This is a genomic window from Photobacterium sagamiensis, assembly GCF_050337085.1.
Classification (GTDB): Bacteria; Pseudomonadota; Gammaproteobacteria; order Enterobacterales; family Vibrionaceae; genus Photobacterium; species Photobacterium sagamiensis.
Map to the genome: position 1 here is coordinate 57,672 of NZ_JAKJSP010000024.1, position 57,671 is coordinate 115,342.

Annotated in this window: 49 protein-coding genes and 1 pseudogene (2 of these 50 cut by a window edge); 24 read left to right on the top strand and 26 right to left on the bottom strand. The window is 42.6% G+C overall.

Going from position 1 to position 57,671, the window contains the following annotated elements:
* The 4 genes in view from L4D76_RS12330 to L4D76_RS12345 are tightly spaced (at most 53 nt apart) and all read right to left on the bottom strand, a layout consistent with a single transcriptional unit that may run on beyond the window.
* A protein-coding gene (locus L4D76_RS12330; RefSeq protein WP_428441193.1) for a B12-binding domain-containing radical SAM protein crosses the window boundary here: on the bottom strand, positions 1-417 show its 5' end (the start). Its footprint begins 1,518 nt before the window's first position; only the first 417 of its 1,935 coding nucleotides appear in the window; its start codon is at positions 415-417; its stop codon lies off the left edge, out of view.
* A 15-nt stretch (positions 418-432) separates the two neighbouring features.
* Positions 433-1,074, bottom strand: a complete 642-nt coding sequence (locus L4D76_RS12335) for a class I SAM-dependent methyltransferase (RefSeq protein ID WP_428441194.1) — start codon at positions 1,072-1,074, stop codon at positions 433-435.
* Between the two features lie 3 nt (positions 1,075-1,077).
* Positions 1,078-2,304, bottom strand: a complete 1,227-nt coding sequence (locus L4D76_RS12340) for a hypothetical protein (RefSeq protein WP_428441195.1) — start codon at positions 2,302-2,304, stop codon at positions 1,078-1,080.
* A gap of 53 nt (positions 2,305-2,357) precedes the next feature.
* A complete protein-coding gene (locus L4D76_RS12345) occupies positions 2,358-3,665 on the bottom strand; it encodes an aminotransferase class I/II-fold pyridoxal phosphate-dependent enzyme (protein ID WP_428441196.1) in 1,308 nt (435 codons plus the stop codon).
* A gap of 578 nt (positions 3,666-4,243) precedes the next feature.
* Here L4D76_RS12345 and L4D76_RS12350 point away from each other — a divergent pair.
* Together L4D76_RS12350 and L4D76_RS12355 are read left to right on the top strand one after the other, a co-directional pair.
* Positions 4,244-4,681: pseudogene (locus tag L4D76_RS12350) on the top strand (SbcC/MukB-like Walker B domain-containing protein); the annotation flags it as partial.
* A 69-nt stretch (positions 4,682-4,750) separates the two neighbouring features.
* Positions 4,751-4,897, top strand: a complete 147-nt coding sequence (locus L4D76_RS12355) for a hypothetical protein (RefSeq protein WP_428441197.1) — start codon at positions 4,751-4,753, stop codon at positions 4,895-4,897.
* A 572-nt stretch (positions 4,898-5,469) separates the two neighbouring features.
* Here L4D76_RS12355 and L4D76_RS12360 read toward each other — a convergent pair.
* From L4D76_RS12360 to cspE (L4D76_RS12390), 7 genes are all read right to left on the bottom strand, one after another.
* Positions 5,470-6,888: an aspartate kinase gene (locus L4D76_RS12360; RefSeq protein WP_428441198.1), complete on the bottom strand. Its 1,419-nt coding sequence runs from the start codon at positions 6,886-6,888 to the stop codon at positions 5,470-5,472.
* A 68-nt stretch (positions 6,889-6,956) separates the two neighbouring features.
* Positions 6,957-7,343 (bottom strand): ectoine synthase, encoded by a 387-nt coding sequence (locus L4D76_RS12365; RefSeq protein ID WP_428441199.1) that lies wholly within the window; start codon positions 7,341-7,343, stop codon positions 6,957-6,959.
* A gap of 11 nt (positions 7,344-7,354) precedes the next feature.
* Positions 7,355-8,620 carry a diaminobutyrate--2-oxoglutarate transaminase gene (gene ectB / locus L4D76_RS12370; protein ID WP_428441200.1) on the bottom strand — a complete coding sequence of 422 codons (1,266 nt, stop codon included), beginning with the start codon at positions 8,618-8,620 and terminating at the stop codon, positions 7,355-7,357.
* Positions 8,621-8,643: 23 nt separating this feature from the next.
* Complete coding sequence (ectA, locus tag L4D76_RS12375) at positions 8,644-9,186, bottom strand: diaminobutyrate acetyltransferase (RefSeq protein WP_428441201.1); 543 nt, start codon at positions 9,184-9,186, stop codon at positions 8,644-8,646.
* Positions 9,187-9,842: 656 nt separating this feature from the next.
* The gene (locus tag L4D76_RS12380; RefSeq protein ID WP_428441202.1) at positions 9,843-11,261 is read right to left on the bottom strand and encodes an FAD-binding oxidoreductase; all 1,419 of its coding nucleotides are present in this window, start codon (positions 11,259-11,261) and stop codon (positions 9,843-9,845) included.
* Between the two features lie 287 nt (positions 11,262-11,548).
* Entirely contained in the window at positions 11,549-11,758 is a 210-nt protein-coding gene (gene cspE / locus L4D76_RS12385; RefSeq protein WP_428441203.1) for a transcription antiterminator/RNA stability regulator CspE, read from the bottom strand.
* A 406-nt stretch (positions 11,759-12,164) separates the two neighbouring features.
* Positions 12,165-12,374, bottom strand: coding sequence for a transcription antiterminator/RNA stability regulator CspE (cspE, locus tag L4D76_RS12390; RefSeq protein ID WP_428441204.1), 210 nt, complete (start codon positions 12,372-12,374; stop codon positions 12,165-12,167).
* Positions 12,375-12,803: 429 nt separating this feature from the next.
* Here cspE (L4D76_RS12390) and L4D76_RS12395 point away from each other — a divergent pair, with 429 nt between their 5' ends.
* Together L4D76_RS12395 and L4D76_RS12400 are read left to right on the top strand one after the other, a co-directional pair.
* The gene (locus tag L4D76_RS12395) at positions 12,804-13,109 is read left to right on the top strand and encodes a DUF496 family protein (RefSeq protein WP_428441205.1); all 306 of its coding nucleotides are present in this window, start codon (positions 12,804-12,806) and stop codon (positions 13,107-13,109) included.
* A gap of 223 nt (positions 13,110-13,332) precedes the next feature.
* Complete coding sequence (locus L4D76_RS12400) at positions 13,333-14,664, top strand: MipA/OmpV family protein (protein WP_428441269.1); 1,332 nt, start codon at positions 13,333-13,335, stop codon at positions 14,662-14,664.
* Positions 14,665-15,037: 373 nt separating this feature from the next.
* On the opposite strand, the gene L4D76_RS12405 is transcribed toward L4D76_RS12400, so the two are convergent.
* The 5 genes from L4D76_RS12405 to L4D76_RS12425 all read right to left on the bottom strand — a co-directional run bounded on the left by L4D76_RS12405 (position 15,038) and on the right by L4D76_RS12425 (position 23,267).
* Positions 15,038-15,631 carry an FMN-dependent NADH-azoreductase gene (locus L4D76_RS12405; protein WP_428441206.1) on the bottom strand — a complete coding sequence of 198 codons (594 nt, stop codon included), beginning with the start codon at positions 15,629-15,631 and terminating at the stop codon, positions 15,038-15,040.
* Between the two features lie 345 nt (positions 15,632-15,976).
* Positions 15,977-17,407: a 16S rRNA (cytosine(1407)-C(5))-methyltransferase RsmF gene (rsmF, locus tag L4D76_RS12410; protein WP_428441207.1), complete on the bottom strand. Its 1,431-nt coding sequence runs from the start codon at positions 17,405-17,407 to the stop codon at positions 15,977-15,979.
* Positions 17,408-17,524: 117 nt separating this feature from the next.
* On the bottom strand, positions 17,525-20,152 hold the full coding sequence (locus L4D76_RS12415) for a PqiB family protein (RefSeq protein WP_428441208.1): 2,628 nt from the start codon (positions 20,150-20,152) through the stop codon (positions 17,525-17,527).
* A complete protein-coding gene (locus L4D76_RS12420) occupies positions 20,133-21,329 on the bottom strand; it encodes a PqiA/YebS family transporter subunit (protein WP_428441209.1) in 1,197 nt (398 codons plus the stop codon). Before L4D76_RS12420 ends, L4D76_RS12415 begins: the two co-directional genes overlap by 20 nt.
* Before the next feature lie 138 nt (positions 21,330-21,467).
* Complete coding sequence (locus L4D76_RS12425; protein ID WP_428441270.1) at positions 21,468-23,267, bottom strand: ABC transporter ATP-binding protein; 1,800 nt, start codon at positions 23,265-23,267, stop codon at positions 21,468-21,470.
* Between the two features lie 98 nt (positions 23,268-23,365).
* On the opposite strand from L4D76_RS12425, the gene L4D76_RS12430 reads away from it, so the two are divergent.
* From L4D76_RS12430 to L4D76_RS12445, 4 genes are all read left to right on the top strand, one after another.
* Positions 23,366-23,824 carry a GAF domain-containing protein gene (locus L4D76_RS12430; RefSeq protein WP_428441210.1) on the top strand — a complete coding sequence of 153 codons (459 nt, stop codon included), beginning with the start codon at positions 23,366-23,368 and terminating at the stop codon, positions 23,822-23,824.
* Between the two features lie 110 nt (positions 23,825-23,934).
* Positions 23,935-24,579: an RNA chaperone ProQ gene (gene proQ / locus L4D76_RS12435; RefSeq protein ID WP_428441211.1), complete on the top strand. Its 645-nt coding sequence runs from the start codon at positions 23,935-23,937 to the stop codon at positions 24,577-24,579.
* A 17-nt stretch (positions 24,580-24,596) separates the two neighbouring features.
* Complete coding sequence (gene prc, locus L4D76_RS12440) at positions 24,597-26,597, top strand: carboxy terminal-processing peptidase (protein ID WP_428441212.1); 2,001 nt, start codon at positions 24,597-24,599, stop codon at positions 26,595-26,597.
* Between the two features lie 201 nt (positions 26,598-26,798).
* Positions 26,799-27,461 (top strand): lipocalin family protein, encoded by a 663-nt coding sequence (locus tag L4D76_RS12445; protein ID WP_428441213.1) that lies wholly within the window; start codon positions 26,799-26,801, stop codon positions 27,459-27,461.
* Positions 27,462-27,565: 104 nt separating this feature from the next.
* Here the strand turns inward: L4D76_RS12445 and pncB are convergent, their stop codons facing one another.
* Positions 27,566-28,780 (bottom strand): nicotinate phosphoribosyltransferase, encoded by a 1,215-nt coding sequence (gene pncB, locus L4D76_RS12450; RefSeq protein ID WP_428441214.1) that lies wholly within the window; start codon positions 28,778-28,780, stop codon positions 27,566-27,568.
* Positions 28,781-29,090: 310 nt separating this feature from the next.
* On the opposite strand from pncB, the gene pepN reads away from it, so the two are divergent.
* The 10 genes from pepN (at position 29,091) to rmf (ending at position 47,151) form a co-directional block, all read left to right on the top strand.
* Positions 29,091-31,730, top strand: coding sequence for an aminopeptidase N (gene pepN / locus L4D76_RS12455; RefSeq protein ID WP_428441215.1), 2,640 nt, complete (start codon positions 29,091-29,093; stop codon positions 31,728-31,730).
* 365 nt (positions 31,731-32,095) lie between these two features.
* Positions 32,096-32,317, top strand: a complete 222-nt coding sequence (locus L4D76_RS12460; RefSeq protein WP_428441216.1) for a DUF2835 domain-containing protein — start codon at positions 32,096-32,098, stop codon at positions 32,315-32,317.
* Positions 32,318-32,602: 285 nt separating this feature from the next.
* Positions 32,603-37,432 (top strand): NAD-glutamate dehydrogenase, encoded by a 4,830-nt coding sequence (locus L4D76_RS12465; RefSeq protein WP_428441217.1) that lies wholly within the window; start codon positions 32,603-32,605, stop codon positions 37,430-37,432.
* A gap of 163 nt (positions 37,433-37,595) precedes the next feature.
* A complete protein-coding gene (gene pyrD / locus L4D76_RS12470) occupies positions 37,596-38,606 on the top strand; it encodes a quinone-dependent dihydroorotate dehydrogenase (RefSeq protein WP_428441218.1) in 1,011 nt (336 codons plus the stop codon).
* 147 nt (positions 38,607-38,753) lie between these two features.
* Complete coding sequence (locus L4D76_RS12475) at positions 38,754-39,293, top strand: cell division protein ZapC (protein WP_428441219.1); 540 nt, start codon at positions 38,754-38,756, stop codon at positions 39,291-39,293.
* 1,165 nt (positions 39,294-40,458) lie between these two features.
* Positions 40,459-42,597: a bifunctional 23S rRNA (guanine(2069)-N(7))-methyltransferase RlmK/23S rRNA (guanine(2445)-N(2))-methyltransferase RlmL gene (rlmKL, locus tag L4D76_RS12480; protein WP_428441220.1), complete on the top strand. Its 2,139-nt coding sequence runs from the start codon at positions 40,459-40,461 to the stop codon at positions 42,595-42,597.
* On the top strand, positions 42,598-42,861 hold the full coding sequence (locus L4D76_RS12485) for a glutaredoxin family protein (RefSeq protein ID WP_428441221.1): 264 nt from the start codon (positions 42,598-42,600) through the stop codon (positions 42,859-42,861).
* A complete protein-coding gene (gene uup / locus L4D76_RS12490; protein WP_428441222.1) occupies positions 42,848-44,788 on the top strand; it encodes an ATP-binding cassette ATPase Uup in 1,941 nt (646 codons plus the stop codon). The genes L4D76_RS12485 and uup overlap by 14 nt, the downstream gene beginning before the upstream one ends.
* On the top strand, positions 44,788-46,809 hold the full coding sequence (locus tag L4D76_RS12495; protein WP_428441223.1) for a DUF3466 family protein: 2,022 nt from the start codon (positions 44,788-44,790) through the stop codon (positions 46,807-46,809). The genes uup and L4D76_RS12495 overlap by 1 nt, the downstream gene beginning before the upstream one ends.
* Positions 46,810-46,980: 171 nt before the next feature.
* Positions 46,981-47,151: a ribosome modulation factor gene (rmf, locus tag L4D76_RS12500; protein ID WP_107282664.1), complete on the top strand. Its 171-nt coding sequence runs from the start codon at positions 46,981-46,983 to the stop codon at positions 47,149-47,151.
* Positions 47,152-47,773: 622 nt separating this feature from the next.
* Here rmf and L4D76_RS12505 read toward each other — a convergent pair.
* The 4 genes from L4D76_RS12505 to L4D76_RS12520 form a co-directional block, all read right to left on the bottom strand.
* Positions 47,774-48,097, bottom strand: coding sequence for a DUF6506 family protein (locus L4D76_RS12505; RefSeq protein ID WP_428441224.1), 324 nt, complete (start codon positions 48,095-48,097; stop codon positions 47,774-47,776).
* 25 nt (positions 48,098-48,122) lie between these two features.
* Positions 48,123-48,587, bottom strand: a complete 465-nt coding sequence (locus tag L4D76_RS12510; RefSeq protein ID WP_428441225.1) for a hypothetical protein — start codon at positions 48,585-48,587, stop codon at positions 48,123-48,125.
* A 156-nt stretch (positions 48,588-48,743) separates the two neighbouring features.
* Positions 48,744-49,325 (bottom strand): NAD(P)H-dependent oxidoreductase, encoded by a 582-nt coding sequence (locus tag L4D76_RS12515; protein WP_428441226.1) that lies wholly within the window; start codon positions 49,323-49,325, stop codon positions 48,744-48,746.
* Positions 49,326-49,602: 277 nt separating this feature from the next.
* Positions 49,603-50,439 (bottom strand): NAD(P)H-binding protein, encoded by an 837-nt coding sequence (locus L4D76_RS12520; RefSeq protein WP_428441227.1) that lies wholly within the window; start codon positions 50,437-50,439, stop codon positions 49,603-49,605.
* Between the two features lie 177 nt (positions 50,440-50,616).
* Here L4D76_RS12520 and L4D76_RS12525 point away from each other — a divergent pair, with 177 nt between their 5' ends.
* Positions 50,617-51,171, top strand: a complete 555-nt coding sequence (locus L4D76_RS12525; RefSeq protein WP_428441228.1) for an SGNH/GDSL hydrolase family protein — start codon at positions 50,617-50,619, stop codon at positions 51,169-51,171.
* 132 nt (positions 51,172-51,303) lie between these two features.
* Here the strand turns inward: L4D76_RS12525 and fabA are convergent, their stop codons facing one another.
* Together fabA and L4D76_RS12535 are read right to left on the bottom strand one after the other, a co-directional pair.
* A complete protein-coding gene (gene fabA / locus L4D76_RS12530; RefSeq protein ID WP_428441271.1) occupies positions 51,304-51,822 on the bottom strand; it encodes a bifunctional 3-hydroxydecanoyl-ACP dehydratase/trans-2-decenoyl-ACP isomerase in 519 nt (172 codons plus the stop codon).
* Between the two features lie 63 nt (positions 51,823-51,885).
* The gene (locus tag L4D76_RS12535; protein WP_428441229.1) at positions 51,886-53,634 is read right to left on the bottom strand and encodes an AAA family ATPase; all 1,749 of its coding nucleotides are present in this window, start codon (positions 53,632-53,634) and stop codon (positions 51,886-51,888) included.
* A 198-nt stretch (positions 53,635-53,832) separates the two neighbouring features.
* Between L4D76_RS12535 and matP the strand changes: the two genes are divergently transcribed.
* The 3 genes from matP (at position 53,833) to L4D76_RS12550 (ending at position 55,201) form a co-directional block, all read left to right on the top strand.
* Positions 53,833-54,309, top strand: a complete 477-nt coding sequence (gene matP, locus L4D76_RS12540) for a macrodomain Ter protein MatP (protein WP_428441230.1) — start codon at positions 53,833-53,835, stop codon at positions 54,307-54,309.
* Positions 54,310-54,403: 94 nt separating this feature from the next.
* Complete coding sequence (locus L4D76_RS12545; protein ID WP_428441231.1) at positions 54,404-54,709, top strand: DUF3634 family protein; 306 nt, start codon at positions 54,404-54,406, stop codon at positions 54,707-54,709.
* Between the two features lie 99 nt (positions 54,710-54,808).
* Entirely contained in the window at positions 54,809-55,201 is a 393-nt protein-coding gene (locus tag L4D76_RS12550; RefSeq protein WP_428441232.1) for a PPC domain-containing DNA-binding protein, read from the top strand.
* Between the two features lie 116 nt (positions 55,202-55,317).
* Here the strand turns inward: L4D76_RS12550 and L4D76_RS12555 are convergent, their stop codons facing one another.
* Complete coding sequence (locus L4D76_RS12555) at positions 55,318-55,563, bottom strand: hypothetical protein (protein ID WP_428441233.1); 246 nt, start codon at positions 55,561-55,563, stop codon at positions 55,318-55,320.
* A gap of 389 nt (positions 55,564-55,952) precedes the next feature.
* Here L4D76_RS12555 and L4D76_RS12560 point away from each other — a divergent pair, with 389 nt between their 5' ends.
* Entirely contained in the window at positions 55,953-56,684 is a 732-nt protein-coding gene (locus L4D76_RS12560) for a flagellar brake protein (protein ID WP_428441234.1), read from the top strand.
* 332 nt (positions 56,685-57,016) lie between these two features.
* On the opposite strand, the gene L4D76_RS12565 is transcribed toward L4D76_RS12560, so the two are convergent.
* On the bottom strand, positions 57,017-57,322 hold the full coding sequence (locus L4D76_RS12565; protein WP_428441235.1) for a hypothetical protein: 306 nt from the start codon (positions 57,320-57,322) through the stop codon (positions 57,017-57,019).
* The gene (locus L4D76_RS12570; protein ID WP_428441236.1) at positions 57,316-57,594 is read right to left on the bottom strand and encodes a hypothetical protein; all 279 of its coding nucleotides are present in this window, start codon (positions 57,592-57,594) and stop codon (positions 57,316-57,318) included. Before L4D76_RS12570 ends, L4D76_RS12565 begins: the two co-directional genes overlap by 7 nt.
* 49 nt (positions 57,595-57,643) lie before the next feature.
* Between L4D76_RS12570 and L4D76_RS12575 the strand changes: the two genes are divergently transcribed.
* Positions 57,644-57,671, top strand: partial view of a hypothetical protein gene (locus L4D76_RS12575; RefSeq protein ID WP_428441237.1) — the 5' end (the start) only. Its footprint extends 155 nt past the window's final position; 28 of the gene's 183 nt are visible here — the first part of the coding sequence; it begins with the start codon at positions 57,644-57,646; the stop codon falls past the right edge of the window.

Consider the following 57,671-nt stretch of genomic DNA (forward strand, 5'->3'; position numbering starts at 1 on the left):
CCAGAAAATCACTTTATTTGAAATGAAGCAACCATAATGATAGAAGATTAACTGCTGTGCTTGAAAAATAACATCTACAGCCCATGAAAGCTTTTTATGGTTATAAAAATCGTTCTTTGATTTGAAAACTTGTAATGCTGTTTCTATATGTGTAATAACATTATCTTTTAATAATTCATATGTATCATGGGTTACGCTTAATGGGAATGGTACATCGGTATCCTGAATTACCCATTCTCGATATTCGCATGAAGATAGAAATTCAGGTTCTAAAATTGCCTGCCACAATGTGAGATTCATATCCCAGCTTTTAACATTAAGACCATTATCTTTTAGTATGGCGCTTACCTTAGCTGTTGCGACTGATGGAAAGCTGGGGAAAAAGCCGAATGAGTTTAGTAATAGTATTTTATTCACAATTTGATGCCCGATTTATTTTTGGTAAACGAAGGAACATATATAATCAGTTTTATCTCTCTTTTTATCTATAAGAGAGAAACCATTCTCCGTAATAAATGGTGTATAATCATATATTGGATGTAATGGATGTTTTGCTAAAATCCCATGTAATCTTGTAATAATAGGGCGAAATATGATTTGTTCTATTTTTGTAGATAACTTTGTTCCAGTAACTTCGTCAGCAATACAAAGTAAGCCACCTTCTTTTACCATACTCAGAAGATGAAGCAAAACTATTTTATAGTCATTTTCATTAAACGTATTTAAGAAAAAATTCACAAAGACAATATCAAACTTTTCATTCGGTTCGTACTTTAATATATCTTCACACACAAAGGTTATATTGTTTAATAGTTCTCTGTTTGAGAAGTTTTTTTTTGCTTCTTCAATCATCCTAGGGGAAATATCAACAGATGTGACATTATTGTTTTTGCTTGCTATCTTCTCAGAAAAACAGATAGATCCGCACCCAGTATTTAATATTTTAATTTCAGGAGAAATAAGTTTAAGAAAATATTCTTGACTCCGACTATTCCCTCCCATTGAAATTACTTTTGTAACAGTACTATATATTCCCGCCATCCCACAATACTGTGCTGACTTAACTTTTAACATGATTTAAGCCTTCTCATTGTCAATTCTACTTGAATATGTGTTTAGTGGAACTATTCTACTTTCTGAAATTACATCTTCTAGTGTTGAAATAATATCATCTCGATATACATTAGTTATAGGCATTGGTGGCGCTGTAAAAAGTACCTTATGGAAAAGAGAAATAAATTTTTGTATAACAGAGTTGCATGAGTATGCACCTAATATTAAATTTTCAAAGATCGCCCCTGAATATGCCTTAGCTAAATAACTTGTTTGACCAAGCTTTATTTTTTTAAAATTATTTTCTTCTGCATATAGAATAAGTTTGTTTATACAACTAAAGTATAGGTCACCTTCTTTAAGATAAGAATAGTCTAAACCTAGATATATTGGTATTATTGTGTCATCTTGTGTGATTATGAGTTCAAAACAAACAATTTCATTATTTACATTAGTGCAGATTAAAGCGAAGCAGTTATCCTTTAGTAATTTTGAGGTTTTCGAGAAAAACGTTGAATTTAAAGATTCAAACTGATAGTCACTATTATTAAGGATTTGGAGATATAACTTTTCAAAGACTTCGCTGTGAGCGCTGAAATCATTAATAAATTCCCACTTGAATCCTTTGATTTTTTTTGAATTATTTACTTGTCTATTTATTCTCTGTCGATACCTTTTCTTGAACGAAGAAGTCCACTTTCCTAGCCTTTCTTCAAGTAGTACATAACTGTTCGGGAGCGAATGTCCAATGATAATGTTATTTTCTCTAAAACAATCGAGCAGGAGAGTATCATGGGCAGGAACTTCTTTAAACAGTATTAGTGGTGTTTTAATTTGCCGAGCATATTTTTTGATCTCACTAAAAACCTCATAAAAACGTTCTTTATAAAGTTTGGTTTCATGATCTTTTATTCCGATTAAATGATCACATATCGCAATAGGTGTGCCTATAAATAGGATTTTAATTCTTAAGAAATTTGGATATATCTGTCTTATCTTTTGAGACATTCTTTTTATCGGTTTGTTTGTCAATAAATCCAGATTAAAGCTATAGATAAAACAAGGAATTATTGCCTCGATTTCTGTATTTTGTTCAAAGTAAAAATATTTTATGTCAAAGTCTTCAATGTTTGATAGTTCAACAGCCTTGATTAAGTTATATGACTTTAGGATGTTATTTCCTAAAATAGAGATCCAATCCTTAGTACTGAACGTCTCAATTGTATCGGTTTTATGCCAGGTACCTTGCATATTAGTCACCATTAATTATTATCAGTATTCTAGCTTTTGTTAATATTCAATAATTATCCGAGCTTCAAAGAGTTTTGTCTAAGCTGTAATGACCTATCAACTGACATTAAGGCTTCTACAGCAGTATCTAATTGTTCAAGAGACTGTTGCGCTGTTACGGTCATTCGTATTCTAGATTCTTTTATTCTGACCGCTGGATATAGTACCGAATTGGCATATATATTTTGTTCTTCGAGCAGTCTAACAGCCTCTTTAACTTTACGTTGATCACCGATAATAATTGGAAAGATTGCTGTTTCTGATAGGCCAATATTAAAACCATGCGATAAAAGTTTTTCGCGGAAATATGAAATATTACGCCATAGTTTATTTATTAATTCTGGTTCATTTTGAACGACATTTATAGCAGCGATTGTTGAGGCCGTTGCCTGAGGTGTCATGGCTGTTGAAAACATATAGGCTCTAGAATAGAATCGGAGAAGTTCGATTAATTCTTTTTTACCAGCAACAAATCCACCAACGACACCAAGTCCTTTACTAAAAGTTCCCGCAACTATATCCACCTTTCCTTCAAGAGAAAAGTACTCAGGCGTACCTTTACCTGTTTGCCCAATAACTCCTGTAGCATGTGCTTCATCAACCATAACATAAGCATTATATTTTTTTGCAATTGAAACAATTTGATCTAATTTTGCAATGTCTCCATCCATAGAATAGACACCATCAACCACAACTAACTTTGTTCGGTATTTAGAGCTATATCGTTTTAATATTGTTTCTAATGAATCACAATTATTATGCAGGAATGATTTTGTTGTCGTTTTTGTACAACCATCCATAATGCTTGCATGAACAAGTGAGTCAAGAATTGCTATGTCGCCTTCACCAAGCATGCTCAGTAGTGTACTGCAGTTTGAACCAAAGCCCGAGGTGTAAATTATCGCATCTTCACAGCCTTTAAATTTGGCAATTTTCTTTTCTAATTCTAAGTGTATATCTAGTGTTCCTCCTAATAATGGAACGCTACCAGCTCCGGCCCCATATTTTTGTATAGCATCTATTCCTGCAGAAATAACCTTTGGATGTTTTGTTAAATTCAGATAGTCGTTTGACGCCAGATTGATCATTTCTGTTGGGTGTATATCACCATCTTTTCTAATCTGAATTAATGGCCCAGATCCTGAGGTGGATTCTCTTCGGTAATGATAATGTCCGTGGTCTCTTAAGTCTTTAATCCATTCAAGATTGAATAAATCTGCACGTTGATATAAATCATGGTCAACTATGTTATAATAATCAGCCAGAGATTTGTTATAGGAACCAAGTTCCATGTGCTTCAAATCTTCACTTAAAGATTCCATTTTTTAACTCCTTTTGGATAAGGTATAAAGAGGATTGTTATAGTTGCTAAAATAAATTGTTAATAAATCATTGTATATGGCTAGTATAATAATCAGCCTTCTATAATAACGGACGGTTATTTGTTGACACTTTGATTTTAATGAGGGTTTTATACCATCTTAATAGACAAACTAATATAATAATCTTCTGATTGCTAAATGCTATGCGACGCTGTTCTAATTACGTAATGATATCAATGAAAAAACAAGTTCAAATTAATATGGGCTGGGATATCCTGTTTTCTCAATTAAAGTTAGCTGTTGGGATGGGCTTGGAATATAAAATACTGTATCGGTATTCTGTTTGGTAGAGGTAATGATTTTTCTGCAGTAATGGAATAAGAGTAATAGATGAAATTTGAGAAGTCAGTCAGCTGAAAGAATAATTCTCTTCTCATATTTACATTAAAAAAACAGCAATAATACGCATAAATAATACCAAAGTTCAATCAGGTACTAAGATACCAAACTTCAAATATGCGTAAAGAGAGGGTAATATCTTAAAGCAATTGCAGCCGATATTATTTGGGAATGTCAAGCTTGACCATTTGGTTTATTTGGCGAACCGACAGCTTGATCGCCTTCACGGCCGCTATTTACTGCAACGTAAACAAAGCGAAGCGTTAGAGCTACAGGTGCTTGATACCTGGCAGGGGGATACCGTGCGAGATACCAAGACGCTCTCTGGTGGTGAAAGTTTTCTGGTCAGTCTTGCCTTAGCGCTGGCATTGTCTGATTTGGTCAGCCACAAGACCAGCATCGACTCTCTGTTTCTCGATGAAGGTTTTGGTACCTTAGACAGCGAAACCTTAGACACCGCCCTTGATGCCCTTGATAGCTTAAATGCTTCAGGAAAAATGATTGGTGTGATCAGCCACATTGAAGCAATGAAAGAGCGGATCCCGGTACAAATTCAGGTTAAAAAAATGAATGGGCTGGGGGTTAGCCGATTGGAAGAGCAGTATTGTGTCAGGTAACTACTGTAAGTGCCTGTTTAAAATGCCACACTAAATCTTTCTGCTATCAAACGAGAAGAAAGTTACGTTGTGTACAACTGGCTGCAATACTTTGATGAACAGACTATTCGCCAGGAATTTACAAAAGCAGGACTTAACGTTGTTGAGTTGTATGATGTAGCTGGCACTCCTTTTACTGGGAATGCTAATGAGCTAGCGATCGTTGCAAGTAAATAGCGTATATAACAATTAAGTGATAACACATCCTGAAGAACAAAGCTTGACCTAATCTGGCAGGGGCTCGCTCTAACGAACTTCTGCTCCATTGTCTGTTAGAGCTTCTGCTCATTCACGTTCTATTAGTATCGATTTTTCATATCTGAAGTAATGTGGTGATAGGTGATAGGTGAGGGGGGAGCTCCTAAGGGGCATAGATGTTTAATTTAACTCTATCCATTGGACTTTGAGTACTCACAAAACGAGATCCCACTACGTGCGTGTAAATTTCAGTCGTTGTCATCTGTATGACCTAGAAAATCTTGAACAGTCCTAATCTCGGGTTCTGCTTGATGCAATCGTGTAGCAAGGGAATGTGTAAAAGTATGGGCTATTATGCACATGTTCTGAGAACGTAGTGAGTTGATTGACATCGTTGGAAGACACGTCAATAAAATCAGCAAAAGTGGCACTTACAATGAAAAAAATCGGAACACATTCATTGTATTCCAATTATTTTCATTGTGAGAAGCGGTCAACCGAGCCTTAAGTGAGCAGCATTGCCCGGTTGGGGGAGCTTTCCTTAAAAGAAACTAAGCAACTTTGCGCGTTTTATTTTCAGATTGGTTGATAAACTCGGAGTGAAGAGCACATATCGCCGCTTTGTAATATTTGTCTTCCACAACAAACTGTACGTTAACATTACGCATGGAAGAGTGGGCAGCTATTGGTGAAATCTGCTTGTCTGTTAAGGCGAGTATGCCTTTGCTTAAAGCAGTATTGGTATTGATAGAGGCTCCAATAATTGAAATTAGCGCGACCATGCAGCCTGTAATCGTCGAATTTGGGTAGCGTTTTTCTGCTTTATAAAGCAATTTGTTTAAGATTTCCGTGCCACCACTTAAATAGTAGGTAATAGAGTTGGCGTTCATCTCTTTACCAATTAATTTCACTCTGGCATCTGAGATGATTTCCATCAGCTCATAGCTTACATTATCTACCTTGCCAACCATGGCCTGGTCAAAAATGTGTAGGGCAAAGACTTTACTTTTACCTGCAATGATTTCCACTCTTTCAGCGTCAGGTAGGTAATTTTGTGAAATCAGGGTGCCCTGATGTTCGGGTTCAAAGGTGTTTTTGATACGTAATTCAATGTTATTTTGGCGTAGCCCAGACGCTGCATTGGGGTGGATCGCCTCCATTCCCAAATTGGCCAGTTGATCGGCAACATCAAAGTTGGTATGTCCCATAGGAAAGACGTTTTCTGGGCCGACGACGCGCGGGTCGGCACTGCTTAGGTGGTACTCCTTATGGATGATGGCCTGAGTAGCGTGAGTTAAACAAGCAATACGACTAAAGGTAATTTCGCTGTAGCCGCGATCATAGGTTTTCATCAATCCTTCATCACAATAGGCATAACCCGTGACTATGGGCAGCTCTTTAGTGACATCAATATTGGCAAATGCGCGTTTGATGACGTCATCCAGGCTGCCATAGCTTTTGTCATCCCAACCGGACAAATCAACAAACTTGGCGTTAATACCAAGGGTTTTTAATTTCAGGGCAGTGTTATAGGCACTGTGTGCCTCACCGAGCGACGATAGAAATTCTCTGATTTGCGGCAAGTAATGACGCAAAGAGAATTGGCCGTACTGACAAGTTTCTATAATATTAGTGATACAGTTTACTGCATCAGTGATCCTTGACTTGATAAATTTATCTGCACGTCTGCGATTAAGGGGATCGGCAAACATATTTTCGTTGACGAGTAGCATGCGCATTTCTAAATCGGCGACAGCTTTTCGCCATGTTTCATCACGCTTGGCAATATACTGGTAAATGCCGGGTTTTCCAGAACGTTTGCATTCTAGCAGCGCATCGGTGATACCGCCGTAAGCAGAGACCACAAAAACGCGATTATAGGGAGATTTGGGGCGTAGCATTATGTTATCTAAGATAGCATCGAATGCTGACATTGATGTACCGCCGATTTTTTCTACGGTATAACTCATGAGGGAATCCTTTACTCATTTAATTACATCTGGGAAAAGGGGGCATTGACTGCCCCTTGGGAAGAGGATTATTCCACTAACGGGTATACTCCATTTTCGTTATGGACCTCTGCACCAGTAATCGGCGGGTTAAATACACAGGCCATTACCATCTCTTTGTCTTTATAGGCTCGTAAGTAATGTTCATCATTATTATCTAAGATATACAATGTCCCTGGCTTAATTGGGTAGGTTTTATCGCCGATCACTTCGATCTCACCTTCGCCGGAGATACAGTAAACTGACTCTAAGTGGTTCTGGTAATGAATATGTGTTTCGGTGTTGTCATAGATGGTGGTTATATGGAATGAAAACCCCATCTTGTCGTCTTTTAATAGCATACGGATACTTTCCCAGTTGTCCGACACTACACGACGTTCGCTGTTTTTACACTCTTCCAGAGTTCTTACAATCATGCCTAAGGTCCTTAAGAAGCTTTCTTGAGCAGTTTAGTGGCGACGATATCTGCTGCCTGCTCGAAAATATGCAATCCTTGCTCAAGCTCGGTCTCACTAATAGTGAGTGGACAGAAGAACTTAACGATTTCGTCATCTGGGCCTGCGGTTTCAATTACCATACCTTTGTCGAAACATGCTCTGGCGATGGCTGATGAAATTGAGCCGCTCTTGCACTCGATACCTTGCATCATGCCTCGGCCTTTGCCGCGGATAAATAATGACGGATAACGGCGCAGGGCGCGTTGAATCGCGGTGTTGACTTGGTTTGCGCGCTGGTCGATATGCTGTTCAAATTCACCGTTTGCCCAGTAAGTTGTAATGGCTTTCGTTGCGGTAACAAAGGCATGGTTATTACCACGGAAAGTACCGTTATGTTCACCTGGTTGCCATATGTCGAGTTCAGGCTTAAGTAGAACCAATGCCATTGGTAATCCATATCCACTGATTGATTTGGACAAAGTAACGATGTCTGGTTTGATACCTGAAGGTTCAAAGCTAAAAAAGGTGCCGGTGCGGCCACAGCCGGCTTGAATATCGTCGACAATCAGTAGGATTTTGTGCTGCTGACAAATGGTGCTCAGTCGTTTCAGCCATTCAGTGGAGGCAGCATTCAGTCCACCTTCACCTTGTACCGTTTCAAGTAATACTGCTGCGGGCTTGTCTAAACCACTTGAGTTATCGTTCAGCATTGTTTCGAACAAAGCCAGACCATCAACGCCAGCGTAGCCTTCGTACGGAAGACGTGAAGTGCCTGTCAGAGGCATGCCAGCACCGCCGCGGTGGTGCTGGTTTCCTGTTGCAGACAGTGCACCGGTGGTACAACCGTGAAAGCCGTTGGTGAAAGTGACGATATTAATGCGGCCAGTTACTTTTCGTGCGAGCTTCATTGCCGCTTCTACGGCATTTGTGCCAGTAGGACCGGTGAACTGCACTTTGTAATCAAGATTTCGGGGGGAGAATATGTGATTACGAAGTGCGGTTAAAAATTCCGCTTTGGCTTTTGAGTGCATATCCAGGCCGTGGGTAATACCATCACAATCGATGTAATCAAGTAGTGCTTGTTTTAGTACTGCATTGTTATGGCCATAGTTCAACGAACCAGCGCCAGCAAGAAAGTCGAGGTAACGTTTACCATTTTGGGTGTATAGCCAACACCCTTTTGCAGATGAAAAAACAACAGGGAAGTTATTCGCATATGATTGCACATTTGATTCTTGCTTTTTGAAGATATCCATATTGGGACCATGTTTTCAATGAATTAATGAGTTTTGGTAAGAGGGATGCGATACAGGTATTCGGTATCGTGCTTGCCTTTAAAGTGTTTGTACTCGTCCAGAAAAGTTGTCACTGCACCATGGTTATTATTTTCCTCGTCTAGTTTCCTGAATAGGTTCCAAGAGCCTTGATTGTCTTTTGTGATTGTTGTTTCAACAGCCTTAATGTGTTCCAGGTTATCGCGCATTAAAAGCTCTTTTAGCATATGAAATGCAAGCCCTTTCCCTCTGTGCTTGGGGGCTACGGCAACTTGCCAAATAAACAGTTCACTATTATTTTCCGGCTTGAGGTAGCTAGATATAAAACCTGCTATTTCATCATTGCATTCTGCAATGATGCAGGTTTGTTTGAAGTGAGTAGATTGCAGAAAGTTACAGTAAGACGAGTTCACATCCAGAGGAGAGCATGAAGCGATAAGCTTATGCACTTGGTCACCATCGCCAATGTTTGGTGTTCTAAATACCCACTTGTTTTCATCCTTGGCCAATATTGTCGGGCATACAATCCAAGGTGCTGTCGTAATCATCCTGTACCCATAATCCTTAGTGGTCTAAACAATCGGGGCGTAATCATTACACCCCTCAATGAATATATCAAGTGTATGTATGGATAATATTCCACTTGCTTATCTTATCTTGTTGATTAGTATGGAAGGTTTGTGTTTGCGAATGTGTCACTTAATGTTTTGTGTTCTAATTATTTGGTGAGTTGGTTCCTTAAGCTGTTGAGCAATTGCCAGTTGATCTCAATTGACAAAAGCTTTCGTGATTAACCTTGCTCGCTGCAATGATGCTAGCTTGAATGAGGGGGAAACCTTGCTGAAGGCAGCGTCGCCTTCAGGTAAAATGCAATCAAATTTTTCACAAGGTCGCTTGTATCGTGAATCATGGATGGCATATAAGCATTGTCTCTCCCCACGGAAGAACATCTTTGTATTATCCTCGTGTTGGCAGAGCGGTTTGGCGAGGGCCAATACCTGAAAATAGGATGGGGGATATCGAATTCTATCAGTCCAGAGATGTCATTCTGATTGTCAGGTTACATCTCAGTTTTTTAAGCAATCGGTCAGGTCGTCAGTACAAATTAAGACCTATAGCTTGAAAATCCCAGCTGATCAGCTGGGATTTTTAATCAGTAAGTTGTTACTTCACAGGGGGGGGGAGGTTGGACACGGAACAGCAATCAGCTTGGTGTGATATTCTGGTTCAAACGGAAAAAATTGTCAGGATCGTACTTGGCCTTCACTTTCGCAAGTCGATTGTAATTCGCACCGTATGCGCCCTGAACTCGGTCTTCATCTTCACTTATGAAGTTAACGTACACGCCGCCGGTCGCAAAGGGCTTGGTTGCTTCGCAGAATTCACGCGCCCAGGTAATACAGGTGTCGTCTTGGTCCTCAGCCTCCCAACGCGCATGTACGTTCATAATGAATGTCACGTCGCGGTGCGGATAAGCGTTGGTGTCAGGGGCAACACGGTTGGTTGCTCCTCCCATTTGTGCAACGAAGATCTCCGACTGTGAGCTAGGCAGCTTGTCACCATAGTCAACTAACTTATCGATCAATCCATCGCTCAGCTCGGTGAAGTTGTGTGACTTCCAGTAATTACGAGCCCCGGGTGTCAATAGCGGGTCGAAAGCTTGCTGAAATCCAACAAAGGGATGTGGTCCAAAACCATCAGCGATGGGCTGGCCAAGTTGACGTAGCGGAGCCAATGCTTTTTCTCCCGCCGCCATCGCGCCTGTGTAGAGAGCAACCAGGATCAAGACCCGAGTGCCGTGAACCTCTGGAGAAAGAAATGGTAACGGAGGAGCATTGCGTATTACTGCCCATACAGTTAACTCTTCGGGGCAGTTGGCACAGAACTCTCGGTATGCATGCAGAACTGACTTGGCTTGTTCAAAAGGAAAAATGATCGGCCCGGCCATCACTTCGGGACCAACAGGATGCAGTTTGAACTCGAATGATGTAACAACACCAAAGTTCCCGCCCCCTCCGCATGAGGCCCAAAACAGATCAGCGTGGTTTTTTGCATCGCACCTCAGGCGCTCACCTGCAGCGGTAATCACTTCGATAGCGATAAGGTTATCGATCGCCAGGCCGTGTGTTCGACTCAGCCAACCGAAGCCGCCACCGAGGGTCAGCCCTGCAATGCCGGTAGTTGAATTGATCCCGACGGGTACTGCTAATCCATAGGCTTGGGTTTCATGATCAACATCGCCGAGTGTAGCCCCTGGTCCGACAATAGCGACGCGTGCAATTGGGTCAACCTGGACGGAGCGCATTGTGCTCAGGTCAATCAATAATGCGCCGTCGCAGAGTGACTTGCCTGCGATATTATGGCCAGCGCCACGGATCGATGTGAGTAATTGATATTGCCGAGCAAACTGTATTGCATGTATCACATCGGCCGTACCGGAGCAGCGGACGATGAGTGCCGGGCGTCGGTCGATCATCGCGTTCCATATCTGGCGAATGTCATCATAATCGGAGTCGTCAGGCAGCACGATTTGTCCGCGCACCCGGCCACGTAGGTCAGCTATTATATCGTCGCTAAGGATCTTGATTTCACCGTTAAGCAAGCGAGCCTGTAATTCAGCCATAATCACTTCTCCATTGTTCTTAGTGTATGCGCCAAATCTCTAGCGTCGAGGTATAAAGGGACACTTCGTTGTGCATAACTTGCACAAGTGAGAAATACAGGCGCCCCGAGAGTGTAGATGACACGCTGAAGAAAGAGCAAATAGGGGAGGTGGAGAGCTATTCTTGGAGGTAATGCAATATGATGGGTTAATTCGAGTTGTTGAGAATATATTCGTTGAAAATTAATAACAAAAAAAAGGGTATCCAACGATACCCCTTTTATCAACATTACAAACTTAAAAGCGAATTAGACACGCTCAACGTTTGCAGCTTGAGGACCTTTCTGACCTTGTTCAACGTCGAAAGATACTTTCTGGCCTTCAGCCAGAGATTTGAAGCCGTCACCAGCGATAGCACGGAAGTGAACGAATACGTCAGCGCCGCCGTTGTCTTGAGTGATAAAGCCAAAACCTTTCTCGTCGTTAAACCACTTAACAATACCAGTTGTTTTAGACATGACATGTCTCCTGAAATTTGTATATAAAATCACGCACTACGCGTACTTAAGCCAAAATAATGTATTACTTATGGACAAAAGAAGAATGAAGCTTCAGGACAACGACACTTATAAAAAGTGGTGTAACGAAGTTTTCGTTTTCAATTTCAATTTGCTGCATAAATAGGACTGCATTACAGGGCGAAACTATTAAGCCACAGCGCTATTTTGAGGGCAAGGCATTAGACTGAAAATCAAATAACCATAATAAAGAATTGTGATGAAAGTAGCATAGTGGCCTGAGTAAAGTATAGGAATTAGAAGAGGTTAACGGAAATATGACATAAAAAGAAAGGGTTGGGTCACTATTGTCAGGTGAAATAAAAAAAGGGCTGACTAGCCCTTTTTTATCAAATCTATCATAAGATTACGTCTTTTCTACATTAGCAGCTTGTAAGCCTTTAGGACCTTGCTCCGTTTCATATGTAACTTTGTCGCCTTCAGCCAGTGTTTTAAAGCCGTCACCAGTGATAGCACGAAAATGAACGAATACATCAGCACCGCCGTTATCCTGAGTGATGAAACCGAAACCTTTTTCTTCATTAAACCACTTAACGGTACCTGTTGCTTTAGACATGTTGTCTCCTGGATTCTCTACATCAATACGTTATAGCCAATAACAATTTAACTTATGGTGACAATTGAAACTTGAACATCTTCAGGACAACTTTCTTAGATTAAGAATTGTTACACGAAGCTTCGGTATTCAGATTGCTGCATTTTGGTCAAACAACTACTGGTCTATCAAAAGAGTAGGCATTGATATGCCATTTGCAAATATTGGAGTAAATTATTTGTGATGACATTCACGCAGATAGGTGTAACGCTGTACGGTGGTAACAAAAAACATGCTTATTGGCTATGATGCTTACGTGCTGAACGGCATTGAACGAAATCAATGAGCCATAGATAAATGGAGAGGATTCACTCTGTGACTTGAGGTTGTGCATGACTTTCTGTTATAACGAAGCGATTAAGATTTTATAGATTCATAAAAGGACAAAATATGAGCAATATCTTGGAGTTGGTAAGACAGACACGTCGTAAGAATAAACTAAAGCGTGAAATTTTAGATAACGAACGTAAGATCCGTGACAACCGTAAACGTGTTGAGCTGCTTGAAAACCTTCTAGATTACATTCGACCTGAAATGACTCAGGAAGCGATTCTCGAAATCGTAGAAAATATGAAGGGTGATTACGAAGATCGTGTAGATGATCACATCATCATCAGCGCTGAGTTGTCTAAAGAGCGTCGTGAAGTTAGCAAAAATGTAAAAGATCTGAAGAAAGCTGAGATCGCTGCTAAGTAGTCATGAGCCCTCATTACGGTATTCAATTCTTAGATTATGTTTGAATTGATAACTGCAGAAACAAAGCCCGATAGCGTTCGGGCTTTTTTTTTCCTTTTTTACGGGCAGGAACTATAAATAAACCTAACTATTGTTACTATTTAGCGAAATGTGTTCATATTGCGGAGGTAGTCTTTTGTTGAAATTCTGGGCCTGTTTTGTTTTGTTATTACCTTCACTGACACTGGCGGATCAAAGAGAGGAGCTTACTGAACAACCGCTTTCTGAAAAGCATGAAATAAAAAAAAGTGGTTTCATTTCTGTTGAAGAATTGCGCCAGCAGAGAGCAGAAGAACAAGACTGGGGGATTGCGGCCGTGATCCGGCATGCGGAAATTCCTTATGCTGTAGATTCTGACCTTGAAGATAATACCGTAACTACCTTTGTTCCGATGATGTTTTACAGAGGAGAGCGGTTTTTCATTAATGGGACCGAAGGCGGTTTAAACGTTTATCGCCAGGATAACTGGGAAGTCAATGCATTATTGCGCATGCATTTTATTGATATTCCCTCTTCATATCAAAATCAGATCGGTGGCGACAGCGGGGATGGTGGCCTTCAGCTAAAGTTTCAGCTTGATGATAGCTTGTATAGCGAGCTGGACTTCATGTTCGACCCTGATATGAGGTTCCACTCTGTTGCGACCGTCGGGGGGCGATACAAGAATGGCAACTGGCTAGTTCATCCTAAAGCATCATTGATTTGGAAAGAGTCGGATTACAACAGCTACTACTATGGCCTGAACCGAGAGACGATTGATAGCGGAATATCCCTAAGGCTTGGGGCTAATACTCGATACCATGTAGCTTCGAATCTCTACTTGCTTGGTGGTGCGTATGCCACACGCTTTGATAGCAATGTTCGTCATTCATCAACTATTGATACTGACTGGCAAGGCGAGCTCTATGCCGGATTTGGATTTTTCCGCGATGACAGCAAACCGAAGAAGTCATCGTTAAGACAAAAATCGTACTGGCGACTGGCACATGGTTGGGCGACGCCGTCAAATATTGGCGAAATTTTCTCTGGCAATCGAGTTAAAGATGAATTTGATAACAAGCTTACATCCGTTTTTTATGGTCATCCGTTAACCGATGAACTGTTCGGTTTGCCGTTAGATATTTATTTAACCCCTGGCTTTGTATGGCATTGGAGTTCTGAGGTTCAGAGTTCTTCTCCGGAATATGTCGTTGCGATTAAAGCGTATTATACGTTTAACTGGCCTGTGGAGTGGCGATTTGGAGTTGCAGAAGGTTTATCGTACATCAATCATATTAGTTATATTGAACAAATTGAGATGGATCGAAAAGAATACGAGCCAAGTAATTTGCTGAATTATCTGGATTTTTCATTTGATGTCAACGTAGGTGACTTGTTAAATCAAAAATCAATGGATGGGGTATGGCTTGGTTACAGCTTGCATCATCGTTCTGCTATTTTTGAGAGTGCATCTCAGTTTGGCCGTATCAAAGGTGGCAGTAACTATAATACGGTTTATCTGCAGTTTGATTTTTAACGGCTCAATTTATTATGCGCTTAACAGACTATTTTAGAGACTAGTACCTAAACACAGTGAAGATGATTGATTAAAACAGTCGAAGTTCGTCATCCCAGAAACCGCCAAACACTGAACTTGCAGGCTTTCTCAAAACTTACCTGGCGGTTATCAGGGATCCATCATGCACGGAAGGTTCAGTGGACTGTGGATCCCCGATAATCGCTACTGTAAATCCAATCGATAATGAAAAGATCAGCATTAAGCGCTTCAATGGATGACAAAGAGCAAGGATGACGATTGTTTGGCTTCATCGATAAAGAACTAATCAGCTCAATCAATCATAATTAATGAGTCAAGGTACTAGCAGGAATAACAATTCGTGTTTGGATGATTAAGCGGTGAGTTGCTCAATGGCTGATTTAGCTTCAGAAATACCTTTAGCCGCCATTTCATCTCCCATACCCAGGGCTTCACTATAGATCACGTCTACATCAGTCATACCGACGAAACCTAGAATAGTCTTCAGGTATGGCACCATCAGATCGGTTGGACTGTTTTTGTGCATGCCGCCACGCGTGGTAACAACAATCACTTTTTTACCTTCAATTAAGCCTACAGGGCCATTTTCAGTGTATGTGAAGGTTACTCCTGCACGTGCGATGATATCAAACCAGTTTTTTAGCTGAGTCGGAACAGAGAAGTTGTACATAGGCGCTGCAATCACAACGGTATCGCTATTTTTTAGCTCTTCAATCAATTGATCAGAAAGTGTGACTGCTTCTTGTTGACGTTGGTTAAGGTTATCGCCACCACGGAGCGCACCGGCAATTTCGCCATCTAATACCGGGATTGGATTTGCAGCTAAATCACGTTCAACAACAGAGCTGATTTTATCGCCCCATGAAGCAATTAAGTGGTCAATTAGGCTATTTGATTGAGAGTAGTCACCTAGAATGCTTGATTTTAGTACCAGTACATTAGACATAATGTGTTCCTTAATCGGTATTGGGGGGCATTTGCTGTGGGAGTAACTATAAGAAGCTTGGTGCTATGAAGATAGCGGAAAAAACTGTGTGACTTGTTCGATAAAATCGAATGAAGGTTTGATGTGATTAATTTTGTAAAAAATCAGCCGGTTGTGGAATTTAATTTGTGAATGTATGGCTGGGGCAGGGTAAAAAAATAGCCCGAAACGACTCCTGTTTCGGGCTTAGGGGAATGGCTCGTGAGAGCCTTGCGCTAACTGGTTAGTAAATGGAGATCAATTACACTATCAATGTTAGTTCACACAGCATAATTTGCCAGTATTACTAATAAGAAGTATTAATACTTAGATATCAAATAAATTGGTATCTCTTACCAGCTCGCGCGGCAGGCCATTTTTGATTCGATTGCTGACCCATTTCCCGATACCAATAGGATAATCGCGATAAGTTACAATGATTTCCCCTTTGCCAGGAGTATGTTCCGGGCGAATATCTCGTCCCATAAACCACTCTTTAGCTTGTTCTGCTGTTAGGGCAATAGAGATCTTTTCATTCCCCTTTGCTAACGCCATGATGGCCTCGTGTTGCCAGCGGTAGCCTTTTTTGTGCTGCTCAGCCAATTTGATGCCCATGCGCTGGAATCTGATCTCTGTGAGCAGTGGACGAAGCTGAGAAGGGAACAACCATACTTCTTTATCACGCAGCCATATTTCACTATCAGATGGCAAAGTGATATCCAGAGTTGCCTCAAGCTCTTTAGCGATGACCTGTGTATCTTGGTTTGATGCCGGATTAAACGGGAATTTACCTAAGCGTTTTTTTACTTTTGGTGATTCGACTGAAGCATGCTTTCGGATCCGTGCGACAAAGAAGCCTTCACTGTCGAAAACCTGCGGATAAACATGCAAGAAGCCTTCAGCTGTACATGCCTGATCTGCACCGTCAAACAGATCGTTTAATGGTTCAAATTCAACGGCGTCACCAAAACTGTCTTTCAAAAAATGACAAATGTTTTGGTTTTCGCTTAAGTTAAGGGTGCACGTTGAATAGACCATAACGCCACCTGGTTTTAATGCCTGGAATGCGCTTTCAATAAGTTTGCGTTGAATCGCAGCGATCTCTTCAACAGAACCCAGACTCCAGTTAGCCATTGCGTTATCATCTTTACGAATTGCCCCCTCACCGGAACAAGGTGCATCTAACAAGATGGAATCAAAAGACTCTGGTGCCCAGCCACCAAACACACAACCGTCAAAGTGGGTCAGGGCGACATTGTAAACACCGCAACGCTGAAGGTTTGAATGCAACACTTTAATGCGGCTGGCGGCTAATTCATTGGCGACCAGCGCCCCGCGGTTTTGCATGGCACAGGCCATTTGAGTGGTTTTAGATCCTGGCGCAGAAGCCATGTCCAACACGCAGTCGAGTGCATTATTGTCTTTTAATAAGGCGGTAACCGGCATCATTGAACTGGCTTCCTGGATATAAAACAACCCCGCCATATGTTCCGCTGTATTGCCAAGAGATACGGATTCCTCGTCTTCACGCTTAATCCAAAAACCAGTTTCACACCATGGCACAGGCGTTAACGTCCAGTTTTTGTCAGCCACACGTTCGAGAAAATCTGCCACACTGATTTTCAACGTATTGACACGAATACTACGACGCAAAGGGGTCTTACAAGACGCAATAAAGTCATCCATGCTCAGATGTTCAGGCATGATTTTGCGAATTTGTTCAATAAACGCGTCAGGAATATAGATATTAGGGTGCAAGGGAGTATCTCGTTTAACTAGCAATGGGGCGAGAGTATACCAATATTTATCATTAATCGATCAATAAAAAGGAGCAACAATGTGCTCCTTTTTCAGTGCGATACCGGACCTGTTGATTTAGTTACTTGGTATGGCAGTACGCCAGGTTTTCCATTCTGGTTTAGCATCTTTATAAAGCAAGAAGTGGCGGTTAGCTTTTGCTTGCGGTGACAGAGGTTGTTTTTCAGGTGTTGCAAAGGCAATCCCGCCTCGCAGCATACTATCAACAGTACCGGTCTGAATGTTGGCACCGGTTAATCCAATCGTTACATCGAGTCCTGAAGCATTCCAGAACACAGTATCAGTACGTACCAGGTGACTATATTCTTGCTCAATCTGAGCATCAATCATCACGCGATCTGCCAGTTCACCCAGTGATACCTTAACGACCTGGCCAACCTGAATATCACGGTAAAGCAGAGGAGTTCCTTCGCTGATTGAATTACGGTCTTCACTTTCTAAGACAAACGTCAAACCAGACTTAACTAATTCGGCCGAACCCAATTTAAAGGTTTGGGAATAATGACCGTCACCAGGTGCAACTGCTATGTAGGTACTAAGTAATGAATCTAAGTTTTTCGAGCCAGTTAAGCTTAGCTTTGGTTTCACCGCCCAGAAGTAACTACCCGATTTTGCCACCACTTCAGCGTACTTGGGGAATAAGCGGGCTTTGATGTTGACATTACCAGTATTGAAATCAGGTTCAATCGTCACCACTCTGCCGATATTCACCCCCAGATAACGAATGTCGGTATTTTCTGATATCGCACGGGCATCGCTGGCTGTCAGGGTAACTAATAAACCGAAGTTCTGTGCCTCACCAAGGCTAGGGTACAGTTTATAACGTGCCCCTGCTTTGCTAGCAACGCCTGGCAGATCGTCAAAGGCAATACCGCCCTTGATCAATGTGCTGATCGGGTCAGCTTTAATTTTTACTCCGGTTAAACTGGCTTCAACCTCAACCCCTGAACGATTCCAGAAGACGGTATCTTTCGAGATCAGGTGGCGGTATTTATTCTCAACCTTAATCGAAATGGTGACACCGTCCCGTGTAAGGGCGTAACCTGCTACCTCGCCAACGGGTAAGTTACGATAAAGGAGAGGGCTGCCTTCCGATACAGGAGGCAGTTCATTTGCAAATAGGGTGAAATTAGCAAAGCCTCTCAGGTTATCGGCCGCAAGCTGAGCCAAGCGCTTATTTTTGTATAAAGGGTAGTTTTTCTGGATTTGCTGTTTACCTGAGGAGGTAAAGCTAATGCCATTACTGATCAGTTGGTCGGCTGGTGGCAGTGATACATTGACACCTTGTGCGCTGATGTTCGCTTCAATACCACCATCGATATAGAAGCGGCTATTTGACCGAACCAGAGCAGTGTATTCCGGCCGCACGATAACATCAAAACGGACTCTATCACCGTCAAACAAGACTTTCTTCACACGGCCCACATCGAGACCGCGATGTTTAAGTTTTGCTCCTCGTTGAATACCAAAGCTGTTTTCCGCGAATAGTGAGAATGTTGCGATGCCGGGCTGCTTCTCTTGCAGAGTGTCTTGTGTAAACGCTTTGAATTTACGAGATTTTTCACCTTCTGCTGGGATCAGGGTGAGGAAGTTGCCCCGGATTAGGTTACTGATGTTCTTCACACCATTTAATGAGACTTCAGCCTCTTCAAGCAGCATGCTGGAACCTGTCGTCAGCAAATCACTCATACTAGGTTCAATTGCAGCGTGAGCAATAACTTTATTACGTTCATCATCTAATCGTAAATCAGAGATCTGACCGATTTGCAGGCCACGGTAAATGATAGGGGCACCGCCGGTACTGATGTTATTGTCGTCGGGTAACTCGATGGTAATAGCAATACCCCGACCCGCCGTATTCAGATCAGGGTAAAGGCGGAATAAGTGGTTAGGTTCAATCGGCAACCCTTCATCGGGAGAATCGAAAGCGATAGCACCGCCAATCATAGCTGAAAGGCTTTCGAACTGAACATCAACACCATTGAAACCAATGTTGGCACTCATACCACTGACATTCCAGAAACGGCTCTTGTTGGTCACGAGTTCAGTATATTGAGGCTGAATTAACACATCGATAAGTACACGCTTTTTGTTATGGCTTAGGGTGTAGTTATAGACCTCACCAACAGGGATCTTTTTATAAAACACCTGTGAGCCAATACTGACTGAGCCCAGATCGGGAGCACGAAGCTGAACGGTCAGGCCGTCACCCAGAGGGGTGTCAGAGGGCTGAGTATCTAATGCGGTAAATTTCACTCTAAATTCCCCTTCGCCGGGCTGCAGAGCGATATAGTTACCGGAAACCAATGCATCAAGACCGGAAATACCGGTAATTGAAGCTTTAGGCTTTACTAACCAGAAGCGAGTATCATCTTTCAGCGTTTGTACTGCCTCAGGGTAGATATCGGCTTCAACATAAATGCTGTGAAGATCTTCCGACAGATTCACGTCACGCACAATCCCGACTTCCAGACCCTGATAACGGATCGTTGTTCTGCCCGCAATTAAGCCTGCAGCATCGTTAAAGTGGATTTGTATGCGTTCTCCGGCCTCGTTGACCGCTTGAAATATGAGCCAGCCAGCCAGAACGAGGGCGAGCAGGGGCAGTAACCACAGCGGTGAAAGCCCTCGATCACGACGAATATCTACCGGTTCTGGTTGTTGGTTATTTTGTCCGTTGTTCATAGTTGTCCCATATCAGACGAGAATCGAAGCTTTCAGCTGCCAGCATCGTTAACACCACCACAACGGCGAAAGCGATGGCACCGGGGCCTGGTGTAAAATCGAGAATTTGTCCGCGGTCGATCAGAGCGACCATCAATGAGATGACAAATAAGTCCATGACAGACCATTTCCCAATCCACTGTATGACGCGGAAAATTTTCATACGATAAAGATGATAAACGCGGCGCTTGAATTGGATGCTAAGCAGGATGTACGCAAGGCCGAGTACTTTTGCCACAGGTACAACGATACTGGCTACGAAGATGATGATGGCAATACCCGCCATGTCATCTCTAATCAGTGACGCGACGCCTGAAAAAATGGTGTCTTCAACCCGTTTACCATTATTGAAGAATATTGAAATAGGATAAAGGTTGGCAGGAAAAATAAACACCGCTGCCGCTATCAGGTAGGCCCAGGTTTTTTGTATTGAATAAGGCAGGCGTATGTGTAGCGAATTACCGCAACGTGTACAGTGCGAGGCATTGGCCTGAGTTAAATGGCATGAATGACAGTGGGCTTCAAGTTCATTGGCTTTATGGTCAGTTTCTGGTTGCCAGGCTTCCCAGTAACGATTGAGGCTTACACGGGTGATCAGCAATGACATGAGAACTTGCAGGATCACCAGGCAATACAGGCCTGGTCCGACATATATATCTGCAATTTCCTGCACTTTGAAACACGAGATCGCCAAACTGACCAGGAAGACATCGAACATCGCCCAATTCTTTAAGTGTTTGATGATCCATAACGAGGATTTAAACAAGCGAAAATGCTTTAACTTTAACCCCAGCTGAGCACTAAAGACTGACAAACTCACCAATAAAGGGGCAATCGAGCTGCAGAAAAGAATGAGAACAGCTACCGCTGGAAAACCCGAAGCTAAAGTCAGGGTGCCTGATGGGAGGGTAGCCGGGATCATCACGCCAAACAGGCGAATAGTTATGAGAGGGAAGATATGTGCCGGAATGAAAAGGATTAAACAGGCGAAAGCAATCGCCAGTTCACCATTGAAATGGCACTCGCCACCGCGATAGAGACGTGTCTTACAGCGGGGGCAATACGCACTCAATCCACTCGGGGCGGCTTGAGGCATAATAGGTAAATCACAGCCAGGGCACCGTCGAGCTGTAGACATGTTAGTTCAATCCCTTTTTACGTACAAAAATCATTACTATTATGGTTATTAATATTTATAAGTTGTTATAAATGAACACTATATTATTTTGTGGTCATTCTGGCTACCGCTAGTTACTATTCTGGTTACTGCTAGTTGCTATTCAGGCGCTGTTAATGAAGGTTCAGACGATTGGACGGAACCATACAATGTTTGGTATAGCCCTTTCTCGTTGACCAGCTGAGAATGCGTTCCTGTCTGGCTAACCTGACCATCTTCGAGCACGTATATTAGATCAGCTTGCTTAACCGCAGATAAACGGTGGGCAACTATCAAGGTTGTTTTGTCAGTTAAAAACTGGTTTAAAGCGGTATGTAACGCAGCTTCAGTCGCGGTATCCAATGCTGATGTTGCTTCATCGAGAATGACAAACTCCGGGTTGGTAAGGATCATTCTTGCGATGGCTAATCGCTGACGCTGTCCGCCCGACAACCGGATACCCTGGCGGCCAATTTCGGTCTCTAAGCCGTGGGTCAGGCGTTGAGTGACATCAGAAAGCTGAGCAATATCCAGGGCTTGCCAAAGTTGCTCATCATTAAAGTCAGCACCTAACGTCAGGTTGTGCCTCAAAGTATCATTAAATAAAACGGGGTGTTGCAAAACAACGGCCATTTTGTCACGTAAGGTTTCATAACCTACATTTTCAATCGGATGGCCATTGATATATATATCACCATGATCTTTTTGATAGATGCCCAGTAACAGCTGGATAAGGGTTGATTTCCCGCCGCCAGACGAACCGACTAAAGCGACACGTTTACCCGCCGGAATGGTTAAATTCAGTCCTCTTAATACTTCCTTATCTTCGTCGTAGGCGAAATGGAGTTTTCTGACCTCAATGCTCAGTGCATCGCCTTGGTGGAACGGGTTCTCTGTTGGTACATGACGCACTTCTTCTTCAAGTGCCATCAGGCTATTCAAACGTTGCATCGCCGCTTTGGCACTGTACCAGGCGAATTGAATACCAAGTAATTCTTGTACCGGGCCCAGCATAAACCACAGATAGCCAAAAACAGCGAACATTTGCCCAATAGTGAGATCGCTAAAAAGAACCATTAGCATTGCAGCAGCACGGAACAGTTCAAAGCCTAAGAGAAAAAGAAGAAATGAAAGTCGTCCTGCTGCTTCTGATTGCCATGCGTATTGATCGGCATTGTGGCGAATATCGCTGGCATTGGATTTAAGCTGGGTAAGAAATTCACGCTCTCGGTTAGCTGCCCGAAGCTGGTATAAACCATCTAATGTTTCGACTAAGCGTTGTTGGAACTTCTCAAAAGCCTGATTTTCTTTCTTTTTAAGGTTTTTAACCCGGTTTCCCATCATGCGCGATGCATAAACAACAAGAGGGTTGATTAAAAGAATGAACAAACCAAGTTGCCAGTTAAGCCATAGCAAAATGATTGCTGTACCAGTGRCGGTGAGTAAGCCAATCAAAAAGCGACTGAGGGTATCGCCAACGAATTTATCGATTGTTTCGACATCAGTAATAAGATGAGATGTAACACCACCACTGCCACGTTCTTCATATTGACGCATACTGATGCGGCCTAGTTTATCGATCAGGTGTTTTCGCAGGTTATAAGTAATGTCTTTTGCTACCAGCGTGAACTGACGACTTTGCAGTATATTCAGAGCCTGACTGGAAATTCGCATCAATACAACGAGCAGGAGAACTAACAGGATATAGCCTGCGGCTTGATGAAGTGATTCTGGCAGCAATAGACTCAGAAACTTAACGCCACCTGCAGGTTTGTTAAGCAAGACCTCATCAACCATCAGAGGCATAAGTAATGGGATGGGTACGCTGATCAATGCGGCGATAAGGGCAATAACATTAGCGACAATTAATCTTGGTCGATGACGTTTTGCTTGCTTTAAAAGCCAAGACCAGTTAATCATTTGATTTGAAGTATTTTTCACGATGATAATGATTCCCATTACTGGTTGGGTTCGCTAGTTTATCGGTAATAAACGGCAATAAATATTGGGAGTAAGCCATGGAAAATAAAAACGCTTTTTATAAAAGACTGACACAACAGGCTATTGCTCTGATCGATGGAGAGCCGGATGTTATTGCTAATATCTCTAATATTAGTGCGTTACTCTACATGGAGTTAGAAGATATTAACTGGGCAGGCTTCTATTTATTAAAAGATGAGCAGTTAGTACTCGGTCCGTTCCAGGGTAAACCGGCTTGCGTACGTATACCGGTAGGGCGCGGCGTTTGCGGTAGCGCGATAGCTGAAAACAGAGTGCTTCGTGTCGGTGATGTACATCAGTTTGAAGGTCATATAGCCTGTGATGCGGTAAGTAATTCAGAAATCGTTATTCCACTCACGGTGAAAGGCGAACTGTTTGGCGTATTGGACATTGATAGCCCAACTGTATCAAGATTTGACCAAAATGATGAAGAAGGTCTAGTTTCTTTTGTTGAAGAACTACAAAAAAGACTCTAATTGTATGCTTTCGGTGGTTTTTCAGCGGTAGGTAACTATAATAGCGACACTATTTATTTTTGATCACAGTACTAACAGCGAGGTTACCTCGTTCGATGTCAGGAAACTCCATGGAAAACTCTGAAAAGTTAACGAACAGTAAAGAAGTTATTGCATACATCGCTGAGCGTTTCCCAAAATGTTTTACTATTGAAGGTGAAGCGAAGCCACTTAAGATTGGTATCTTCCAAGATCTCGCAGCGCGTTTGGATGAAGATCCTAAAATCAGTAAAACACAATTACGTACAGCTTTACGTCAATATACATCTTCCTGGCGTTACCTTCACGGTGTAAAAGCCGGTGTAAACCGTGTTGACCTAGATGGCAATGAATGTGGTGTGTTAGAGCAAGAGCACGTTGACCACGCACAAAAAGCACTGGAAGAAAGTAAAGCCAAAGTTCGTGCCCGTCGTAAAGAGCAGGCAGTGGCTAAAGCTGCAGCGAATAAAGAAGGTGAAGCAAAAGCGGATAAAAATCGCACAAAATCGCTTAAACCTAAGAAGACTAAGCCAAATACGACTAAGCTAAATGAAAAGCCTGCTGAAATCACCCGTGCTCTTACTGCTGACGAAGTGAAAGTTGGCAACGACGTTCGTGTCAATATGGGTAACGGGAACATGCCGGCTACTATCGTTGAAATTAATAAGGACGATGTGCGTGTTCGTTTGACCAACGGTTTAACCATGGTTGTAAAAATGGAGCACCTGCGTTCGTAAAGGAGAATGTTCGACGCATGAACTGTCGATTCCGTTTCTCACTGATCGCTGCTGGCATAATGCTGGCAGCCTCAGCGCAAGCCCTAGAGGCTAAACATTCATTAAGTGACTTGCCGCAGCTTGTGCCCGAAAAGCAACATGCAACAGCAAGCAAAAGGATAGCTTCGCGGTATACACGGTCGCATTACAAGCAATTCTCCCTTAATGATCAATTCTCTGCTGACATTTTTGATCGTTATATCGAAATGTTGGACTTTAATAAGAGCTTTCTAACCGCAGCCGACATTAGGCAATTTGAAAAATGGAAAACCCAGCTGGATGATCAACTCAAAAGAGGAGATACCTCTGGTGCCTTTGATATTTTTAACAAACTGCTACAGCGTCGGTTTGACCGCTATCAGTACGCATTAAGCTTGCTTGATAACGAAATTACTTTCAGTCAACCTGATGATTTCGTTATTGATCGCTCTGAACTTGCCTGGGCAAAAGATCGCAATGAATTAAATGAGATCTGGCGTCAGCGTGTTAAGTATGATGCGCTAAACCTGAAGTTAACGGGCAAAGAGTGGAGCGAAATTAAAGAAACATTGGCTAAACGTTATAACAATGCGTTGAAGCGTTTAACCCAGACTCACAATGAAGATGTATTTCAGATCTACATGAACGCATTTTCCCGTGAGGTTGATCCCCATACAAGCTATCTGTCACCACGAAATGCTGAACAATTCCAGGCGGAGATGAATTTGTCTTTGGAAGGAATTGGTGCTGTACTTCAAGTGGTTGATGAATATACTGTTATTCGTTCCTTGGTTGCTGGTGGACCAGCATCGGCGTCTAAGAAATTGGCCGCTGGCGACAGAATTGTCGGTGTTGCACAAGATGGCGAAGAGGTTGTTGATGTTGTTGGCTGGCGTCTTGATGATGTTGTTCAATTAATCAAAGGTCCTAAAGGCAGTAAAGTTAAGCTTGAGATCCTGCCTGAAGGTAAGAACAAAAAAAGTTACGATGTAACTATTGTTCGCGACAAGATCCGTCTTGAAGATAGGGCTGCTAAATCGTCTGTGAAGAGGGCTCAGGGTAAGAAAATAGGTGTTATTGAAGTACCTAGTTTCTATGTGGGCCTGTCTGAAGATACGAAAAAAGAGATCGCTAAGCTTAATGAAGATCAGGTCGACGGCATTGTTATTGATTTACGTAACAATGGTGGTGGTGCGTTAACAGAAGCAACCGCATTAACCGGTTTGTTCATCAATAGTGGGCCTGTCGTTCAAGTCCGTGATAGCTATGGCCGTGTCAAAGTAAATGGCGATTCTGATGATCGCGTATATTTTGATAGTCCATTAACAGTGCTTATCAATCGATACAGTGCATCGGCATCTGAAATTTTTGCTGCAGCGATGCAGGATTATGGTCGTGCTGTCGTGATAGGGGAGCAGTCTTTTGGTAAAGGTACTGTTCAGCAACACCGTTCACTGAATCATATTTATGACCTGTTTGATAAGCCTTTAGGTCACGTGCAATATACCATTCAAAAGTTCTATCGTATTAATGGCGGTAGTACTCAGAATTTAGGTGTTGTGCCTGATATTGCCTTCCCGACTGCAATTGATCCCGCTGAAACGGGCGAGAGCGTTGAAGATAATGCATTACCATGGGATAGCATTAAGCCTGCTAGTTATCAGAAAGTGTATAACTACTCAGCAGTTCTGCCTCCTCTGAAAGCGAAACATGATAAACGTATCAACAGTGATATGGAATTCCGCTTTATTCTTGATGATATTGAAAAGTATAAAGTTGAAAAAGATATTAATCAGATTTCGCTGAGTGAGAAGCAGCGTATTGCTGAGCAGGAGAAAGAAGATCGTGATCGCTTGGCTCGTTTGAACAAACGTCAAAAAGCGTCAGGTAAGAAGTCTTTTGCTTCTCTGGATGATGTACCAAAAGATTATGAATCACCAGATCCTTATCTTAATGAAGCGGTAGCAATTACAGCGGATTTAGTCAAAACGCAAAGCTAATTCTTTGAGTCGACATATCTATTAGAAACGGCATCTTTTCAGGGTGCCGTTTTTTTTTGAGGCTTTCGCCTTACTTCGATTGGTATTACTCTTGAGACAATTGCATTTCAACTTGTGATTGAAGTCATATTTTAATGCAAAAGAAAGCATTGCAGACTAGGGTTTATATAGGATCTTGTGTGTTGTCTCGGGAGCAGTGCTATGTATAAGTCTCTATTGGTTGCGATTACACTTTACTTCAGCACCTTTAGTTGTCCTTTGTTTGCAGATGATCTTACTGAATTTGATTACCCTTTACTTCTTGGTGACTGGTATTGGTTCAGTACAGCAGAAGAAGGTGTCGAAAGCGAGGGGGCAAGCTATCGTGCAATGAATATAAAATTCAAGTCATCTTATAATTTTGTAATTCGTTTATTGCGAGTTGATGGTACGGTTGATCAATGGGATGGTAAGTACGACATTGATGAAACTAACATCAACTTCTTGGCGAAAGGGCAAGATGAACAGCAACATAGTTATATGCTGAGTTACAATCAGTTTATTTTGGATGGAGCAAGATTTACTAAATTAGCACCGGATAATTTGCCTGGCGAGTGGCGTTCCTCTAATATTTCAGGTAAAGATGTCGGTGAGGGGATAGAGCAGTTATCCATTTCACTACGGCCTGACTTTTTATTTTCAGCGGAAGTTTCTAACTCAGAAGGAAAGAAAAAAGAGCACCGTGGTATTTATTATTTAGAAGATGATCATATTGTTTTGATATACGAAGATGGTCAACAAGACAGTCAATTCCTTTTGGGTACAGATACTCTGACATTAACCAATAAACAGTTTGGTATGGAAGCAACCTTTCAAAGAGAATAATCGATACTACTATTTAATGGCAATTTAAACCGAGACAATGTTTTGAGTAGTAAAAAAGGCTTAGCAAGGATAAGCCTTTTTAACATTAACTGTTTGTCTGTTGATCAATGATTCGCAATTTTGAATGCCTGGCGAAGCTGATTCAAATAAGCTTCATCGCGACATATACTTTTACCCGGTTCATCTGAAATTTTTGCGACTGGTCTACCTTCACATTCCGTTAGTTTTAACACGATATTCAATGTGTCGATGCCGGGTAAATCACAGGTTAACTGGGTACCAACACCAAAGCTGACATTGATACGGTGTACAAAGTGCTTATAAATATTCAGCGCTTTGTCTAACGTTAGACTATCTGAGAAAATCAGCATTTTAGTTTTTGGATCAATTCCGAGTGATTCATAATGCTGGATTGCTTTCTCGCCCCAAGATATTGGATCAGCACTATCATGACGCAGACCAACAAAACGTTTTGACAAACGTAAGTCGAAATCACGCAAAAAAGCATCCATATTTATACAGTCGGTGAGGGCAATACCTAACGAATCTGGGTATTCCTGAAGCCAGCGATTCAATGCAAGTTGTTGTGAATCAGCCAGTTCGCCAGCCAACTGTTGGTGCGCCTGGAACCATTCATGTGCCTGGGTGCCAAATGGAGTCAGGCCGCGAGTACGGGCTAAATGGTAGTTAGAAGTGCCTTTAAATTCAGGCATGTTAGCCATTAAATAGTCAACAACCTGGTGGTGTACGTCTTTTGAAAAACGACGACGAGTACCAAAATCGACTAATGAAAACTGACTTAAATCTATTGCTTCATCGTTATTTGAAGCTTGAGCATTTTGATAAAAACGTTCAATTTTTGTTTTTAACTGACCAATTGCATCAGCCGCTGTTGCTTGCGGATAGCGTTGGGTTGCGCGTATTTCACAGATGATGGCCAGCAGAGGCACTTCCCAGAGTATAATGTCAATCCACTTACCCGTGATTTTAATCGCTAATTGGTCACCTGAGTCATCAACTTCTACCTGCGCACTGTTGAGCGAGAAGGTTTTTAAGTAATTAAGGTAGTCAGGTTGGAAGAAAGAAAGCGTTGATAAATATTCCAGCTCTTCGTCAGAGAAGGATAATGCTGAAACTTGTGCAATTTGCGCTTGGATTTCTTTGCAGTAAGGACGGAGGTCTTCTTGGCTTCGGCAATGAAACTCCGCAACCGCCTCTATATTTGGGTATTGGTGGAAAATCGCTTGCTGCATATGCAGTTTATACGCATCGGTATCAAGCAGGGAGTCGATAACCCCAATGTGTCCTGTGTTATTCATATCTAGTGCTGTTGTTTTTCGCAATCCGGAAAGTTTACATTATTTTCGGTCTAATTTGGCGTAAATCATTCAAATCAGCAAAAAAATATGTGGCGAACACAATATGCAAACCTTGAAAACAAAGAAATTATTCACAATATTTATTTATTGCTGTTTAATTGTGCAACTAAAGCAGCAATCAACTGAATATGTGAGTATGGTTGATATTAATTCTTGTTTGATGGCTGAAAAGCCAGAATAATACGAGTATCGTGTCAGCCGTTTATGATGGGCATACCTTGCTCTGGCGGATAACAAAGGAACAGAAACAATGGCAGAACAGTCTACAGCAGAGCAATCTACAGTCACACAACCAACAGCCAAATACAGAGCCGACTATCGCGCTCCTGATTTCACAATTACTGATATTGCACTTGAATTTGACCTTCATGATACAGAAACTCATGTTGTTGCAGTCAGTCAGATCAAACGTCTGGCCGAGGCAGATGCAGCTCTTGTGCTAGACGGCGATGGTCTTAATCTGGTACGTATTGAAGTGAATGGTAAGGCATGGTCAGATTATGACGAAGCTGAAGCATCACTGACTTTGCGTGGGCTACCTGCTGATTTTGAGCTGACCATCGAAACGAAAATTAATCCTGAAGCCAACACGCTACTGGAAGGATTATATAAGTCGGGTGGTGGGTTCTGTACCCAGTGTGAAGCCGAAGGTTTCCGCCGCATTACTTTCTACCTTGATCGTCCGGATGTATTGGCTCGCTTTACAACTAAAGTCATTGCTGACAAAGGTGAATTTCCTTACCTAATGAGCAATGGTAATCGCATTGATTCTGGTGTTCTGGATAATGGCCGCCATTGGGTGCAATGGCAAGACCCGTTCCCGAAACCTAGCTACCTGTTTGCGCTTGTGGCTGGTGATTTCGATGTGCTTCGTGATAACTACATCACCATGAGCGGTCGTAACGTTGAACTTGAGATCTTTGTCGATAAAGGAAATCTTGATCGCGCTGATTATGCCATGACATCTTTGATCAATTCGATGAAGTGGGATGAAGAACGTTTTGGTCTGGAATATGACCTTGATATTTATATGATCGTTGCCGTTGATTTCTTCAACATGGGAGCAATGGAAAACAAAGGCCTGAACGTTTTCAACTCAAAGTACGTGTTAGCAAATTCAAAGACGGCGACGGATACTGACTACCAGGGCATTGAAGCGGTTATTGGTCACGAATATTTCCATAACTGGACGGGTAACCGAGTAACATGTCGTGACTGGTTCCAGTTAAGTCTGAAAGAAGGTTTAACGGTATTCCGCGATCAAGAATTTTCATCTGATCTAGGTTCTCGTGCCGTTAACCGTATCAATAATGTTCGTATTGTTCGAGGCCCGCAGTTTGCGGAAGATCGTGGCCCAATGTCTCATCCAATCCGTCCCGAAAAAGTGATTGAGATGAATAACTTCTATACTCTGACCGTGTATGAAAAGGGTAGTGAAGTGATTCGCATGATGCATACTTTACTTGGCGAAGATAAATTTCAGGCAGGTATGAAATTGTATTTTGAGCGTCACGATGGAACTGCAGCGACCTGTGATGATTTTGTACAGGCGATGGAAGATGCATCGGGTATTGATTTAACGCTGTTCCGTCGTTGGTACAGTCAATCTGGTACGCCAGTTGTTAGAGTGACGACAGACTATAACGCAGAACAAAAGTGTTACCGCGTCACTGTTCAGCAGCAAACTGCACCGACAGCAGGGCAGGAAGAGAAATTACCACTGCATATTCCGCTTGATGTTGAGTTGTATGATAGCCTGGGTAACGTGATTGAGTTACAGCGTAACGGTATCCCGGTTGAAAACTTGCTTGATATCACAGAAAACGAGCAGGTTTTTGAATTTACGAACGTTAATGAAAAGCCCGTACTCTCACTGCTGCGTGAATTCTCTGCCCCGGTTACTCTTGAATACAATTATTCAGATCAAGAGCTGGTCTTTTTGATGGTGCATGCGCGTAATGAATTTGCCCGTTGGGATGCTGGTCAGATATTACTGGCTAAATATATCCGTAACAATGTTGAACGAGTACAGAACGGCGAAGCCATTGATTTTCCAGCATCTGTCGTGGATGCTTTCCGCGGTGCATTACTGGATGAAAAACTGGATCCTGCATTTATTGCAGAGATGCTGACATTGCCAAGTGAGAATGAGATTGCCGGCTGGTACAAAACGGTTGACGTTGATGCGATCAACATTGTAGTCGGTGAGATCGAGAAGATCTTAGCGACTGAAATGGAAGATGAGTTTACCGCTATCTACCATTCATTAGCGCAAGCTGAATACAATACTTCGCATGAAGCAATGGCTAAGCGCGCATTGCGTAACTGTTGTTTAGGCTATTTAGCTTACACTGAAGCAGGCAATCAGTTAGTCACAGCGCAATACAACTACTTTGATAACATGACTGATACTATGGCGGCGATGTCTGCGGCGAATGATGCTGAATTGGCATGTCGCGAATCACAAATGGCTGATTTTAGTGACAAATGGACGCATGATGGTCTGGTGATGGATAAGTGGTTTATCCTGCAAGGTAAAAACCCGGTTGAAAACTCACTTGAGAACGTTCGCCAAACCATGACCCATCCTGCGTTTGATTTGAAAAACCCGAACCGTACTCGCAGTCTGGTGGCAAGCTTTTGCGCGAATAACCCGGTTCGTTTCCATGCTAAAGACGGTAGTGGTTACCAGTTCTTGTCAGAAATTCTGACTGAGCTGAACAGCAGCAATCCGCAAGTTGCTTCTCGTTTGATTGAACCATTTTTGAAGTATCGCCAATATGACGCGCAGCGTCAGGCATTAATGCGTACAGAGCTGGAAAAACTTGCAAAGCTGGATAATCTGGCAAAAGATCTGTTCGAGAAAGTGCAGAAAGCGTTAGACTCTTAATCGGAACGTTAAGAGAACAAAAGCCTCCGGATTATTCGTCATCCCCGAAATTGCTTAACGCTGATCTTTTTATTATTGATTGGGCTTACTTAAGCAATTATCTGGGATCCATTTTCAGTGAAATTTGAAGGGCTTACATACTAACAAGTTCTTCATCGCTGGAAAATTCCGTGCAGAATGGATCCCAGGTCTATTACTTTCTGTGGGGCGATAAATTGATTACTTCAATCTGATTTTATCTCTCGATGTCAGTATCGGGTCAGCCTGGGATGACGGATTCTGACCGTTTCATCCATTATACTCATTGGGTTTGGGTACGAGTACCTCGTTCCTAGAATCTCGTCTCTAGATACTATTGGCAACTAATGACAACCTACACATTCTCACTCAACATCACCTACCAATCTTTTCTTAATCATTACTCGGGTGCAGCCAGTACTGTCATAGTGGTGACCGATAATGGTCTGAAGCTGCAGCTTCCCGCTTCGCGATTTCGTCCCTTTTTGAGCCAGTTGGGAGTAAAAGGCTATTTTCGAGTGATCGTAAACAGTCAGAATAAAATCGAAATCATAGAAAAGGTTGTATAAGAAAGGGCGGGTGACAGAGCCAGAGATCCGCTAAATCTATCTGTCTGATAATTGGTTAGACCATTTTTTCAGCACTGATTACTTGATAACCATCATTCTCACTATTGCCAGATAGAACAACTAGCCAAAATCTTTACCTTAGTCACATATTCGATTTATTCTTATCTGAACAGTGTAATTAACGTAACCATTTTGCAACAAAACCTCCTACAATAGCTATCACGCTAAAGCGTTCAAACCCCCTATACTTGATTTATAAAACATAATAATGATGGAGCATTCGCTATGACCGCACCCGATCCGATAGTGCCGGTACTGCTAGAGAAAGTGTATGGCTTAATCCAGGATAAGATTGAAGTCCCTCAGCAGTCATTAGTAGAAATTTTCGCTCAACGACTGTTAGGGCAATTAGCTTATGACGATCTGCTTCAACGAAATGAATCTGATTTATATGGTGCCGTATTGAGCCTGTGGCACCATTTAATGCAAAACAAAGCTGATCAAGTTTCGATCCGCGTTTATAACCCGACACTTAGCCGCTACGGTTGGCAATCCACCCACACCGTTGTCGAAATTGTAATGCCAGATCGTCCTTTCTTGGTCGATTCTGTACGTATGACACTTAATCGTCTGGATATTACCAGCCACCTTATGCTCAACGGCCCTTACTTCTTTAAACGAAATGAAGAAGGGGACATTATTGAAGCGTGTGGTAGCGATGGGGATTATCAGACACTGTTCCATATCGAAGTCGACCGTCTTACTGACAAAGCAGAAATGCGGGCGCTAAAAGAAGAACTAGAAAACGTGCTTCATGATGTTGATCTGGTGGTGACTGACTGGCAGGCCATGCAGAACAAAATGCAGGAAATTTCGGATGAACTTAAAACCACAGATTTGCCTGTTGATGATGAGCATCGTGAAGAAGCCATCGAATTCATTGACTGGTTAAATCGCCATAATTTCACCTTTATGGGTTATCACCAATATGACTTAAATGCCATTGAAGGTGACTTTGAACTTCGTCCAACAGATGATAATGGTTTAGGTCTTCTTAGTAAGCCAGATAAAGCTCACGGTCTGTTATTGTCAGATCTTCCCGAATCTGCCCGTATCGAAGCGCGTAAACATGAGCTTCTGATTTTAACTAAGAGTAACACCAAGTCGAAGATCCATCGTCCGGCTTATGTTGATTACATCGGTATTAAGCGCTTTGATAAACAAGGGAATGTGATTGGCGAGCACCGCTTTATCGGTCTTTACGCGTCGACCGCATATCATCAGACCGCGAAGAATATCCCGCTGATCCGAAACCGAGTGGCTAGAATTCTGGATGCGAGTGGGTATTCAGCAGGTTCTCATTCTTGGAAAGCGTTGAACAACCTGCTTGAAACCTATCCTCGCGATGAGCTAATTCAGGCGAATGAGAAAGAAATGCTGGATGTTGGTTGCGGTGTTGTACAAATGCAGGATCGTGACTTACTACGCCTGTTTGTTCGACGAGATCCATTTGGTCGATTCTTCTCTTGCATGGTTTATGTGAAAAAAGAGCGTTATAACACTGAATTACGAACAAAAACGCAGACCATCCTTAAAGACTACTTTGGTTCTGAGCAGTCTGTTGAATTCACGACTTTCTTCTCCGAAGACTCACTGGCGAGAACTCATTATATCGTGCGGGTTGAAAATAATAATTACGATGTGGATGTGAAGGCTATCGAACATAACTTGGTAGAAGCTGCAGCATCTTGGGAAGATCGTTTAAGTAATTCGTTAGTGGCAAACTTTGGTGAAAGCAATGGAATTCCATTAGCGAAGAACTATTCACGCGCATTCCCACGGTCATATAAAGAACAGATGTTGCCTGGGTCTGCTGTCGCAGATATCGAGCAACTTGAAGGGCTGAGTGAAGATAACAAACTAGGCATGCTTTTCTACCGTCCTCAGGAAGAAGCGAATGACTCACGCTTTGTGAAGTTAAAGCTGTTCCATCGTGATGAACCGATCCACTTATCAGATGTGATGCCTATGTTGGAAAACTTAGGATTGCGAGTGATTGGTGAGTCTCCGTATCAAGTGGTTACCGCGAATGGTACGGTTTTCTGGATCCTCGATTTTGCGATGCTTCATAATGCCTGTACGGGGATTGATCTCAGTGAAGCACGCGATCGTTTCCAGGAAGCATTTTCAGCTATCTGGCACGGGACTCTGGAAAGTGATGGTTTCAACCGCTTAGTTCTTTGTGCCGGTTTAACCGGGCGTGAAATTACCATTCTGCGAAGCTATGCGCGCTATATGCGCCAGGTTGGTTTCCCGTTTAGTCAGCACTATATTGAAGAAACATTATCGAGTCATAGTGAGCTTGCCCGTGATTTGGTTAAACTCTTTACGTTTCGTTTCGATCCGATCAATACGCATTCAGAGAAAGCCGAACAAGATCTCATCAAAAAACTGAATAAGAAATTGGATCGAGTCGAAAGTCTTGATGATGACAGGATCATCCGCCGCTACATGGATATGATCCTGGCCACCCAGCGCACTAACTATTATCAGCTTGATGATCAAGGTAGTGCGAAGCCTTGGTTGTCACTGAAACTGCGACCGTCTGAAATTCCTGATATTCCGGCACCTGTACCATTCTTTGAGATCTTTGTGTATGCACCGGATATAGAAGGTGTTCACCTGAGAGGCGGTAAAGTGGCCCGTGGTGGTTTACGTTGGTCAGATCGCCAGGAAGATTTCCGAACTGAAATTCTGGGTCTGGTTAAAGCACAGCAAGTTAAGAATACAGTGATTGTTCCCGTGGGGGCGAAGGGGGGGTTCGTTTGCAAACGCCAGCCACAAATGACAACACGAGAAGAAATTTGGACTGAAGGCCAGCGTTGTTACAAACGTTTTATCCGTGCCCTGCTGGATGTGACCGATAACGTCATTGGTGGTGAGCTTGTGCCACCGGCAAATGTCGTGCGTCATGATGAAGATGATCCGTATCTGGTTGTGGCTGCCGATAAAGGAACCGCAACATTCTCAGATTTAGCGAACTCAGTATCGGATGATTACAATTTCTGGTTAGGTGATGCATTTGCCTCTGGTGGTTCAAACGGTTACGACCATAAGAAAATGGGGATCACCGCGAAAGGTGGCTGGGAATCCGTTAAGCGTCACTTCCGTGAGCTTGGCATTGATTGCCAGACGACTGACTTTACCTGTACGGGTATCGGTGACATGGCCGGTGATGTATTCGGTAACGGTATGTTATTGTCGAAACATACCCGATTGGTTGCCGCGTTTAATCACATGCACATCTTCCTGGATCCAAATCCAGATGCTGCATCGAGCTGGATAGAACGTGATCGTCTGTTCAATCTGCCACGATCCAGCTGGGATGATTATGATCAAAGCCTGATCTCGGAAGGTGGCGGGATCTTCTCGCGCCGCAGCAAGTCGATCAAACTGACACCACAACTTCAGAAACTATTGGGTACGCGTAAACAGAGCCTACCGCCGAACGAACTGATCCGCCTGATCTTGCAAATGGAAGTGGATTTGCTTTGGAATGGTGGTATCGGTACTTATGTAAAAGCACAAAGTGAAACCCACACCGATGTTGGTGATCGTGCTAACGACGGGCTTCGTATCAATGGTGGCGAGCTACGTGCCAAAGTTGTTGGTGAAGGGGGCAACCTGGGTATGACCCAGCTTGGCCGTGTTGATTTTGCCAAAACCGGTGGCCTGGTTAATACTGATTTTATTGATAACGTTGGTGGTGTTGACTGCTCTGATAATGAAGTGAACATTAAGATCTTGCTTAATAGCCTGGTAGCAGCTGGTGATTTGACCTACAAACAGCGTAATGAGCTGCTGGAACGTATGGAGGATGAAGTCGGCGAGATCGTTCTTGATAATGCATACTGTCAGAGTGAGTCTATTTCAGTGACTCAGCAGCAACAGGTACAGTTACTGAAAGAGCAAATTCGCTTCATTCATCACCTTGAGCGTGAAGGAAAACTTGATCGTGCTCTTGAGTACCTACCTGATGACGACACGTTAGCAGAGCGTGAGAAATCTGGGATGGGGCTAACCCGTCCGGAACTCGCGGTGCTAGTGGCATACGGTAAGATGGTACTTAAAGAGGATTTAGTCAGCGATGAGATCGCTAACGATCCTTACCATACCCGTTTGTTGCCGGCTTATTTCCCGAAAGAGTTGCAGGAAAAATACCGTCCGCAAATGGATCAGCATCCGCTGAGACAAGAGTTGATTGCGACTGCGCTGGCTAACCAGATGTCGAATGAAATGGGCTGTAACTTTGTTACCCGCCTGCAGGAAGAGACCGGGGCAACCATGGTAGAAATATCTGCAGCATATTCCGTCGGCCGTAAAGTCTTTAAATTTGATACATTCTTTAACCAGATCCGCGAACTCGATAACGTGATCCCGGCTGAAGTACAGTATGAGATGTTGTATCGCTGTCGTCGTATGCTACGCCGTGCGACTCGTTGGATCTTGCGTAACCGTAGTCGCACAATGGGTATTGAGCAGCAAATTGACTTTTATCTACCTGTTGTGAAAACACTGGCTGACAACCTGGAATGTTACCTCGTAACGGAAGAGGTGGAAGAACATAACGATCAAGCAGCGGTGATGATTGAACAGGGTGTACCAGAAAGTCTGGCTCATAATATTGCCCGGCTAAGCAGCTTGTATTCAGCGATGGATATTGCGCAGATTGCGAAAGAGCTGGATAAAGATATTGATTATATCTCCAGAGTCTACTTCGTCGTTGGTGCCAAGCTGTCCCTGCACTGGTTCTTAAAGCAGGTACACAACCAGCCGGTCGAAAACCATTGGCAGGCACTAGCACGTGCATCTTTCCGTGAAGATCTTGATTGGCAGCAACGCCAGCTTACATCTGCAGTGATTACCAGTTCGCAAGATGGGCAAGAAGCGGAGCAGAGTATTGATAGCTGGATTGATATGAACCAAACTACGATTCAGCGTTGGGATAGCGTGTTAGCTGAGTTCAAAGTGGGTACAACTCATGAGTTTGCGAAGTTCTCAGTCGCATTGCGAGAATTGATGCTGCTTAATTTGAATTGCCGTTCGAATGTATAGCTATACTGTTAATAAGTAATTTGTGTTTAAAAGGCCATTATGTCTTCGGATAGAATGGCCTTTCTGCTATTGAATAAGCATTATTGCCGAAATCGTTTGCGTTAAAAGGTAAACCTGTGAATAATGTCATCCCGTTTACACGGGGCTTTTTTAAGGAGGTACAATGATTTACCGCCTCGCACGATCCGCTATTTTCCAGCTAGACGCAGAAAAAGCACATGATCTTGCTATTCAGAACTTTTCTCGCTTTACCGGCACTCCACTTGATCTTTTCTATCGTCAACATGTTCCCGATCACCCTGTTGAAGTTATGGGCATCACATTCAAAAATCCGGTAGGACTGGCAGCAGGCCTGGACAAAAACGGTGAATGTATTGATGCATTCGGCGCGATGGGTTTTGGTTTTGTTGAAGTCGGAACAGTAACGCCTCGTCCTCAACCCGGAAATGATAAACCTCGTCTTTTTCGTGTTATTCCCGCCGAAGGGATTATCAATCGATTTGGCTTCAATAACTTAGGTGTTGATAACCTGGTTGAGAATGTTAAGAAAGCCAAATATGACGGTGTAATTGGTATTAACATCGGCAAGAATAAAGACACACCGGTTGAAAAGGGCGCAGAAGATTACTTAATCTGCATGGATAAAGTTTACCAACACGCCGGTTATATTGCGGTTAATATTTCCTCGCCAAATACGCCGGGTCTTCGATCTCTTCAATATGGCGAAGCGCTTGATGATCTTCTTGGCCAATTAAAGCTGAAACAAAAAGAGTTAGCGAAGAAGCATGATAAGTATGTTCCGCTGGCGTTAAAGATCGCACCTGATCTTGAAGATCACGAGATTGTGCAAATAGCAGACTCATTGATCCGCAATGAGATTGATGGTGTCATCGCAACCAATACCACGCTTGATCGTGCCTTGGTGCAAGGTATGCCTCATTGTGATGAAGCTGGTGGGTTGAGTGGTCGTCCACTTCAGAATCGAAGTACGGAAGTTATTCGCCTTCTTGCTCAAGCTCTCGATGGTGCTCTTCCTATTATCGGGGTCGGTGGGATTGATTCTGCAGTCTCTGCTCGCGAAAAAATGTTGGCCGGTGCTAAGCTTGTTCAGATCTATACCGGCTTCATTTATCACGGTCCGAAATTAGTTAAAGACATTGTGATTAATATTTAATCAGACCTTGTCAAAAATACATTAAGCGAACACCAAGAAGGGGAATTTATTTCCCCTTTTCTTTTGTAATCATAGCAGTAAAATTCTTCTAAAGTTTTTTCCATATCGTTTGATAACAATATAACGAACTGATTTTGGAGAGTTTACGTGCTAAAACCTAATGACTCATGGAAGTGGTATTACGACCATAAGGATGATTCCCTGATGCTAGATCTAGGGGGCGATATGGTTTTTCGCGTTTCAATTCCGACTAAGAATCTTATTCCCTGCGCGTATGATCAGTGCGTATTTACTGTCGATGATGCGACAGTCTTCGAGACGTATAAAGAAAGTATTTCCCACCTCGATATTTCTGTGCCACGTAAAGCAGAGCTGGCCCTTAATGCCGTAGCCGCAAGTCGTTTCCATAAGCCTATGATGCCTAAAAGCTGGTTTTTTGAAGCCCGGCCGGAAGAGTGTAAACCAGCCAGCAGCGATATTGTTACTCTACAGACTCCTCATGGCACAGCTAAATTCCTTGTTATAGAAAATTGTGGCTGCGCAAGCCTCTGTATGATGACAGAGATTGAGCCTTTAGCCCTATCAAACTCCAAAGAGATGGCGTTCTGCGACACTATTAAGGTGATGAATGACCGTATGGAGCACTATGAGGAAGAGGTTTCGCTTAATTTGGCTTTGGTCGGCTAGCTAACCGCGTATCAATGATCTAAAACACCTAACAGGCAAGGCGTTTGCCCGCGCATTCATTATCCTCAGCTTTCTATACCATCACTTCTAATCTCTATTTTCGCTCCAGTTCCAAATTAATCCGATAGTCTTCTTTTTGTTTTCTAACAAAAGCAGGGAAGAGTCGTGATCAGTTTGCAGTTTTATACCCAAAGCATTTCAAGATGCATGATTCATAGTTTCCAGGAGCTCCCAAGGGGCGAGTTTCAGTGGTTTTTATACTGTGTTAGCCATATTCCCAATAGAACCACTATTCGCTCATATGGCTATTCAGAGAAACTTTTTCTGAAGGTATCCAGCATTTTTTTAGGGATCTGGCAGGAAAACATCAGCTTATTGAATCAAACATAGAAAATGACAGACTCCGATGATTTGGTTCGAGTCGGTATTCTGGTGAATATCTGAACGAAATAAGTGATTTTTATCAAAATTATCCTAAAAGATGATATTTTTTTGTGCCTCTTTTTTGCGTTTTTTGTGAAAAAACGCAGTGAAAACATGTGTTTTTTGCCTCGTATTATTTGTGACTCAACGATACATTTCCTCATTTCCGCATTTAATGAAAGTTAATTACACCTCCATTCTTTCCTTGTGAGCAATAGTTTCCCCGCAGGAAATTGTGAGGGTGAAGTTCAATGGTGAAGGTTAAAAGGGTTATAAGAACAGTAAGCAATTACCAACCATAGCAACGTTAAGTTTTGTGCATGGACCTGTTCGACTGTGTTTTTCCTGTTTTAAATCAACAGGTAACAGGCGGCGTTTCGGTGTGGAAACAATTGGCATGGTGGTGTGTGAGTACACACTTTCACCAGAGGGTGTTGAGAACGATTTGTGTAAATAATCACATTGTTGACCTGAGTGAACAGTGGTTGTGGTGTGAGTTTAATGCAGGAAAAGTGTGCGGCAGGTCATAATATTTCCGGACGGTTGTTCCCGCTTAAACGGATTTTTGGTGATTGTTGATGCTGGAACTCAAGGCTGAGATAGCTGTGATGCTTCGATTGAATCAATTGAGGTCGAAAATTGGTGTTTTTTAGCTAAATGATGTCATCAAGCTCGTGAAGAAAGAGGTATTTACTCTGTTTTCGGTTATAATTCTCGCCAACTTAAGTGTGAAAAGAATTCCATGAATCAATATCTAGCTATCACCTCTCGAGGCCTTGAAAACCTCCTTGCAGAAGAATTAGAACAATTTGGTGCTCAAGACATCCAGGTTGCTCATGCCGGCGTCCGTTTTAAGGCCGATCAGGCTACTGCTTATCGCTGCTGTCTATGGACCCGCATATCATCCCGTATCATTCAGGTCCTTAGTGAGTTCAATGTCCGTGACGACATGGACTTGTATCTGGGTGCGACAGCTATTCACTGGCCGGACTACTTTGGTAGTGACACGCGCATTATTGTTGATTTCAACGGTACTAACCGTGAAATCCGCAATAGCCAGTACGGTGCAATGAAGGTAAAAGATGCCATCGTTGACCGTTTTACAAAAGCTGATTTACGTCGTCCTAACATCGACCGTGAGCGACCTGATCTGCGCATTCATATGCGTTTGGCGGGTGAAAAAGGGGTACTTGGCCTTGACATGGCGGGTAGCGGTCTGCACCAACGCGGCTATCGTACTGAAGCGGGTGCCGCGCCACTGCGTGAAACTCATGCTGCTGCGTTGGTCATAAAAAGTGGCTGGACGCCAGAGAAGCCGTTATTAGACCCAATGTGTGGTTCTGGTACCTTGCTCATTGAAGCGGCGATGATGGCGGCTGATATCGCACCAGGCCTAAAGCGTAAGCGCTGGGGCTTTGAATCAATTAAAGACTTTGATAAAGAAGCTTGGTTAGAAATTCACGCAGAAGCATCAGTTAAAGCACGTCGTGGCCCTGCGAAAGTTGAAACCAAGTTCTTCGGCCGTGAAATGGATCGCCGTGTATTAACCATTGCTCGCGATAATGCTGGCCGCGCCGGTGTGAAAGATCTGATTAATTTCGAATACAGTGATGTGACACAGCTTGTGAGCCCTGAGGGCTTTGAAGCCGGTGTTGTACTGTGTAACCCTCCATATGGTGAGCGTTTAGGTACCACGCCTGAGCTGATTTCACTGTACACCGAATTTGGTAATCGCTTAAAGCTGGCTTTTGCCGGTTCGACAGCGGCAATCTATTCAGGCTCGAATGAGCTATTAAGCTGCTTACGCATGCGTGCTGACAAGCAATTCAAACTACGTAACGGTACGCTAGACTGTGTGCTCAAATCGTATTTGATCACCGCTGGTGGCGTAAAACAGCTTGAAGGCGAGAAAGAAGGTAAAATCGAGCAAGAACAAGTTGCGCCAGATTTTGCTAACCGTCTTAAAAAGAACATTGCAAAGCTAAGTAAGTGGGCGAAGAAAGAAGGTATTGAATGTTACCGCATTTATGACGCTGATTTGCCTGACTACAATGCCGCTATTGATAAGTATAAAGATTACTTAATCATTCAAGAATACGCAGCACCGAAGACGGTTCCTGAAGAAACCGCTCGCCGCCGTATCATGGATGTGCTGCGTGCCACGATTGAAGTAACGGGTGTTGATAATAACAAGGTTATTTTAAAAGTTCGTGAGCGCCAGAAGGGTAAGAATCAATACCAGAAGCTATCCAGTGCAGAACGTCACATGACAGTGAATGAGTACGGTGTTGATCTGAAAGTAAACTTGTACGATTACCTTGATACGGGCTTATTCCTTGATCACCGTATTACCCGTCGTAAGCTGGGTGAAATGGCAAAAGGTAAAGACTTCCTGAACTTGTTTGCTTATACCGGCTCTGCAACGGTCCATGCCGCTTGTGGTGGTGCTAAGTCAACAACCACGGTTGATATGTCCAATACTTATTTGCGTTGGGCTCAAGAGAACATGGAGCTTAATGGGCAGGTAGGGCAAGAGCATGAATTTGTTCAGGCTGATTGCTTACAGTGGCTGCAAGAAGTCGATGATACGTTTGATTTGATCTTTATTGATCCGCCAACGTTCTCGAATTCTAAGCGTATGAAGCAGACTTTCGACGTTCAACGTGACCACGTAATGTTGTTGGAAAACCTAAAGCGCATGCTACGTCCACAAGGCCAGATTGTGTTTTCTAACAATAAGCGCCAATTCAAGATGGATCTGGAGAAGTTAGAAGAACTTGGCCTGAAGGCCCAGAACATTTCTGACAAAACGCTTCCAATGGATTTTGCCAAGAACAAGCATATCCATAACTGCTGGATCATTACCCATAAGGAAGGTTAAGTGCTAATTACGCTGTATAGCACACAAGGATGTCATCTCTGTGAGCAGGCTTATAGCCTGCTCACAGAGGCAGGCGTACAAGAGCGCGTTCAAGTGGTAGATATTGCCTTTGATGATGCGCTCTTTTCACGTTACGGCGTCACTATTCCCGTTGTTTCTATCTCTGTCTCTTCTATAGAAAATCAACATTCAATTTCAGAACTTGGTTGGCCGTTTGATGCGGCTGAACTTGCAGCATGGTTAAACAGTAATGGCATTAATTAATATTAGTAACGCACAACTTGCATATGGCGATCACGCTTTACTTGATAAAGCGGAGTTTGTTCTGCAGCCGAATGAGCGTGTTTGTTTAGTCGGTCGTAACGGCGCAGGTAAGTCGACGTTAATGAAGGTTATCTCCGGCGATGTATTGCTCGATGACGGTAGCATTCAGCGCCAGACTGAATTGAAAATCTCACGTCTTGAGCAAGATCCACCGCGTAATGCTGAAGGTAACGTGTTTGATTATGTTGCTGAAGGTTTGGCTGAAATCGGCAAGGTACTGCGTGAGTATCACCACTTACTTGATTTGATTGCGGTTGACCCGAGTGAATCAAACTTAAATAAACTGATGCGTGCCCAAGAGAAGATTGATCATGCCAATGCATGGCAGTTTGATACTCAAATCGCCTCTGTATTAGAGACCCTTCACCTGGATCCTCACACGCTATTATCTGATCTGTCTGGTGGCTGGCAGCGTAAGGCCGCTCTGGCGCGTGCATTGGTTTGCGACCCTGATATTCTTTTATTAGATGAGCCAACAAACCACTTGGATGTTTCAACCATTGAATGGTTAGAAGGCTTCCTGAAAAGTTTCCGCGGCTCAATTATCTTCATTTCTCACGACCGGGCATTCATTCACTCGATGGCAACACGGATTCTTGACTTGGATCGTGGTCAGCTTGCTTCATTCCCTGGCGACTACGAACTGTATCTTGAAAGCAAAGAAGAGATGCTGCGTGTAGAAGCGGAACAAAATGCCGAGTTTGATAAGAAACTCGCGCAAGAAGAAGTGTGGATACGTCAAGGGATCAAAGCCCGACGTACGCGTAATGAAGGCCGTGTTCGTGCATTAAAAGCATTACGTAATGAACGTAGTGAGCGCCGTGAAGTGGTCGGTAAGGCCGATATGCAGCTACAGGAGGCGAAGCGCTCCGGTAAGATTGTGTTTGAAGCTGAGCATATCTCATATAGCTATGACGAGACGCCAATCATCAACGATTTCAGCTTTACGGTGATGCGTGGCGACCGTATTGCACTGATTGGTCCAAACGGTTGTGGTAAGAGTACGCTATTAAAACTGATGCTTGAGAAGTTGACTCCAACATCAGGGCATTTCCATTGTGGAACCAAAATTGATGCGGCATATTTTGACCAATACCGTGAAGTGCTGGATCCTGAAAAAACAGTGATGGATAACCTGGCCGAAGGTAGGCAAGAAGTGACCGTTAATGGTGTTACTCGCCATGCTTTAGGCTACTTACAAGATTTCTTATTCCACCCTCGTCGTGCTCGTACTCCGGTTAAAGCCTTATCCGGCGGTGAGAAAAACCGTCTGTTATTAGCGAAGTTGTTCTTAAAACCAAATAATTTATTGATCCTCGATGAACCAACTAACGATTTAGATATCGAAACATTGGAACTTTTAGAAGAAATTCTTGCCAACTATCAGGGTACTTTGCTGTTAGTGAGTCACGATCGTCAATTTGTTGATAATACTGTGACAACGAGCTGGATTTTCGAAGGTAATGGTGTCATCGACGAGTACGTAGGTGGTTATCATGATGCCCAGGCACAACGCGCAAATTCTGCAGCCGTTCTTTTGAAACAAAAAGAAGCGAACAAGCAGGCGGTTCAAATTGCAGAAGCTAAAAAGAAAGAAGAGAACAAGCAGCGTCAGGTAACTCGACCAGCTTCAACTAAGAAGTTGTCGTATAAGTTCCAGAAAGAGCTGGAAAGCCTGCCGAAAAGAATTGAAGATTTGGAAAATGAAATTGCTCAGCTGCAGGAACAAATTAACGATCCTGTATTCTTCCAGGATGTGAAGAATGACACTCAAGCGACACTGTCACGTTTAGCCGTGGTAGAAGAAGAGTTTGAGCAAGCATTTGAACGCTGGGAAGAGCTGGAAGCGATGCAGAAGGAATTATAATGCAACATAAGACGTTAAAGCTTTCTACACTGGCGATGCTGATCGCCGGTGCAACACAAGCCAATGCTGCTGTTTATCAGGTGGTAGAGGTTGCATCTCAAGGTGATGTCGAATCATTAGAGTATTTTAACAAAGATACTAGCCAGACATTAGAATTCTATGGTCAGGGCATTAAAGCTTCTGCTGCCGGGGAAAACTGTTTCGACGCTACATGTAATGACGGAAATGATTACATAGTAGTCGGTGAAAGCCGTTTTGGCACCGATGGTATTAACTATCGTGATGAAGCACCTTTTATCTACGATAATGAGCAGTCAATTAACGATCTCTGGAGTTTTGAACGCTACTGCAACGATAACCTGGGCCCGAACACTTGTGATGTTTGGGCTGAATCTCAGTATTTCGGTAAAGACTATAACCGAGAAGACAGATATGATGCTTCCGGTTTTGGTGGCCTTCTTCGTGAACAACAGGCCTGGGTAGCGAAAGACTATTTTGCCAATGCATTTCCTCTGGTCGATGGTAAGAAAATAGAGACATTTGCCGTTGCCGAGACCGCTTATGAGGCTGATAATCTTGCTCAGCTTGGTAGCCTTGTCGGAAAAGATAGCAGCACTCATATTACTTCTAATGCGGTTGTAAACGGTATTGTTACTGACAGCGACTATGCCTTTGGTGTAACCAGTTCGGGGTATTTTGATAACGGTAGCCGTTATGCACGACAGTTTGCTAAACGTGGCTTCATTAACACAACTTCGCAAAATCTAGAACTGGGCCCGATTAAGGGTAAAGAGTTTGTTGAGCGAATGGGGCAGTCACTTGCGTGGGATGCTGTTGAGTATCCAGCAGGAACCGGCAATCTATTGGTCGTAGGTTCGGCTTCTTATGATCAAAGTGATCTTGATGATAGTGATAAACTGCCAGAGGATGTTGAAGTTAATGGTCAGGGCATTGGCTATACAACATCGACGTTAGTGAATTGCGGCACAACGCCTACGGCAGCAAACTTATTTACTACCGCAGAATGCCAATATTCAGTTTTTGCTAATAATGCCGCATTCTGGGTTGTCGATACTGCTAACAATACTGCAGAAGAGACTAAGCAAGTCGCTCCCATGCCAGTTGCTGCTCGTGAAACCGACAGCGACCGTTCTGCCCAGGCAAGTGGCCGAGCGGTAGCACTAGTTAATGATAAGCCAGTTATCGTTGGTTTTACCACTGAAGACGTTGATGGCGATTATTACGCATCCCGTGCAGCTATTTTTACTCCGAAAGCGTCATTTGTTGAAGGTGACTCAAGTACGTATGAATGGGATATTACTTTAATTCCAGATACAGACATTGAGGATAGCAGTAGCGATCGTCAGTATCGTTACTCAATTGCAACAGGCATTAATGAAAACAACAAGGTCGTTGGTGTTTCGAAGAACTACCGTTCTGAGAGCCGTTCGTATGCTGAAAATATCTTTATTTACGATGGTGCAAGCACCAAATACATTGATAGTTCGATTAATGCAGATATTTTCTTCGAAGGTTACAACGGCTTCCCGAGCGCTATTAACAACAATGATCAGATTGTAGGCTGGGTAGACTCAGAAAGTGCCAATCAGGTTGACGGCAAGTTCCGTCGCCAGCGTGGGTTCACCTATAATGCAGGTGTAGCTATAGCAAATTCACCACTAACTGCCAATAGTGCGTGGATGCTGGATGATCTGATTAACGACAATGGTGCTGTAGGTGCTGCTGCGAACCAGTTCCGTATTGCTCAGGCGACCGGTATTAACGATGCGGGTGTGATTTCTGCGACGGCGCTTAAGTGTGCTGGTGGTTATCAGGACTTATCTAATGAATCGCAGTGTAGTGGTGATGAAAAACTGGTAGCTGTGAAACTGGTTCCGATCCCTGATGGCACGATAGAGGCGCGTCCTGAAATAACCTCATCAATCGAACGATCTGGTGCATCGCTAGGTATGTTTGCTTTGACAATGCTAGGCTGGATTGGTTTCAGAAGAAGAAAATAAATTTTTGTCAAAATAGTTTATTTTTTACTCAGGCTCACAAATTGTGAGCCTGAGTTGTTTTTGGGGTTGATCAAATGGGTTAGATCGCTAATTCTTATAACTGGAGTCACAAAAAGCTCCATCATTATGAAACTGTAATGAAAGAAAATAGCTAAAGATAAGGATCTAACTATGAAGAGACAAAAGCGGGATCGTTTAGAACGTGCACAAGCTCGAGGTTATCAGGCAGGGAAAAATGGCCGCTCCAGTGAAGCTTGTCCATATCAATCTCTGGATGCCCGTACAAATTGGCTTGGTGGTTGGCGAGACGCAAGAGAGGAAATTCAAACAGGCCTCAAATAACCCTTTCTCATAGAACCCTTATTGGGCCCCTTTGAGGAGAAGGGGCTTTTTAATGATTGAATCCTCTTTCCATTCTGGTTTTAAGACATTTCAAAATACTCACCACTCTAAATCAATAGCTTATCGTGGTTTATGTTTTTTTAGCCATTATCATCCCTTCAATATAGCCATCAACCCATTGTTCAAAGCATTGATATGCTGTTGTTAGATCTTAAGCCAAGTGCTTAATCACGCTTCTTTGAATAAAAGTGGCGAGTTCTTTACCTCTCGGTTCGGTTTGTAATAGGGCATAACTTTTCCTGAGCAGAGCAGTCAAAAACGTCACAGTGTAACGAACAATGTAATCAGGCTCATTTCGGTTAATGTCACCAGGCAGGGCTGCATACGTCTTTTGAGGCGACAAGTAGTCTGACACAGGGGGTAGGCGGGTTACACAACCCTGCTCGAACTGCCACCATACGAGATTGGCATCTCCGAGTGGCAGTACAGAGTGTTGCCGATCAGAGGCATACTATGTCTTCACTTTCTCTATTTCTGCGATATCTCTCTCTGAATCTCGAGCATGGGTACAGGTGCACAAGCAATGAATCAAATTCAGAAAACTACCGAGTATCAGCAGTCGCTACGATTGATTTATAGCCTCATTTTCTCCACTAATAAGCTGAGATAATTTAAGTTCTTCTTTTTCAGAGAATGTCACAAATCCGATCGGAACATTAGAATTGACCTCCGAAATGATCTTATCAGCACTTTTTTTGCCAAAGCCTCCACATAACTCAATGACTTGTACACCTTCATGAATTAAGTCCTTAGCAACAATGACAGCTTCCATATCGGATCTGACCCCAACAATCTTAGTGCGAAATAGTGCTGTTTCAAGCACAGAGCAATCCTTTTTATAATCATAGTTGGCAGCTTTGACAATAAACCCATATTGACGAATCATAGATGAACTCCTTATTTTCAGCACATTAAGCCATTTTTTCTTTTACATGATGGTTTTCAATGGATTTTATAGTGAAGTAATAATAAATATAGGTTGATGCAAGGATAAGATCGATCACAACAATAAAGTACATTATTTGAATGATTTCATGATTTAGTAAATAGTGAATTGCAACTATTGACCAAACAAAACGAACAATACCATTGAATAACGCGATACCTATACGCGCAGATACATTCTTCGATGCATAGATAAGAATCATACCAACAAGAAATAATGCCAGTCCTGCAGTGTTGAGAAATAGCATATTCCCACCATCACTTGGAGGGATCCAATTATTACCACCAAAGCCAAGAAATGTATTTAACCAATTAAATAAATTAATATACGACTCATGTAAAAATGGCATTGAGAATGGAAATGCTACTACACAATTAAAAATACCTCCCCCCATTACCCAGCGTTGCGCTGCTACTTTACTATCCATCATAATCTAAATATCTCCTGCAAATTTAACGTTTTTTTTCTAACGCACTTGCTAAGTGCCGCTTTCGATTAATTTTCAGGCCAGTTACACTCTAAACCAAAGTTTTCTTATGTTTGAGCGCCCACTTAAGCTATTTGTTCGAATTATTTCTGGCAATGCCTATAAATGAGGCAGTGTTTTTTTAACGAAATTATTAACTCTGGTTTTTGAGGCGTTCTCGCTGTTATAAAATGAAAACATTTTAAGCTTACAGTTTTTAGCACAAGCTCCTAATAATGCAATTTTGAGTACTCTATATACTGGTTTCCAGAGAATGAACACATCGGCCCACCAAGGGGAACCTAAAGTTGTAATAACTTTAACTTCTTTTAAATTATCTAAACATGGTGTAATTGAGCCAAGATCAGATGCATGGTTATATGCGTAGCCAGGTGCCCATACTCGGTCAAACCAACCTTTCAAAATTGCAGGGAAGCCAAACCACCATGTTGGAAATATTAGCACTAAACATTCAGCTTCTATTAATTGGTTAATTTCGCCGTTCAACTTGCTGACATCGAACTGACTTTCATAATAACTCCGCCTTTCTGACTGAGTTAACACAGGATTAAATTCTTCCTGATAAAGATTCTTAACAGTTACTTCATGGCCTTGATTTATTAGGTGATTGATCGTTTTATCTGACAAGTGACTACAAAGGCTATTCTCAAGAGGGTGTGCTAATACAATTAAATAGTTCACTATGTTTCCCCAAGTTCTAACACTTTATTTGACGATATTGAATTATATACTGTCTAATTACAATATCATGAATCTTATTAATATTAGTAAGGTTTTAGGTGTTTCAATTGCTACATGGCATTTTTTAGGGCCATATTGCATTTATTAAATACTGTGGGTTTGGGGCCGATACCTAAGAAGGGTAGCGTGCAAACTCAGACAAACATGAAATATGATCGTTGAATAAAAGTGTTATGAAAAGGAGGATTGTCCTCCTCATAACACATAATCAGATATTTTATTTGTTGCTTATCTTATGGTGATAGTAACTGTTTTTCATATCTACAATATATACGCCGTGACCATGCCATTTTTTTCGTTCCTGCTCAGGTAGGGTTGTTACTCGTAAAATTTCTTCTGCTACGTCTTCTCTGCTAATGCTTATCTTGGCATGTTTGAGAGGATGATCAGCTTTATTTAATCCCGTAATATCAAAGCTATAGCCATATTGTCTTTTTGCGGGCCTATCTTTAAGTGCAGCAGGCCGGAAAATAACATATTTTAAGCCCTCAGAAGCGGCTTGAGCGAGAATATTTTCACTTTCAGTTACATTCTTATAAACCGGGAAAATAACGGGCATGATGTTAGCGATTACATTGTAGTTGGCAGGCCAAGCCGTAACGGATGCACCAGGGATACCTTCTGTTCCGACAGAGCCATGATAAAAGGTTTCTACCCATCGGCTTTGCTTCATTCCTTCAACGATTGCGCTAATAGTATCCGTGTAAATTGAATACTTAGAATCAAGCATATCTTTTACTTTTGTTACGCCGACAAAGCAGCATATAGCATCAACTGATAAATCGTTTGTAAGAATACTGTTGTATGATTCAGGACATAATATGCTGATATTCGTCGCTTTTAATGTTCCTCTGTTTTTTGCCTGAGGAATATTGCTTTCTGTCAGTTTCGTTTCATTTAGTATTTTAGTTATTCGATTTAAAGCTTCATGATCACTTTGTGCTCTGCACATAGCTGTTACATCGTGCCCCTGCCTCAAAGCATTTTTAATGAAAATTCTTGCTCCTCTAGATGCAGCAGCAACAACGAGGAAATGACGCTTTAGTTTACTCATAGGAGACCTTACAAGTGGATAATGTCACCTACTGTAAAGTGTGCCCTATGGGGAAGAGTCAAGGATAATGTTCAAAAATATGTGCTTTAATGAGAATGTATTTGGCCTAGATATCAACATTGATATTGTGCTCCATCATTAAAGATGAGGTGGAGTGGCACAAACTCGGCACTAAAAATGTCAGAGGGTCAACAAACTATCTGGAAATCTCCACTGCAATGCCTTTATAGCTATATTCTGCGGATATGCTCTGTGTCGCCTTGGGACGGTAATCAGCCATACCACAATTTGCCGTATTATCAGGGAAAAGCTGGGGCTGTCTATAATAGCGATCAGGCGTTTGAAGATCGCTATCCGGATTTATTGGTCATCGAGTTGGGTGCTAACGATTTTAGTTCCGAAGTCAACGCGAATGAACCATGGCCAACGACTGAAGCGTTTCGGCAAGCATGGGTAGATGCCTATATTGATTTTATCGGTCAGCTACGTCAGCGATATAATGATGTGCCAATTGTCATCATGACGCAGTATATATGGCCACACGATCGTCTCAATCTGTCGGTACAGCAAGTTCAGCAACAGCTTGATAATATGGGGGCAGATCCTGTTTATGTGACAGAGATGCGCGCCGAGATGAGGGGATGTATGTGGCACCCGGTCGCCGATGAGCATACCGCGATAGCTGAAAGTCTGGCTAGCTTTATTTCCACTAAGCAGTTATTGGGGAAATAGCTTCTTGTATAAGCAGCCCGTGTGTTCGGGCTGCCTATTGACCATGATTAGCGAGACTTGTATATCAGCAATCTCCAGACACAAAAAAGGCCGCAAAATGCGACCTTTTAACTGTCATTTAGTCTGAGAGACTTAGAAGCTGGCAGTGTCAGTGAACAGACCTACTTTTAAATCTTTAGCGACGTAGATTTCTTTGCCGTCTACCAGTACACGACCGTCAGCAACACCCATGACTAACTTGCGGTTAATCACACGCTTTAGATTAATTTCATATGTCACTTTCTTCGCGGTTGGTAGAATTTGACCCGTGAATTTCACTTCGCCAACACCAAGCGCACGGCCTTTACCTTCGCCGCCATGCCAGCCAAGGAAGAAACCAACAAGTTGCCACATTGCATCAAGGCCAAGACAACCAGGCATAACCGGGTCACCTTTGAAATGGCAGTCAAAGAACCATAGATCAGGGTTGATATCGAGCTCGGCATGAATATAGCCTTTGCCATATTCACCACCGTCATCCGTGATTTCTAAAATTCTGTCCATCATCAGCATATTGTCAGATGGTAGAGAAGGGAATGCAGGGCCATGAAGCTCTCCATTACCACATGCAACTAAGTCTTCACGTTCATAAGAATTGCGTTTCATCAGAATTCGTACTACTCCAAGAAATTATGGGAGCAATTTAGCTTACACGTGTAAGCTAAACAACTCGGATCAGTGCTGGACAAACCAGTTGCGAACAATCGTTAACCAACTGACTTCATTGATTACATCACCATGATGGAACACATCAATACGTTCAGCAATTTTAGCAAGTATAGTATCAGTATCCAGTTTGTCGCCTTTGAATGCTTTGCCTGTTAACAATGGAATGGCGTCATCAACACTTTCAATCGCCCAAATATGGAATTTTTCTGACTTGATTGCATCGAGTACTTCATCATTAAGGCAAAGGTTACTTAAATTTGTTTTCGGTAAAATGACACCCTGATTGCCTGTAAGGCCGCGATGAACACAAACCTTATAGAAACCTTCAATCTTCTCATTAATGCCGCCTACAGCCTGCACACGGCCAAATTGGTCTACAGCCCCCGTAATGGCGATCTGCTGATTGATTGGCTGCATCGATAGCGCAGAAACTAATGAACACAGTTCTGCCAGCGAGGCGCTGTCGCCGTCGACTTCACAATAAGATTGTTCAAATACAATCGAGGCTGTAAAGGGTAATGCGTGATCCAGATCGAGTGCGGCACTGACGAATGCCTGCATGATCATCATGCCTTTGGCATGAAGATTACCGCCCAGCTCAGCTTTACGCTCAACATCCGAAATGTCGCCCTCACCAAAATGGACCACACAAGAAATACGAGCTGGTTCACCATAGTCTTTAGGATGCCCGGGAATATCGACAACAGTCAGAGCGTTGACCTGACCAATCTCTTCACCCTGGCAATCAATGACAACCTGACCCAGGTGGATATCTTCAATAGCGCGTTCTGGCAAATAAGATTCGCGGTAATCGCGGGCTTTCATCGATGCGTTAAGATGCGTTGCGGTAATTCTGTCGCCCTGAGATTCAATCGACGCTTCCGATAACAAGCCTTGATGCCAAAGAGGGCACAGAGGAACGCGGGTTTGATCTTCGGCATAACGGGCACCTGTTCTTAATAGAGCGGCCAGGGCGTCGCTGTCAGCCAAATCGGGCAGCTTTGCCTTGTGGACCAGATCTTTGATGTAAGAAAGGTAAAGCGGTAAGGTTTCATCACTCAGTAGCAGATCTTGCTCGAACTCACCGTACATAGAAAAGCCGGATGTGATATCTGGTTCTGCATTTTCAAGCTCAGCCATCAAATAACGATCACCGATCAATACTAACTTCACATTCAGTGTTTCAGCAGGCGGGATCGGATATAAGGTTTTCTTAGAAGCAGGCTGCCATTCAAGCGAACCATTCATTAAGACGCTTTTTAGGCGTGGCCACAATGATGGATTACCGAGAATACTGGTAACGGAGAGAACCAAGTAGCCATCATTCGCTTGATGAAGCAAACCATGCTTAACTTGCGCTTTGCTGATTTTACCGTCTTCAGAAGGGGGATAAACCGCACCGAAAAGGGTCAGTTCTGTCACATTTTCACCGGCAATGATGATCGAAGATTCATTATTCTGATTCTGGTTATTGATTTGACCCTCAGAATCACCTTGCTGATATTTAACTTTTTGACTTTCTGCGTCATATTTTGACAAAAGCTCGATCACGTAGTCGCGATAAACTTTATTATCGGGCGCTGTGATACGAAGAACACGCGGCTGTAATTCAACAGCGGTGAACCGACGTACGGCATCGCTAAGACGGTCTTGCAAAGTACCTGTAGGGGCAAATGGCAGATTATCATAATCTTCCAGAATGGCTTGATACTTTGAGTAATCTGGGGTCATTGTGCGCCAGGATTCTTGCTGCATAGACTTGTGCTTTCTTTCGTTACTGTGAAAAGGACAGCAGTATAAAGGAATCAATGGCTTCATAATAGACAGATATTGATGATATTTAGCGCTAGGTAAAACAAACAGTTAAATATCATAAAGGTAATTGAGCTTTTATGTGCCAACAGTTACACTGTCACATACTAAGTGTAGACTTTTTGAGAATAACTCACGTATATGAAATATCAGCAGCTTGAAAACCTCGAAGCCGGTTGGAAATGGACTTACCTGGTTAAGAAATGGAAAGAAGGCGATGCAGTCACTCGTTATATCGATACGAGTGAGGCTGAAGCCGCTATTCAGGCATTGCTTACTATTGAGCATGAACCCACCAAAGTCATTGAGTGGATTAGTAAGCACATGTCGCCTGAGCTTGATAAAAAACTCAAGCAGGCCATACGTGCCAAACGTAAGCGGCATTTCAACGCCGAGCAGGTACACACGCGTAAAAAGTCTATCGATCTTGATTACCGTGTGTGGGAAAAGCTGGCTGAAAAATCGAGAGAATTAGATTCGACGTTATCCGACACCATTGAATATCTGTTGAGTGAAAGTAGTCGCACGGAAACAGTCAGTAAAAAAGTCCTGGATATTCGTAAAGATTTGCATGAGTTGTTGGATTTCGATGCACCTGATTTTGACGCACTTGATTAAAGATTGTCTTACATCACCGATATGCCGAGTTCGCGGATAAAATGCTCGATTTGATATACGCTTAAAGAAAATATACGCAATTAGGAGTTAATGGATGGAATATGTCATTTTACTAGCCATTGCTGTGGCCTTTCTTGTGTTCAAAGATCGTCCGGTAATGGTATTGAAATTTGATAACGGTGAGCTTACCTATTCAAAGGGGAGCATACCTAATGGCTTTCTGACGGGATGTAAAGACATTGCGCATAAACAGCCGTTTTCGGGACAAGTTAAAGTTTATAAAAACCGATTTACAACGAAACTGGTTTACTCTAAATCGGTACCAAGCAAGGTTAAACAGCGCATTCATAATATCTTTCCGCATTCCGGCCCAACCAAAAAGCAAGGGCGGCGTGCCTGACCTTATATTTTTTCGGATTGAAAAGGCTTCTGATGAAGCCTTTTTTGTTAACGCATTTGTCTTATACCCATTCTGAGTGCCTAAAAGCGACCTTATTCTATGATTCAACCCCACGCATTTCGTTTAACAGAAGGGAACGATCTTAAATCTTCCATTCTTGCCTATGTAAAAGCCAATTCAGTTAAAGCCGGTTCATTGCTAACAGGCGTCGGTTGCTTGTCAGAAGCGCGTATAAGGCTTGCTGATGAGACGAAAACCTTATCTTTGAACGGACCTTTAGAAATTCTCACGCTCTCTGGTACGTTAACCCCAGAGCATGTCCATTTGCACATCTCTGTTTCAGACAAAGCCGGTCAAGTCTTTGGTGGTCATTTAATAGAGGGATGCCTGGTCTCTTATACGGCTGAAATTTGCTTAGTTAGTTATAACAACCTGACATTTTCACGAGAGCCTGATGGCAACACAGGATTTGATGAGCTGGTGGTTCGCTAGTTAATGGCATTGCTATAAACGGGTAGAGGTCGCTTATCCCGGTTGGATAAGCGATTAGCTTGAAATTCTTAATATTGCCAATCGCACAGAGTTAAGAATTTCAGGTTTTGCCTCGATTATTTGATGACGTTGTGCAGGGCGCTTTGGCTGGCCAGGTAGTTAGCAATCATCTGTTTGAGCTGTTCCAGCTCTTCTTCTACTTTAATTCTTCGTTCTTTCTCTGCTTCATATTGCTTACCTAAATCAACCGCCAAGTAACCGCCTTTAATTAAGGCTTTGGTCGTGACATTACTATTGGTTAATGCTTTAAGCTCTTCGATCATGAAATAATGCTGGTCTAGATCCCGAATGGTGATTGCCATGATCTCTCCGGCTAACTGCTAATAAAGAAGCATTTTAACGCATAACTTATTGATGAAGGAAGGAAAGATTGCATTCTCCCAGGCGTTTATCAAGTGGTTTTATCAATATTGATTGCATTTGGACGGGTAAGTAAAGAGCCTGAACTTGATGTAGGGGCTCTCTTAATGATCTTTCTTTCACTGATGCACTATAACTTTATGGTGTGACAAAGAACACAAACACCTTCAAATTGACTTTCAATAACTCGATAACACCATAAAATAGAGCCTCAGACAAACTTATACCTTGAAGCTATATTTACAATGGCTTATTTTAAAAAAGACACCATTGTATTAAAATTATCGATTAATCAACATGCTAAAGACAGCTCTAGCTCGGTAGGACGCCCTTGATCCAGAATGGAAATGACTTAAAACAACGACTCTTATCTAAAAAGCGAGAGCAAACGGTTCAAGGGAACCGGGGGATAGAGATGATAAATCATGGCAGTCTTGTCACTATCAGTGTGAAAACCCCCCTTGGACGTTTATTTAGATGCGAAACAAAATTCATCGGTTCTGATGGCACGGAACACCTTGTGTTAACGCTGCCGAAGTTAACCCCGCATGATTTAGATGATTATTTTTGTGAAGGTTTTTGGATCACGGTAAAGGCGATCTCCGACAGGGGGGAAGGGGCAATCGTTAACTTTAAAAGCCAGGTAGCATATGTCATTAATAAGCCGGTCGGCTTATTATTGTTAAAGATCCCGCATACGATGTCTTTAATGCAGTTACGCAGTGAACCTCGCTACGAAGTTAAGTTACAGGGTCATATACCAATCGTAAATCGCAATCTGCTGGTGGATTTTAAAGATCTTTCGGCGAAAGGGTGTTGTTTTCAATTTGGCGTTAATGGCCCAACATTTGATGCTGATGATGTGATCTCCATAACGGTGAAAAATCCAAGCTCTACGCAGCATTATCAACTAACCGGTACCGTTCGCAGCATGCAAAAAAATGGCGCGTTGAAAAATTGTGGGGTGATGTTTGACGGCCAAGGTCAGCAGGGAGCTAAACAATTATTAGCGCAACTTATTTTCGATGGTTCAAGTTTATCTTTTAAACAGATGCAGCTGTAGAGCTGAATGAGCCTTCAATCATCAAGACCGAGTTGACATACAGCGCCGTGGGTTGAGATTTTTACACAGCATCGTGTTAACAAAGCTAATGCACTATAACTTTACATTCAAAGCAAAATAAAACAAACAATCCGCAGATTCAACTCAGATCAAACATAAATATATTATTAGTTCTACATCACAAAAGTTTTGGCGCGTTCAGTCACCAAACTTCTTCATTCCGTTAAGTGAGGAACATACTGTTTGCGTAATCTGAGGAACACGTGGTTAGAACTGGATCCCGAACACCTTTCTTTTGTTACCTTGTAACTGATTCATTTAATAAATAATTATTAAACAAGGTGGTGGCCTGTAAGAACACTATTTAAGTGAATCAGTGTGCCATCTTTAGTAATAAAAACGCCTCGCTGATCAGAAATCAGTAATGCGTCGTTATCGCCAGCAGATTTAATAAAGTAACTTCTTACTGTAAATCGTTGCTCCTTTTCAGCGCCATCTTGTTCGGAGGCGAATAAGAAATAGTGTGAGCCTAAACGCATGAAGAAGCCAAAGAACTGCTTTGAGATAACAATAGCGTTATCTGAATTTTTGGCGGTGAATTGAATTTTCACCCGACCGTGATTAAAAGACGTCAACATGACTTCTTTACCGTAGCCCGGATACTCGCTACCGTTGTTTCTTCAACAAAGAAGAAATACTGGCTGCAGGCAAAAATCGTTAACAAGAAGAAAACCAGCTGTAAGCCAAATTCTTTCGTAAAAACAGAAAGATATTTTCCGGTGTGAGTAAGTTTTGATGCTGGTAAAACGTCCTCAATGACTTCATTGTTTTGTTCAACATCAAGCGCTTCAGGTGCCCGGTAATGACTATTTCTGAGCCTGAGTGAGTAGCCTTTTTTGGGCTCAGTCACAATGATATTGTCCTCACCAATAGAGGCAAATGCACTGCGTATATTTTTAATGGCGACAGTAAGCGAACTGTGCGTAA

Excerpts from the sequence above, each read along its gene's own strand:
- L4D76_RS12405 (WP_428441206.1), bottom strand. The coding sequence starts at position 15,631 with ATGTCTAATGTACTGGTACTAAAATCAAGCATTCTAGGTGACTACTCT.
- L4D76_RS12550 (WP_428441232.1), top strand. The coding sequence starts at position 54,809 with ATGATTCAACCCCACGCATTTCGTTTAACAGAAGGGAACGATCTTAAA.
- ectA (WP_428441201.1), bottom strand. The coding sequence starts at position 9,186 with ATGATTACGACAGCACCTTGGATTGTATGCCCGACAATATTGGCCAAG.
- prc (WP_428441212.1), top strand. The coding sequence starts at position 24,597 with ATGAACTGTCGATTCCGTTTCTCACTGATCGCTGCTGGCATAATGCTG.
- L4D76_RS12360 (WP_428441198.1), bottom strand. The coding sequence starts at position 6,888 with ATGAGTTATACCGTAGAAAAAATCGGCGGTACATCAATGTCAGCATTC.
- matP (WP_428441230.1), top strand. The coding sequence starts at position 53,833 with ATGAAATATCAGCAGCTTGAAAACCTCGAAGCCGGTTGGAAATGGACT.
- L4D76_RS12420 (WP_428441209.1), bottom strand. The coding sequence starts at position 21,329 with ATGTCTACAGCTCGACGGTGCCCTGGCTGTGATTTACCTATTATGCCT.
- L4D76_RS12565 (WP_428441235.1), bottom strand. The coding sequence starts at position 57,322 with ATGTTGACGTCTTTTAATCACGGTCGGGTGAAAATTCAATTCACCGCC.
- pyrD (WP_428441218.1), top strand. The coding sequence starts at position 37,596 with ATGATTTACCGCCTCGCACGATCCGCTATTTTCCAGCTAGACGCAGAA.
- L4D76_RS12445 (WP_428441213.1), top strand. The coding sequence starts at position 26,799 with ATGTATAAGTCTCTATTGGTTGCGATTACACTTTACTTCAGCACCTTT.
- L4D76_RS12460 (WP_428441216.1), top strand. The coding sequence starts at position 32,096 with ATGACAACCTACACATTCTCACTCAACATCACCTACCAATCTTTTCTT.
- ectB (WP_428441200.1), bottom strand. The coding sequence starts at position 8,620 with ATGGATATCTTCAAAAAGCAAGAATCAAATGTGCAATCATATGCGAAT.
- L4D76_RS12465 (WP_428441217.1), top strand. The coding sequence starts at position 32,603 with ATGACCGCACCCGATCCGATAGTGCCGGTACTGCTAGAGAAAGTGTAT.
- L4D76_RS12365 (WP_428441199.1), bottom strand. The coding sequence starts at position 7,343 with ATGATTGTAAGAACTCTGGAAGAGTGTAAAAACAGCGAACGTCGTGTA.
- L4D76_RS12545 (WP_428441231.1), top strand. The coding sequence starts at position 54,404 with ATGGAATATGTCATTTTACTAGCCATTGCTGTGGCCTTTCTTGTGTTC.
- cspE (WP_428441204.1), bottom strand. The coding sequence starts at position 12,374 with ATGTCTAAAGCAACAGGTACCGTTAAGTGGTTTAATGAAGAAAAAGGT.
- L4D76_RS12520 (WP_428441227.1), bottom strand. The coding sequence starts at position 50,439 with ATGAGTAAACTAAAGCGTCATTTCCTCGTTGTTGCTGCTGCATCTAGA.
- rmf (WP_107282664.1), top strand. The coding sequence starts at position 46,981 with ATGAAGAGACAAAAGCGGGATCGTTTAGAACGTGCACAAGCTCGAGGT.
- L4D76_RS12430 (WP_428441210.1), top strand. The coding sequence starts at position 23,366 with ATGGAAAATAAAAACGCTTTTTATAAAAGACTGACACAACAGGCTATT.
- L4D76_RS12335 (WP_428441194.1), bottom strand. The coding sequence starts at position 1,074 with ATGTTAAAAGTTAAGTCAGCACAGTATTGTGGGATGGCGGGAATATAT.
- L4D76_RS12510 (WP_428441225.1), bottom strand. The coding sequence starts at position 48,587 with ATGATGGATAGTAAAGTAGCAGCGCAACGCTGGGTAATGGGGGGAGGT.
- cspE (WP_428441203.1), bottom strand. The coding sequence starts at position 11,758 with ATGTCTAAAACAACTGGTATTGTTAAGTGGTTTAACGACGAGAAAGGT.
- pncB (WP_428441214.1), bottom strand. The coding sequence starts at position 28,780 with ATGAATAACACAGGACACATTGGGGTTATCGACTCCCTGCTTGATACC.
- rlmKL (WP_428441220.1), top strand. The coding sequence starts at position 40,459 with ATGAATCAATATCTAGCTATCACCTCTCGAGGCCTTGAAAACCTCCTT.
- L4D76_RS12555 (WP_428441233.1), bottom strand. The coding sequence starts at position 55,563 with ATGGCAATCACCATTCGGGATCTAGACCAGCATTATTTCATGATCGAA.
- L4D76_RS12340 (WP_428441195.1), bottom strand. The coding sequence starts at position 2,304 with ATGCAAGGTACCTGGCATAAAACCGATACAATTGAGACGTTCAGTACT.
- L4D76_RS12525 (WP_428441228.1), top strand. The coding sequence starts at position 50,617 with ATGTCAGAGGGTCAACAAACTATCTGGAAATCTCCACTGCAATGCCTT.
- L4D76_RS12395 (WP_428441205.1), top strand. The coding sequence starts at position 12,804 with ATGAGCAATATCTTGGAGTTGGTAAGACAGACACGTCGTAAGAATAAA.
- pepN (WP_428441215.1), top strand. The coding sequence starts at position 29,091 with ATGGCAGAACAGTCTACAGCAGAGCAATCTACAGTCACACAACCAACA.
- L4D76_RS12505 (WP_428441224.1), bottom strand. The coding sequence starts at position 48,097 with ATGATTCGTCAATATGGGTTTATTGTCAAAGCTGCCAACTATGATTAT.
- L4D76_RS12535 (WP_428441229.1), bottom strand. The coding sequence starts at position 53,634 with ATGCAGCAAGAATCCTGGCGCACAATGACCCCAGATTACTCAAAGTAT.
- proQ (WP_428441211.1), top strand. The coding sequence starts at position 23,935 with ATGGAAAACTCTGAAAAGTTAACGAACAGTAAAGAAGTTATTGCATAC.
- L4D76_RS12345 (WP_428441196.1), bottom strand. The coding sequence starts at position 3,665 with ATGGAATCTTTAAGTGAAGATTTGAAGCACATGGAACTTGGTTCCTAT.
- L4D76_RS12380 (WP_428441202.1), bottom strand. The coding sequence starts at position 11,261 with ATGGCTGAATTACAGGCTCGCTTGCTTAACGGTGAAATCAAGATCCTT.
- L4D76_RS12415 (WP_428441208.1), bottom strand. The coding sequence starts at position 20,152 with ATGAACAACGGACAAAATAACCAACAACCAGAACCGGTAGATATTCGT.
- uup (WP_428441222.1), top strand. The coding sequence starts at position 42,848 with ATGGCATTAATTAATATTAGTAACGCACAACTTGCATATGGCGATCAC.
- L4D76_RS12495 (WP_428441223.1), top strand. The coding sequence starts at position 44,788 with ATGCAACATAAGACGTTAAAGCTTTCTACACTGGCGATGCTGATCGCC.